Origin of the sequence: Mycolicibacterium brisbanense, assembly GCF_001570425.1 — a bacterium.
Classification (GTDB): domain Bacteria; phylum Actinomycetota; class Actinomycetes; order Mycobacteriales; family Mycobacteriaceae; genus Mycobacterium; species Mycobacterium brisbanense.
Genome location: NZ_BCSX01000045.1, coordinates 1 through 55,906, shown reverse-complemented (window position 1 = coordinate 55,906; position 55,906 = coordinate 1). Strand labels below are relative to the sequence as shown.

55 protein-coding genes (1 of these 55 cut by a window edge) are annotated in these 55,906 nt (G+C 66.0%); 20 read left to right on the top strand and 35 right to left on the bottom strand.

Translation table 11 applies throughout. The features are described from left to right. Positions 1-189, bottom strand: the 5' portion of a protein-coding gene (locus RMCB_RS25905; RefSeq protein WP_131805582.1) for a CBU_0592 family membrane protein. Its footprint begins 174 nt before the window's first position; only the first 189 of its 363 coding nucleotides appear in the window; its start codon is at positions 187-189; its stop codon lies off the left edge, out of view. A 41-nt stretch (positions 190-230) separates the two neighbouring features. On the opposite strand from RMCB_RS25905, the gene RMCB_RS25900 reads away from it, so the two are divergent. The 3 genes from RMCB_RS25900 to RMCB_RS36305 all read left to right on the top strand — a co-directional run bounded on the left by RMCB_RS25900 (position 231) and on the right by RMCB_RS36305 (position 2,520). Continuing rightward, the gene (locus RMCB_RS25900; protein ID WP_062831049.1) at positions 231-1,148 is read left to right on the top strand and encodes a LysR family transcriptional regulator; all 918 of its coding nucleotides are present in this window, start codon (positions 231-233) and stop codon (positions 1,146-1,148) included. A 91-nt stretch (positions 1,149-1,239) separates the two neighbouring features. Then, entirely contained in the window at positions 1,240-2,256 is a 1,017-nt protein-coding gene (locus tag RMCB_RS25895; RefSeq protein ID WP_062831048.1) for a C45 family autoproteolytic acyltransferase/hydrolase, read from the top strand. A gap of 9 nt (positions 2,257-2,265) precedes the next feature. Then, a complete protein-coding gene (locus tag RMCB_RS36305) occupies positions 2,266-2,520 on the top strand; it encodes a hypothetical protein (RefSeq protein ID WP_062831047.1) in 255 nt (84 codons plus the stop codon). Position 2,521: 1 nt separating this feature from the next. Here the strand turns inward: RMCB_RS36305 and RMCB_RS25885 are convergent, their stop codons facing one another. The 12 genes from RMCB_RS25885 to RMCB_RS25835 are packed head-to-tail and all read right to left on the bottom strand — an operon-like array spanning position 2,522 to position 13,758. Continuing rightward, positions 2,522-3,085: a phage tail protein gene (locus tag RMCB_RS25885; protein WP_234792245.1), complete on the bottom strand. Its 564-nt coding sequence runs from the start codon at positions 3,083-3,085 to the stop codon at positions 2,522-2,524. A gap of 29 nt (positions 3,086-3,114) precedes the next feature. Next, on the bottom strand, positions 3,115-5,079 hold the full coding sequence (locus RMCB_RS25880; protein ID WP_062831046.1) for a putative baseplate assembly protein: 1,965 nt from the start codon (positions 5,077-5,079) through the stop codon (positions 3,115-3,117). A gap of 2 nt (positions 5,080-5,081) precedes the next feature. Continuing rightward, the gene (locus RMCB_RS25875; RefSeq protein WP_062831045.1) at positions 5,082-5,531 is read right to left on the bottom strand and encodes a gp25 family contractile injection system sheath assembly initiator; all 450 of its coding nucleotides are present in this window, start codon (positions 5,529-5,531) and stop codon (positions 5,082-5,084) included. Between the two features lie 4 nt (positions 5,532-5,535). Beyond that, positions 5,536-5,820: a PAAR domain-containing contractile injection system baseplate protein gene (locus RMCB_RS25870; RefSeq protein WP_029370180.1), complete on the bottom strand. Its 285-nt coding sequence runs from the start codon at positions 5,818-5,820 to the stop codon at positions 5,536-5,538. 12 nt (positions 5,821-5,832) lie between these two features. Further along, on the bottom strand, positions 5,833-7,647 hold the full coding sequence (locus RMCB_RS25865; RefSeq protein ID WP_062831044.1) for a VgrG-related protein: 1,815 nt from the start codon (positions 7,645-7,647) through the stop codon (positions 5,833-5,835). Between the two features lie 5 nt (positions 7,648-7,652). Further along, positions 7,653-8,426: a CIS tube protein gene (locus RMCB_RS25860; protein WP_029370182.1), complete on the bottom strand. Its 774-nt coding sequence runs from the start codon at positions 8,424-8,426 to the stop codon at positions 7,653-7,655. After that, positions 8,419-8,886 carry a phage tail protein gene (locus RMCB_RS25855; protein WP_036424256.1) on the bottom strand — a complete coding sequence of 156 codons (468 nt, stop codon included), beginning with the start codon at positions 8,884-8,886 and terminating at the stop codon, positions 8,419-8,421. The genes RMCB_RS25860 and RMCB_RS25855 overlap by 8 nt, the downstream gene beginning before the upstream one ends. Positions 8,887-8,914: 28 nt before the next feature. Beyond that, on the bottom strand, positions 8,915-11,137 hold the full coding sequence (locus RMCB_RS25850) for a hypothetical protein (RefSeq protein ID WP_062831043.1): 2,223 nt from the start codon (positions 11,135-11,137) through the stop codon (positions 8,915-8,917). A gap of 13 nt (positions 11,138-11,150) precedes the next feature. Further along, positions 11,151-11,297, bottom strand: a complete 147-nt coding sequence (locus RMCB_RS36115; protein WP_165606325.1) for a DUF6760 family protein — start codon at positions 11,295-11,297, stop codon at positions 11,151-11,153. After that, positions 11,294-11,728 carry a hypothetical protein gene (locus RMCB_RS25845; protein WP_234792243.1) on the bottom strand — a complete coding sequence of 145 codons (435 nt, stop codon included), beginning with the start codon at positions 11,726-11,728 and terminating at the stop codon, positions 11,294-11,296. Before RMCB_RS25845 ends, RMCB_RS36115 begins: the two co-directional genes overlap by 4 nt. A 14-nt stretch (positions 11,729-11,742) precedes the next feature. Continuing rightward, positions 11,743-12,189 (bottom strand): phage tail protein, encoded by a 447-nt coding sequence (locus tag RMCB_RS25840; protein ID WP_029370186.1) that lies wholly within the window; start codon positions 12,187-12,189, stop codon positions 11,743-11,745. Positions 12,190-12,213: 24 nt separating this feature from the next. Beyond that, on the bottom strand, positions 12,214-13,758 hold the full coding sequence (locus RMCB_RS25835; RefSeq protein WP_029370187.1) for a phage tail sheath family protein: 1,545 nt from the start codon (positions 13,756-13,758) through the stop codon (positions 12,214-12,216). Positions 13,759-14,196: 438 nt separating this feature from the next. Here RMCB_RS25835 and RMCB_RS25830 point away from each other — a divergent pair, with 438 nt between their 5' ends. Further along, positions 14,197-14,913 (top strand): eCIS core domain-containing protein, encoded by a 717-nt coding sequence (locus RMCB_RS25830; protein ID WP_062831041.1) that lies wholly within the window; start codon positions 14,197-14,199, stop codon positions 14,911-14,913. Positions 14,914-14,934: 21 nt separating this feature from the next. After that, complete coding sequence (locus RMCB_RS25825) at positions 14,935-18,933, top strand: phage tail protein (RefSeq protein ID WP_234792242.1); 3,999 nt, start codon at positions 14,935-14,937, stop codon at positions 18,931-18,933. A gap of 425 nt (positions 18,934-19,358) precedes the next feature. On the opposite strand, the gene RMCB_RS25820 is transcribed toward RMCB_RS25825, so the two are convergent. From RMCB_RS25820 to RMCB_RS25800, 5 genes are all read right to left on the bottom strand, one after another. Then, a complete protein-coding gene (locus RMCB_RS25820) occupies positions 19,359-20,123 on the bottom strand; it encodes an amino acid ABC transporter ATP-binding protein (RefSeq protein ID WP_029370190.1) in 765 nt (254 codons plus the stop codon). A gap of 2 nt (positions 20,124-20,125) precedes the next feature. Beyond that, positions 20,126-20,770, bottom strand: coding sequence for an amino acid ABC transporter permease (locus RMCB_RS25815; protein ID WP_062831040.1), 645 nt, complete (start codon positions 20,768-20,770; stop codon positions 20,126-20,128). Beyond that, entirely contained in the window at positions 20,767-21,480 is a 714-nt protein-coding gene (locus tag RMCB_RS25810) for an amino acid ABC transporter permease (protein ID WP_062831039.1), read from the bottom strand. Before RMCB_RS25810 ends, RMCB_RS25815 begins: the two co-directional genes overlap by 4 nt. Positions 21,481-21,499: 19 nt before the next feature. Continuing rightward, on the bottom strand, positions 21,500-22,336 hold the full coding sequence (locus RMCB_RS25805) for an ABC transporter substrate-binding protein (protein ID WP_062831038.1): 837 nt from the start codon (positions 22,334-22,336) through the stop codon (positions 21,500-21,502). Positions 22,337-22,397: 61 nt separating this feature from the next. After that, on the bottom strand, positions 22,398-23,174 hold the full coding sequence (locus tag RMCB_RS25800) for an IclR family transcriptional regulator (protein ID WP_029370194.1): 777 nt from the start codon (positions 23,172-23,174) through the stop codon (positions 22,398-22,400). A gap of 152 nt (positions 23,175-23,326) precedes the next feature. Here RMCB_RS25800 and RMCB_RS25795 point away from each other — a divergent pair, with 152 nt between their 5' ends. Then, entirely contained in the window at positions 23,327-24,025 is a 699-nt protein-coding gene (locus tag RMCB_RS25795) for a hypothetical protein (RefSeq protein WP_131805581.1), read from the top strand. Here RMCB_RS25795 and RMCB_RS25790 read toward each other — a convergent pair. Beyond that, on the bottom strand, positions 24,022-25,554 hold the full coding sequence (locus RMCB_RS25790; protein WP_062831036.1) for an EB domain-containing protein: 1,533 nt from the start codon (positions 25,552-25,554) through the stop codon (positions 24,022-24,024). The genes RMCB_RS25795 and RMCB_RS25790 overlap by 4 nt on opposite strands. 226 nt (positions 25,555-25,780) lie before the next feature. Here RMCB_RS25790 and RMCB_RS25785 point away from each other — a divergent pair, with 226 nt between their 5' ends. Genes RMCB_RS25785 through RMCB_RS25775 form a run of 3 tightly spaced genes read left to right on the top strand, consistent with a single transcriptional unit; the run spans position 25,781 to position 28,681 of the window. Continuing rightward, entirely contained in the window at positions 25,781-27,268 is a 1,488-nt protein-coding gene (locus tag RMCB_RS25785) for a peptidoglycan DD-metalloendopeptidase family protein (protein WP_084388610.1), read from the top strand. Beyond that, positions 27,265-27,759, top strand: coding sequence for a hypothetical protein (locus RMCB_RS25780; protein ID WP_062831035.1), 495 nt, complete (start codon positions 27,265-27,267; stop codon positions 27,757-27,759). Before RMCB_RS25785 ends, RMCB_RS25780 begins: the two co-directional genes overlap by 4 nt. Before the next feature lie 16 nt (positions 27,760-27,775). Next, positions 27,776-28,681, top strand: a complete 906-nt coding sequence (locus RMCB_RS25775; RefSeq protein WP_062831034.1) for an RsiV family protein — start codon at positions 27,776-27,778, stop codon at positions 28,679-28,681. Between the two features lie 5 nt (positions 28,682-28,686). On the opposite strand, the gene RMCB_RS25770 is transcribed toward RMCB_RS25775, so the two are convergent. The 9 genes from RMCB_RS25770 to ppgK form a co-directional block, all read right to left on the bottom strand. Then, positions 28,687-30,723: a zinc ribbon domain-containing protein gene (locus tag RMCB_RS25770; RefSeq protein ID WP_062831033.1), complete on the bottom strand. Its 2,037-nt coding sequence runs from the start codon at positions 30,721-30,723 to the stop codon at positions 28,687-28,689. After that, positions 30,720-32,756, bottom strand: coding sequence for an ATP-binding protein (locus RMCB_RS25765; protein ID WP_062831032.1), 2,037 nt, complete (start codon positions 32,754-32,756; stop codon positions 30,720-30,722). Before RMCB_RS25765 ends, RMCB_RS25770 begins: the two co-directional genes overlap by 4 nt. Positions 32,757-32,765: 9 nt before the next feature. Beyond that, positions 32,766-33,443, bottom strand: coding sequence for a Pvc16 family protein (locus RMCB_RS25760; protein WP_029370201.1), 678 nt, complete (start codon positions 33,441-33,443; stop codon positions 32,766-32,768). 87 nt (positions 33,444-33,530) lie between these two features. Further along, positions 33,531-34,388, bottom strand: coding sequence for a hypothetical protein (locus tag RMCB_RS25755; protein ID WP_062831031.1), 858 nt, complete (start codon positions 34,386-34,388; stop codon positions 33,531-33,533). 22 nt (positions 34,389-34,410) lie between these two features. Next, entirely contained in the window at positions 34,411-35,037 is a 627-nt protein-coding gene (locus RMCB_RS25750; protein ID WP_029370203.1) for a LuxR C-terminal-related transcriptional regulator, read from the bottom strand. A 136-nt stretch (positions 35,038-35,173) separates the two neighbouring features. Beyond that, a complete protein-coding gene (locus RMCB_RS25745; protein WP_029370204.1) occupies positions 35,174-36,043 on the bottom strand; it encodes an LLM class F420-dependent oxidoreductase in 870 nt (289 codons plus the stop codon). Positions 36,044-36,091: 48 nt separating this feature from the next. After that, a complete protein-coding gene (locus RMCB_RS25740) occupies positions 36,092-36,529 on the bottom strand; it encodes a MarR family winged helix-turn-helix transcriptional regulator (RefSeq protein ID WP_062831030.1) in 438 nt (145 codons plus the stop codon). 150 nt (positions 36,530-36,679) lie between these two features. Further along, positions 36,680-38,110 (bottom strand): RNA polymerase sigma factor, encoded by a 1,431-nt coding sequence (locus RMCB_RS25735; protein ID WP_029370206.1) that lies wholly within the window; start codon positions 38,108-38,110, stop codon positions 36,680-36,682. A 248-nt stretch (positions 38,111-38,358) separates the two neighbouring features. Continuing rightward, the gene (ppgK, locus tag RMCB_RS25730) at positions 38,359-39,165 is read right to left on the bottom strand and encodes a polyphosphate--glucose phosphotransferase (protein ID WP_029370207.1); all 807 of its coding nucleotides are present in this window, start codon (positions 39,163-39,165) and stop codon (positions 38,359-38,361) included. 161 nt (positions 39,166-39,326) lie between these two features. Between ppgK and RMCB_RS25725 the strand changes: the two genes are divergently transcribed. After that, positions 39,327-40,181: an inositol monophosphatase family protein gene (locus RMCB_RS25725; protein ID WP_062831029.1), complete on the top strand. Its 855-nt coding sequence runs from the start codon at positions 39,327-39,329 to the stop codon at positions 40,179-40,181. On the opposite strand, the gene cei is transcribed toward RMCB_RS25725, so the two are convergent. Next, positions 40,155-40,805 carry an envelope integrity protein Cei gene (gene cei, locus RMCB_RS25720; protein ID WP_029370209.1) on the bottom strand — a complete coding sequence of 217 codons (651 nt, stop codon included), beginning with the start codon at positions 40,803-40,805 and terminating at the stop codon, positions 40,155-40,157. The genes RMCB_RS25725 and cei overlap by 27 nt on opposite strands. Positions 40,806-40,971: 166 nt before the next feature. Here cei and RMCB_RS25715 point away from each other — a divergent pair, with 166 nt between their 5' ends. Further along, positions 40,972-41,274 (top strand): DUF4193 domain-containing protein, encoded by a 303-nt coding sequence (locus RMCB_RS25715; RefSeq protein ID WP_029370210.1) that lies wholly within the window; start codon positions 40,972-40,974, stop codon positions 41,272-41,274. Between the two features lie 9 nt (positions 41,275-41,283). Here the strand turns inward: RMCB_RS25715 and RMCB_RS25710 are convergent, their stop codons facing one another. After that, positions 41,284-41,763, bottom strand: a complete 480-nt coding sequence (locus RMCB_RS25710) for a DUF3093 domain-containing protein (RefSeq protein WP_062831028.1) — start codon at positions 41,761-41,763, stop codon at positions 41,284-41,286. Positions 41,764-41,788: 25 nt separating this feature from the next. Between RMCB_RS25710 and dut the strand changes: the two genes are divergently transcribed. Both dut and RMCB_RS25700 read left to right on the top strand, forming a co-directional pair. After that, positions 41,789-42,253 carry a dUTP diphosphatase gene (dut, locus tag RMCB_RS25705; protein ID WP_029370212.1) on the top strand — a complete coding sequence of 155 codons (465 nt, stop codon included), beginning with the start codon at positions 41,789-41,791 and terminating at the stop codon, positions 42,251-42,253. Further along, positions 42,253-42,996, top strand: a complete 744-nt coding sequence (locus RMCB_RS25700) for a DUF3710 domain-containing protein (RefSeq protein WP_062831027.1) — start codon at positions 42,253-42,255, stop codon at positions 42,994-42,996. The genes dut and RMCB_RS25700 overlap by 1 nt, the downstream gene beginning before the upstream one ends. 18 nt (positions 42,997-43,014) lie before the next feature. On the opposite strand, the gene RMCB_RS25695 is transcribed toward RMCB_RS25700, so the two are convergent. Then, positions 43,015-43,713 (bottom strand): alpha/beta fold hydrolase, encoded by a 699-nt coding sequence (locus RMCB_RS25695; RefSeq protein WP_062831026.1) that lies wholly within the window; start codon positions 43,711-43,713, stop codon positions 43,015-43,017. Between the two features lie 133 nt (positions 43,714-43,846). Between RMCB_RS25695 and RMCB_RS25690 the strand changes: the two genes are divergently transcribed. Continuing rightward, on the top strand, positions 43,847-44,218 hold the full coding sequence (locus RMCB_RS25690) for an OB-fold nucleic acid binding domain-containing protein (protein WP_029370215.1): 372 nt from the start codon (positions 43,847-43,849) through the stop codon (positions 44,216-44,218). A 53-nt stretch (positions 44,219-44,271) separates the two neighbouring features. After that, entirely contained in the window at positions 44,272-44,901 is a 630-nt protein-coding gene (locus RMCB_RS25685; RefSeq protein ID WP_165606327.1) for a DUF3159 domain-containing protein, read from the top strand. 12 nt (positions 44,902-44,913) lie between these two features. Here the strand turns inward: RMCB_RS25685 and RMCB_RS25680 are convergent, their stop codons facing one another. Beyond that, positions 44,914-45,582 carry a potassium channel family protein gene (locus RMCB_RS25680; RefSeq protein ID WP_029370217.1) on the bottom strand — a complete coding sequence of 223 codons (669 nt, stop codon included), beginning with the start codon at positions 45,580-45,582 and terminating at the stop codon, positions 44,914-44,916. 34 nt (positions 45,583-45,616) lie between these two features. Then, a complete protein-coding gene (locus tag RMCB_RS25675; RefSeq protein WP_029370218.1) occupies positions 45,617-46,291 on the bottom strand; it encodes a potassium channel family protein in 675 nt (224 codons plus the stop codon). A gap of 88 nt (positions 46,292-46,379) precedes the next feature. Between RMCB_RS25675 and RMCB_RS25670 the strand changes: the two genes are divergently transcribed. Together RMCB_RS25670 and RMCB_RS25665 are read left to right on the top strand one after the other, a co-directional pair. Continuing rightward, on the top strand, positions 46,380-48,386 hold the full coding sequence (locus RMCB_RS25670; protein ID WP_201028354.1) for an APC family permease: 2,007 nt from the start codon (positions 46,380-46,382) through the stop codon (positions 48,384-48,386). After that, complete coding sequence (locus RMCB_RS25665; RefSeq protein ID WP_062831025.1) at positions 48,383-49,606, top strand: class I SAM-dependent RNA methyltransferase; 1,224 nt, start codon at positions 48,383-48,385, stop codon at positions 49,604-49,606. Before RMCB_RS25670 ends, RMCB_RS25665 begins: the two co-directional genes overlap by 4 nt. A gap of 104 nt (positions 49,607-49,710) precedes the next feature. Here the strand turns inward: RMCB_RS25665 and RMCB_RS25660 are convergent, their stop codons facing one another. After that, positions 49,711-51,000, bottom strand: a complete 1,290-nt coding sequence (locus RMCB_RS25660) for an ArsB/NhaD family transporter (RefSeq protein ID WP_062831024.1) — start codon at positions 50,998-51,000, stop codon at positions 49,711-49,713. Positions 51,001-51,005: 5 nt separating this feature from the next. Further along, positions 51,006-51,449, bottom strand: a complete 444-nt coding sequence (locus RMCB_RS25655) for a CBS domain-containing protein (protein ID WP_062831124.1) — start codon at positions 51,447-51,449, stop codon at positions 51,006-51,008. A 113-nt stretch (positions 51,450-51,562) separates the two neighbouring features. On the opposite strand from RMCB_RS25655, the gene nhaA reads away from it, so the two are divergent. From nhaA to RMCB_RS25640, 3 genes are read left to right on the top strand one after another with little or no spacing between them, the layout of a single operon-like run. Then, complete coding sequence (gene nhaA / locus RMCB_RS25650; protein WP_234792241.1) at positions 51,563-52,873, top strand: Na+/H+ antiporter NhaA; 1,311 nt, start codon at positions 51,563-51,565, stop codon at positions 52,871-52,873. 28 nt (positions 52,874-52,901) lie between these two features. Beyond that, a complete protein-coding gene (gene dxs, locus RMCB_RS25645) occupies positions 52,902-54,815 on the top strand; it encodes a 1-deoxy-D-xylulose-5-phosphate synthase (RefSeq protein ID WP_062831023.1) in 1,914 nt (637 codons plus the stop codon). Between the two features lie 29 nt (positions 54,816-54,844). Further along, positions 54,845-55,756, top strand: coding sequence for an alpha/beta fold hydrolase (locus tag RMCB_RS25640; RefSeq protein WP_062831022.1), 912 nt, complete (start codon positions 54,845-54,847; stop codon positions 55,754-55,756). The last annotated feature ends 150 nt before the right edge of the window (positions 55,757-55,906 follow it).

Genomic DNA, 55,906 nt, shown 5'->3' with positions numbered 1-55,906 from the left:
GCCACCGAGTGCGTTCAGGAGCCCGTAGCGCCAGGAATCTGCGATCAGCCGACCGCGGACGACCAGTACGTATGCAACGAAAGTCCCTACTGTTCCAAGCCAGCCGAGGATCGCTGCCAACATCGCCAAGACTCCGTTTCTCTCAACAATGCAATCTCTGCGCCAGTATCGTCCGCTGAATTCATTCATGACAATTGAATAGATCTTGATGTCTTGTTTAGCATTCCTGAATGTCGATAGACCCGCGTAGACTGCGCTTCCTGCTGGCCGTCGCCCGCACCGGGGGCGTCCTGGCGGCCGCAGATGTGCTGCACATGACCCCTTCTGCGGTGTCGCAGCAGATTGCCCACCTTGAGCGCGAAACCGGTTGCACGCTCATGACAAGGACCTCGCAGGGTTCGGCGCTCACGGCCGAGGGGCTGGTGCTGGCCGAGGCGGCCCAGGAAATCGAACGGACCCTGCTTGAGGCCAGGACGCGGCTCGACCACGGCGGTACCGAGCTGCAGGGAGCTGTGCGCATCGGGGGCTTCCAGAGTTTTCTCTCGGTGGTGATCGCGCCGGCATTGGCGCAGTGGCGGCGGGATCTGCCTGGTGTCCACTTCGAGGTGGTCGAAGCCGACCGCGACGCGCTGCTGAGGTCACTCAAGGCCGGCGAACTCGACGCTGCGGTCATCGAATTCGACGCGGGCGAACCGCCCAAGTCGCTGCCGAGTGGCGTTACGGAAATCCCGTTGACCGACGAACCGTGGAAGCTGGTTGTCCCGGCGGGCACCCTGCTGACCGACACGGCGGATTTGGGCCGCATCAAGCTCCCGTGGCTCGGGGTGGGGCCGGGGGACGCCAGTGCGCAGGCTCTATTGCGGTTGCGTCGGGTGGCCGGAATCGATCAGCCGACAATCCACCGCTACTTTGCGACCCAGACTGCGCTCGCACTGGTCGCAGCGGGGGAGGGAATGGCGGTCATCCCGACGCTGGCGCTCCATGGTATGTCGCTGAAAGGTGTTGAGACGCTGGATGTTCCAGGCCTCGGAACCCGTCGGATCGTGCTGCGGAGCCACTTCCGGGGTAAGCAGGCGCACCGACTGTTGGCCCCGGTCACGGCCCTGATACGCGATGCGTTGTCGAAGATCGACGTCGGCCAGGCCTAACTCGCGGATATCGGCTGCCTTCGCGCGCCCGCGCTGCCGGGGCGTCAGGGTTTTCTTGACGGATGCGATCGCGTCAAGTAAACCTTGACGCATGGTGTTCCAATCGATCAGCCTGCACGCATTCCGCGAAGACGTACCGGGGCCGCGGTGGCGTGCGCTGTACGACGCGACCTGGCCCGGTTACCGCGCCTGGTATCTACGGCCAGGGTCCGGTCGCCGTCCGACCGTCGCCCAAGCCGAAGCTGCGCTGCTGCGGTACATGCCAGAGCTGCATCCAGCGTGGCAGCACCTCGTGGCACTGACCGATCGCGATCCGACCACGGCGGCGATGCTCACCCACTGGAACATGCCCGCGTTCGCGCCGGGTTGCTCGCAAGCCGTCGTCGACACCCGCACGCGAGGAGGGCGAACAGGGCCCGGAAGCCGGGCCCTGATCCGCAACTACGACTATCATCCGGACCTCTTCGAACAGGTCGTGCTGACCACACGGCTCGGGGACCGCGCGGTGACCGGCACCAGTGACTGTCTGTGGGGCCTGCTGGACGGGATGAACTCCGACGGTCTGGCGGTGTCACTGACATTCGGCGGCGCCAAGGGGTCCGGACCTGGCTTCGGGATCCCGCTTGTGGTGCGGTATTTGCTCGAGGTTGCGGGCACAGTTCCCGACGCCCTGTCCGCGTTGTCCGGCGTGCCGGTCTCCATGTCCTACAACCTGACGTTGACCGATTCGACGAGGTGCCATCGCACGGCGTACGTCGCTCCGGGCCGGCCGATGGAAGTGCGCGCTGTGCCGTTGGCCACCAATCACCGATTCGACCACCCCGATGATCCGCTGCACGCCAAGCGCTTCCGCAGCGTGGAGCGTCGGACGCGTCTCACCGAGGTGCTGCGCGATTGCCCGGACCCGGATGCTGTGGCTCGCGAATTCCTTCGGACCCCGCTGCGCAGCACCGACTACAGCGGCGGCTTCGGCACCTTGTACACCGCGGACTACCGTCCCGACTCCGGAATCGTTCACTATCGATGGCCGGGAACCACCTGGACGAGGTCATTCGATTCGACCGATGCCGAATTGCGTCTCGACGTGGGGGTAGCCTCGCCGCCGTAGAATGCCCGCATGCCGGCAGACCCAGACACTCCCGTGGACGCCATGACCGAGGGTGAATTGGCGGCGCACATCTACCGGAGCATCGATGAGCTGAGCGCGCGGGGCACCCGCGAGGCATTCGCCGAACTGCTCCGAGTGGTGGCGTACACCGGCGAAAAGGTCGGCGAAGCGGCCCGGTTGCTGGCGACGGCGAACTCGTGGGCGCAGGTCGCCGAGGTGTCCGGCACATCCAAGCAGGCGGCCTGGGAGCGCTGGCGGTCGTAGCTCAGGCGCCCGCCGGGGACTCGGTGACGGTGTCGTCGGCCGGAGGAGGCGCAGGTGGAGCCGCGCGGATGACGAGTTCGACCCGATGCGGTATGTGAGCCGGTTTGATCGCGTCGACCAGTGCGTCGACGCTGCGCGCATCCACCTCGTCGTCGGCGGTCACGGTGACCCGAACCAGCAGCCCCGGAGTCGGCTGACCACCGGGACGCGAGTCCGGCGTGAGTGACCAAGTGGCCGAGCCTGATTCGATGACCTCGGTGTCCCGGTTGAACGCGGCGACAACGGAGTCATGGATGCTCTGCGCGGTGCCCTGCCAACCGAGCAGTGCCGCACCCGCTGTGATCAGCTGTCGTTTGTGGGCTGGTTCCCGACCTGCCACGGTCAGACCTATCCAGCCTGCGAGCCAGTCGAGCATGTCGTCCGGCGTGGTCCCGGGGTCGAGATATGCGGGCAGGCAGTCCAGCGTCGCGAACACCGGTGCGAGCACCTCGTCGAAGGCGGCGCACAGTTCGGCGGCCAGCCAGTCGTCCCAATACACCGACGGCATCGTGTCGATGAAAGGCATTGGCGTGCCTAGGTTGTCGATTCCCGCTCTCATCGGTCGGCCATCCGCACACTGTGTTTACCGAAGGCGTAGGCCAGTTCGTTGCGCGCCAGCGGGATCACCTCGGCGGGCTCGGTGGAGCGCTCCCCGGTGATGGGGTCGAAGGCGAACAGTTGCACTGTCACCTTGCGGCCCATGTCCACCCCGGCGACCGGGGCGAGTGCCGCGGCCACCTCGTGCACCTGCACGGCGCGTCCCATGGGCCACCCTGTGCCGTTGGGGCCACCGGTCAGCGGATGCAGCAGACTGTTGAGTGCCCGCTGCACATCGGTTTTCACCTGGGTGCGGGAGTAGCCCGGCAGCACCGCAAGTGCCACGACCACGGTGACCCCGCGGTAGCGCGGAGGCTCCACCACCACACGGGCGCCGACCAGGCGCCGCCGGTTCAGATGGTTCTTGATCCGCTGGATGGTCTCGGGTTCGGGGATGAGGTCCTCGCGTCGTACCAGGTCCATCTCGTCGCTCGCCACGTGCGGCACGATCAGTACTCGTACCGTCCCTGCTTCCCTGGCGTCGACCGCGGTCAGACAATGGGCCCTGGCCACCTCTGGTGCCACGTCGAGGGTCAGTTGTTCGAAGTCCTGGGCGGTGACGGCCTTACCGCGGCTGCGCAGCAGCATCGGACCTCGGACCTTCACCTCGTCAACCGTTTCCGCCTCGGCACCGCCGACAGCCGCGCGGCGATTCTCGACCCGCGCCACGTAGGGGACGCTGGTCTTGAGAACCCGGATGCGGCCCACGCCGACATTGCCCTTGCGACCGCCGCCGGTGCGGTAAGCAGACATGACCAGCGGTGCGGATCGCGGGGGGATCTTGCCGTACTGTCGGACCGCTCCGTCCGCTTCGCGGACCATCGGGCCGAACACGATCTCGCCGGCGACCGGGTCGATGTGGAACGACCGACTCGAATCATCTTGTTCGCCGAAGTGTTCCACGGCCTGCCAGGGTGTCTCGCTCTCACCAGCGACAGTCAACGCGGTGCCGTTCCATGGCAGGACCGGGCGATGCTGCAGCCCGAAGCGTTGCCCGGCGGTGCCGTCGGACGTCCCCAACGGCTCGTCCCGGACCACCCTGGCGTTGATGATCCGCGCGGTGCCGCCGACCGTGCACGCGGAAATCGATGTGATGAACGGTGATTCGCTGTAGGTCGACTGACCGGGGGTGGTATCGACCAGTCGGCACCGCAACCAGCCTCTGGCTTCGCCACCGACCCGGGGTGGTGAGTCGAGGACATGTCCGCGTGGCACGTGCAGGATCACATCGCCCGGCTTGTTGAAGGCCTTGGTCTCGTCGCGTCCCGGTTCGCAGGGCACCCAGTCCGGGCCGCCGGTCCAGGCTTCCCACACATATGGGGGGTTGGTCGGGTCGACACCGACGCCGGACACCCGGCAGTCCACCCGCAGCAGCACCGCGCACGATGGCACCGCGCAGTCCAGTCCGATCAGCAGAGCGTCACCGGGCTCGGGACGCTCTGAGAAACAGCGAAATTCGGTGCCGGGTTCGTTGTTCTGCGGGACGGGCTCGCCGCCGCCCGACTGGGTCGCGACCCGGCCGCCGTCCAGGGAGCAGGGAACGATGTCGAGTTTCTCGATGGTGGAAAACACGATCGGTTCGTCGAGGTCGGTGCGGTCGGTGCTGACCTCGGTTTCCTCACGCACCGTGATGGTCTGCGGCTGGGGTGCGGACAGCCAGAACGTCGCCTCGCCCTGAGCAGCGCCGGGCGGACGAAGCTCCATCCCCAGCAGTTCCAGAAATTTGATGTAGTTGCGGTCGGGCACCCGGTTGAGCCGGTAGATGAGCTGGTCGACCATCATCGCGAAGGTCTCGATCAATGTGATGCCGGGATCGGAGATGTTGTGATCCGACCATTCCGGGCAGCGCTGGCGGACCCGGCGACGGGCTTCGTCGACCAGGTTCTGAAATGTCCGGTCGTCGAGATTCGGTGCGGGCAGCATCCTCAGACCTCATTCCGCCGGTAACTCGGGGACAGTTCGGCCGGCTCCGGTGCGCCTGGCTCGTCAGGGATCACGTAGAACGGGAAGACGAGGTTGCGTTCGTCGTTGTAGCCACGGATCCGATATCCCACGTCGATGTGGGCCATGCCCAGATCGTGACGGTTGAACAGCACCCGCACGTCTTCCACGTCGATGCGAGGCTCCCACCTTTCGAGCGCCCGCCGGACGTCGTTGGCAATCGCCGCCAGCGTCGCGTCGTTCATCGGTGAGAACAGGTGATCCTGGATGCGGCAGCCGAATTCGGGTCTCATGGGCCGTTCGCCCGGCGCGGTGCGGATGATGATCTCGATGGCTTGCTCGATGTCGCGGACGTCGGTGGCGAGCGCGATCGCATCCGTGGGATCGACCTGTATGGGGAAGTTCCAACCGGCGCCAATGAATTCGTTGGTCATCTGTTCACCCTCCGATCAACACGGTCGGGCTGCCAGGTCCGACAATGGGAGCGCCGCAGCCTGTCATGTCCCCGACCCGGGCCGCGGGCATTCCACCGATGAGCACGGTCAGGCTTCCCGGCGGCATGATCGCATTCGGCGGATGCGGCACCACACCGGGAAACGCGCAGATGTGCGGAGTTCCGACCGTCGCCGCCGCGCTTCCGCCGATCAGCACAGTAGGTACGCCGGGCGGTCCGATGGCGCCGGGGTGGCCGGTCATATCCCCGACACGTGCTGCAGGAGGCATGATCTGGACCTCTCAGTTGATCTTGACGGGGGCGCCGGTGATGACATTGGGGCCGCCGGCCTTGAATTCGCCGGCAGCTTTCGCCGCAACCTTGACGGTGGTGCCTTGTAGCGAGAGAGCGGTCTGGGTTTCCACGTTCACCGCACCCGCACCGCCGGACACCGAGACGCCGTTGGTGGCGGTGACGGAGATCTTCTTGCCTTTCAGCTGGAGGTCGCTGTTGCCGGCGTCGACGACGATGCCCTTGCGGCCCTCGATCAGCACGGTGCCGTCGCTGTGCACGATGATGCGGGTGCCGACGGAATCCAGTGTCAGCTTCAGTTTCCCGTCGCCGGTTTCGGCCGTGATGCCTTCGGTCTTACCGTTGTCGTCGAGTAGGTCGATGCGGTGGCCGTTGCGCGAGATCAGCGACCGCCGGTTGACTGCTCCGGAACCTGTGTCGATGAGCGTGGTGCCCTTGGCATTTGCGGTGTCGACGCCGTTGTACAGTCCACCGAGCACGTACGGCCGCTGGGGGTCCTGCTGCTCGAAGGCCACCAGCACCTCATCGCCGACCTCGGGGATCATCATGGCGCCCCGGTTCTTTCCGGCTCCCGGCTGTACCGTGCGCGCCCAGTCGCTGACATAGTCGTCGGAAAGCCACGGAAACGTCAGTTTCACGCGGCCCTGGTGCGTCGGATCGTTCGCGTCGCTGACCTGTGCGATGACGACACCAGCTCCGGCAGCGGGTCGCGCACCGCCCCCGGTCAGACCGTACAGGCTGCGTTCCTGGCGTCCCGTCACCGCGAACGCGGTGGTGTAACCACCGTTGGCCGGATCGTAGCGGTGCCGTGCGGCGGTGATGGTGTACTTACCGTCGAACGGCTTGCCTGCGTTGTCGACGGTGATCCCGACATTGGCCCGCAACTTCGGGTTACCCCGTGCCACAGCGTCGATCTCGGCGAACGAGCTGCTGATCTGCTCGGTCAGCGCCGCCGCGGCGGTATCTGCCTCCGACTGTGTACGGTAGGCGGTGTCGGAGGCCACGTACCGCGGCTCCCCGAACGGCTTGGCCATATCGGCGGGTTTCACCGTCGGTAGGTCCACGCTCTTGGTCGCGGCCTGTGACGTGCTGACGATCTTGCGCTTCTGCGCCACATCCCATCCCCGGACCTCGACCTCGGTGACCTGCTCGGCGGCGGTGATGACCGATCGGAACCGCAGCAGATCGGTGCCGAGGCGCAGCACCAGCGGGTCGGTCTTCTGAGCGTCGTCGGACGGCGCGGTGTTGGCGTCCTGGCGTGGGTGGAAGCTCAGCTTGTTGTCGCGGACCGTCAGCTCGTAGCCGATGCGTCTGGCCATCCCGTCGAGGAACTCCCAGTCCGACTGACCGAATTGGCCGAGGTGGTCGAAAACCGTTTTGCTGGGCTCGATCTGGCCGGCTTGGATCTTGGCGCGCTGGGCAACCTGGGTGACGGCATCCGATGCCGTCGTCTGGGTGTAGGACTGGGTGTGCCTGCCACGGAACAACCGGTGCGCCGGGTCGTACCCGCGGATGATGGTGAACGAACCGGGGCCACCGATCTCGGCTTCCAGTGCGGTCACCTCACCCTCGATCAGCTTCTCGGGTGTGTCGGTCTGGGTGCTACCGACAGTGATCTTCACCTTGGCGCCGATCGTCACCTTGGCCTTTTCGATGACGATCCGGTTCGGATCGCGGAAGCGCAACATGAACGCGTCCGGCAGCCGCAGGCTGGAGTCGACGTAGGCGGAGGTGAGCAGCGGGCTGATGTCGTCGGGCAGCGGCGTGCCGTCGATGTCAATGAGAAAGCTTGCTGCGGTTGCCATCTCGATCAACCCACCGCGGCCGTCAGGGCTTCGAGCCTGGGCAGCTTGAGCCGGGTACCGGTGGGGACTCGCATCGGATCGTCAATCCTGTTGTAGCGGGCCAACGATCGCCATAGCTGGGGGTCACCGTACTCCCGGTAGGCGACCAGGGCCAGCGAGTCGCCGCTGACCACGGTGTGGACGTCGTCGGCCGACAGCGATCCTGATGTCGGATTCTGCTTGGGATCCGGAGTGACGTCGATCTCTTCCAGGTTGACCGTGCACACCGCTCTGATCGGGATGCCGTTGGCGGCGAAGCGGGTGTACTTGGCCTGCACCTGGCTGATATAGGCGGCGAAACTCTTGACCTGGCCCCAGTTGAACACCACCAGGAACGGCATGGCCTGTTCGCCCTTCTTCACCTCCTTGCATGGCACGCAGCAGCCGAAGAGCTTGTCCACCGAGGCCACCACGTCGACCCCGTCCTTGGCGGTGGCATCGAAATACAACTCGAGGCTGAGTTTGCATGGCTCGGCGCCCGAATACTCCGGTGGGCCTGCCTTCTTCTCCTTGGTCGGTTTACGTTCCCACTTCGCAGATTTGGTGATCGACACTTCTTTCGGGTTGAACTGGAAGGTGAGCTTGTCCTTCAGCGTCCCCAGTTCGGGTTTGCCGCCCTTGACGTGCTTGGGCTCCCACAGCTCCAAGAACGCGTACTGCGGCTGCGACCAGGTGTCGGGCGCACTGTCGCCGGTCTTGTCCGGCGGCGGGGCCTTCAGTGCGACTGCTGTGTTAGCCATTGGGAGAGCCCTTCTCAGGGGTGAAGCCGTGGTGGGCGATTTCCAAGGTCTCGGTGAACACCTTGGGGGAGTCCAGGTTCAGGCTGGGGCCGGTCCACCGAACCGGAACGACCCCCTCCAGCTGCCAGGTCATCACCGGATTCCCGGCCGCATCCATCGCCTTGATCTCCCCGGTGGTCGGCGTCAAACCGTTGAGGGCCTTGACAATCCACTTCGTCAGCTTGGCACTGTCGGGGCCCACCGGCCGGGTCAGTTTGATGTTGCTGTACTTCATGCGGGTCGGCAGCTGCCAGACCAAGCCGTTGTTGCCGCCCTCCTCACGCTGCTCCATCACCACTTCCAAGCCGAAACCCTCACAGCTGCTGAATTTCCCGATATCGGTCTTGTCGAACTTGACGGCGAAACACACGCCGACGAACACCTCGTCAGCATCCCCCGGCGGGAGTTGTGGCGTGCTCATCGTGTTTGTCTCCTCTTCGCGCAAGCGCTCATCGCAGATCCATGAGGGCGCCCGCCCTCTCCCGATCCAGCCACAACTCGGCCCGCAGCCGCGCGGCCAGCGCGTCGTACACCCGGTTGACCAGCTCGTCGACATCCGTGCTCGCTGGTGCCGCGGCACCCGAACCCGTTGCGGCCGGTGCAGACGTCATCGCCGGTGCCGCGGTGATCGGAGCAGCGGTTTCTGCGGCCGGCGCAGCTTCCTCGGTCGCGCGCTGAATGCTCTGCAACCCCGGTGAGCCGAAGGTGATGGTGTTGCTGGCCGCGTCGTACTCGTGTGCGATCGCCGTGGATTGTGTTGTGTCCATGGAGTTCCAGGGCTCCGGCGTGGGTGTCGCCGGGGGCGACTCGACATTGGTGAGGGGCGCCTTGACCTGATGTGCTTCGCGCTGGCTGCTTACCTCGAACATGCGCTGCAGGCCGACCGGGCGAGGACTGCTGAACACTTCGGCTCCGTCGGCCCGGCCCGCGGCAACACTGGGAGCCGAGCCGGGATCATCCGTGCCGCGTATCGGAGGCAGCACCACGAGCCGCCGGGCCGACCCGGTGGACCGCTGCACGGCCGGCGACGTGGGCGGGAGGGATCTGCGTACGGGCGGCACCGCGGTCGGTGTGGGGGTGCTGTCCACCACGGGCAAGCTGATCCGTTGTGCGACCGGCGAATCGGTCGGTGGTACTGGATCCTGCGTGACCGGGCGTCGGGCGGGAACGGGGACCGGTGGCATCGGGTTGGGCGCGACCTGTGGGCTGGCGCCAATCGCGCGCATCACGGTCGGCGATTGTGACTCGGCGAAAGCGGAGACGGGTTGCGCACGGGGTACGGGAGCCGGATGGGTTTCGGCTGCGGCGGATGCCATCGTCGACGAGCGCTGCGCCAAGGGTGGCGCGTAATCACCTCTCACCGAGGGTGATTCGGCCATGACGGTCGGCAGTTCGGTGGCGATGACGGGCTCGACTGCCGGTGTGCCGGCGTCCGGGCGGGCTACTGCGGGTGAGTCGATGCTCACCGGCGGCGAAGGCGTCGACGGTTCAGAGGGCATCGGAGGCAAAGACATCGACGGAGTTGGCGCAACCGACGGCCGCGGCATCGGACTCTGCTGCGGCATCAGGCGTTGCACGGCTGCCGGCGCGTGGGATGGGTTCTGGGCAATGAGCGGTGCGGTCGTGACAACCGCAGGCTCGGTGCGCATTGAGGGGGCACCGTCCGGGACGTCGACAACGGGCAAGTCGACCGCCGGCGCGGGCTGCTGGACCGGGTCGGCGGCTTCGGCAGTGGGCTCGTCAGCGTCGGGTATCCGCTGGATTGCCGTTGTGGACAACGGTTTCGGTGAATCCTGCAGGCCGCGGGTCACCGGCTGGTTCGGCGTCGACGTCACCACGGGAAGCGGTGCCAGCGTCGGGATGGACGGCGCGACCCGCTCGACGCGCTGGACGGTGTGCAGGTGGCGCAGCGGCGCGGTCTCGACCTGGGTGTGATGGGCGGTGAAGACCTCGGACACACGCGCGACAGGGACATCGGATGCCGTGGACGGGCCAGTGCTCGATGAGGCCGGCAGAGGCGCTGGCGCCGTCGCCGCAACCCGTTGCGCGAGGGCCGGTGACGGGGATGTGTCGGTGCTCAGGCGCTGGATCGCCGGTACGACCGGCTGCTGGACAGCCGTGGGCGCCATGGTGAGTGGCTCACCCGTGGTCGGTGGCGGCGCGGGGAGTGCGGCGGGTGTCGCATCGTCTGTTACCGCGTCGAGAGGCCGGCGTTCGTCGGGATCGCTGGCCTGGACCATGGCGCGCTGAGGTTTGAGTTCGCCGCCGGTGTCGATGACCGGCAACGGTGCGGCCGCGGGTTGGTCCGGCAGGCTGTCCCGTTGCACAGGAGTGCCGACATATGCCCGCTGCACACTCGGCAGCCGCGGTCCCCAGTTCCTGGACTGCGGCGCAGGCACCGGGGGCGGCGGCACTGGCTGTGCCGGTCCGGTGTCCAACACGGGCAGCCGATGGTGCTCGTCAACTGCCAGCAGTTGCACCGGTCTGGTGAAGGCGGGATTGTGCGAGGTGGTCAGCGTCGCGGTGAAACCGTTGAGGTGTGCCGTCGGTTCGATGTCGCCGGTGGTGGGCGTGACGGCGGCGAGGCGCTGCCACACCGGTTCCGGGCGGGCCGCGGGCGCGGGCGGCGCCACCGGTTCCGGCTGCCGTCCCCAGGGCCACCACTTCGGCATCACGGGCCTCCAGCTAGTTCTGTGCGGTCAGGTTTCGGGTGAGCTGCACGAACCGTCGCCGGTCTGCGTGCTCCAGGTCGAGAACGTCGTCGAGCGGCCAATGCAGGTGGTAGGCAAGGAAAGCCGCTTCCTGGTAGAGGACGTCGGCTCCGCAGGTCACGATTCCCCCAGGCGGCTCCCGGCAACGTCGACGGCGAAATCGTTGTTGCAGTGCGGGCAGGTGACCCGGGCGTGGGTATGGCCGTCCTGGTTCACCCGTCGGTAGAGGTCCTGAAGAAACGCCAGATCCGAGGCGAACAGGTTCTCGATGATGCCGCCGTGCACATCCTCGATGTCACCGATGCGCATCACCACCCGACCGATCAGAACCACCGCAAGATAATTCGGGCTTTCGCGCACGCGGTCGTCGCGCTGGGACACCAGTTCGTCACGGGCTGTCGCCAGCCGCATCACGCCGTCACGGTGCACGGTGCCCGAGGCGTCGACGTATCCGCGCGGCAGGACGAACGGAAACTCGGTGCGCAGTTCGCGCACCGGCTCATCGGAAGGCTTCTGCCCTGGCCCATCGGCCAGGGCAGAACTGCCGTGCACATTTCCTCGCCGCATCAGGCGGGTTCGCACTTCTCGTACGTCAGCACCAGCTTCTCGGTCATGACACTGGTGTCGCCTGCCTTCATGGAGCTGAGTTCCAGGCTCTTGGGCCATGCCGCGGTGAGGTTGTAGCGCTTGACTTCTTCACCCTCGTAGTCGAAAACGATGATGGAGCCGCCCTTGCGGGCATCCTTCATCTTGCCCAGTTGGGAATCCTTGACCCATTTGTCGAAGCTGCCGTCCTTGGTCAACGGGCGGGTCAGGGTGCACTCGCCGGCTTTCCACCGGCCCGGCAGCTTCTTGATGTTGTACTTGCCGTCCTTGGCCACGTTCGACTTGTACTCGATGACGTCCTGCTCCATCTTCAAGCCGGTCACCTCGGTGATGGCCTTGATCTGGATCCCGTCGAATTCGAGTCCGAATGAGTGGCCTACCGAGCTGTCGTCGTCCTGCAGTGCCATGGTTGTCTCCTCGTGTCAGGTGGGCTATTCGGCGACGAGGCTGGTGCCGCCGGAGTACTGCGAGAGCCGGAAGATCACGAACTCCGCGGGTTTGACCGGGGCAACCCCGATTTCGCAGACCACTTCGCCGGCGTCGATACCTTCGGCAGGATTGGTCTCGCTGTCGCACTTGACGTAGAAGGCCTCGTCGGGCGTCAGCCCGAACAGTGCTCCCTTACGCCACTCGTTGACCAGGAACGCACTGATGGTGCGGCGCAGCTTGGCCCACAGCGAGTAGTCGTTGGGCTCGAAAACCACCCAGTCGGTGCTGGTGAGGATCGACTCCTCCAGGTAGTTGAACAGCCGCCGGATGTTGATGTAACGCCAGGCCGGATCCGAGGACAGGGTGCGGGCGCCCCACACCCTGATGCCGCGACCCGGGAACGCCCGGATGCAGTTGATGCCAACAGGATTGAGCAGATCATGTTCACGCCGGGTGATCAATGTCTCCACATCGATTGCACCACGGACGATTTCGTTGGCCGGTGCCTTGTGAACACCGCGCGTGTCGTCGTTGCGGCCCCAGATGCCCGCGACGAATCCGGACGGCGGCAGGTACTTGCCACCCCCGGTGGTGACCCACGGCCAATAGAGAGTCGCGTACTTGGAGTCGTAACGCGCCTTGTCGACGCGCCACTCCTTGATCTGCTGTGCGTTGAATCCCGGCGGCGGATCCAGGATCGCCATCCGATCGCCCATCAGCTCGCAGTGCGTGATCATCGCCTGCTGCACCGACTGCACGGTGTCGATGTCGATGGCGCCGCGCTGATATGCCGTCAGCAGGTCAGGCATGCACACCATGGTGATCTCGTCGATGGTTTCCAAACCAGCGACACCGCTGCGTTCGTCGACGTTGCCCACGTAGTCGTCGGTGGTGAGTCGTTCCGGTGCCGTTGTCGTGGCGAGCTCAGCCGGTGCGGCGAGCGCGATCTGCATGCCGGCCTGCAGATCCTCGGTCGGTTTCCCGGAGATCTGTTCGAGCTTGATGGTTTGTGACGCCGCATTGACAACGGTTGCGACGTTGTTCTTCCCCCGGGCAGTGGTCACGTTGGGGAATTCCTCCACGGTCTGGCCGTCCCGCCGCACGACCAGCTTGACCGCACCGGGCTGCTGCTCCTCGCCGTCGCTGTGGAACGCCGCGACCTCCAGGCGTAACCGGTCTGGTGGCGTGCTGGGGTCCAGCGCCACCACTCGGTAGTTGGCCAGTACGCCTTGGGGCCCGGCGACCAGTTGCTGTTGTGCGCCGGCAGAGCCGTTTTCGCCCTCGCCGTCCCCGATGCGGACCACATACGAGTTGCCGCCGCCGTTCTGGAAATAAGCGGCCACGGACTCGGCGAGGCACGCTCCGTCTATCGCCCCGCCGAAGGTCTTGCGGTATTCCGTCCAGTTGCTGATCAGGGTGGGCTTGTTGAACGGGCCTTTCTCGGCCAGGCCGATGAACGCCGCCACGGCGGTGCCCACTCCTTCGATTGGCCTTGAGCCGGAGTCGGTTTCCTCGACATAGACTCCCGGCGACAGATACGTCGGCATTGCGCCTCCTCGATGGTCTGATGGGCTGGCCATGATCGTGCTCGTGTCGAGGCGGTGCCGCGAGGCGCACCGGGACTGTCGTGCGGGCAACGGTTCGTGCACTTTGAGGCATGCCCTGTAGGCGAGCTGAGCTCGACGCTGTGCAGTATCTATGGCGGAGCGGAATCGACTGCCCGCCAAGCGGAATTGCGTCCATGACGAGCTGTCGCCGGTTCATCAGCCGGGACGCTCGTTTCACCGCGATGCAAGGAGGTCGGTGGAGGTGTCGGATCTCCGTAGAGTTCGCGTGACGACGTTCGCTTTCGCGCGAGCGTGGGGATATCGGCGTCGACCGCCCGTTCGGGCATGCGCCGCTGTCCAAAGGGACACGCTTTCGCGTCTTCCGCCGTGCCGGGCAGCGCTGGATCGTTGCCTCATACCTTCAGGAGGTGAGGCGGCATGCGTACCCACGACAGCGAGCACGAGCGCGCATCAGAGTTGCGCCCGAAGGCTTCTCGACTCGAGGATCCGGAATCGGCGGTCGCGATGCGGGCAGCCTTGTCGGGCCGGCTCGACGTGGCCGGTCCGGCCGGGATCCTGGGCGTGCAGCGCGCGGCAGGCAATTCCGGTGCGGCGGCGCTGATGGACGAGGACCGCTCACCTGTCCACGATGTGGTGTCCTCGGCCGGTGCACCGCTTCCCGCCGATCTGCGTGCCGATATGGAGGGCCGGTTCGGACACGACTTCGGTGACGTCCGGGTGCACAACGATGCCGCCGCACATGCGTCAGCCAAATCGGTGAATGCACAGGCCTATACGGTCGGATCGAACATCGTCTTCGACAGCGGAAGATACGACCCGGGTTCGGATGCGGGCAAGCACATGATCGCTCACGAGCTCACACATGTGGTGCAGCAGCGCAGCGGCCCGGTCGACGGTACCGACGCCGGTGGCGGGGTGAAGGTCAGCCATCCGTCGGACCGGTTCGAGCGTGAGGCCGTCGCCAACGCCGATCACGTGATGTCCAGCCCGGCGCCGGCCGCGGCGGCACCGGCAGGTGTGCAACGGATGGCCGAGGCAGCGTCCGTGCAGCGCGAGGAGGCGCCTGAAGAGGAGGAGACGGCGCAGACCTTCGTGCAGCGCGAAGAAGAGCAGGCCGAAGAAGAATCGGCCTGAGACCGATCCACCGGGGGCACCATGAGCGAGCCGGCGCGGGCCGGGAGAGAGGTCACTGACGCGCTGGTGGCGGGGCGAGCGCAGACTCGGCGGCCGCGACCACAGCCGGGGGCGACGGGGCTGGCCGCGTTGCAGCGGACGGCGGGCAACGCTGCGGTCAACGCCCTGCTCCTGGGGAAACTCAGAGCGCCCGGCAAGGAAGAGATCGAAACGGCGCTGGGGGAGATGCGCCGCGACGAGCCTGCCGTCGACACCGTTGAGAAGGGGTTGAAGGCCGCGCAGGCCGTGGGTGTTCCCGTCGAGCTGGAGGGACCGAAGCCGCCCGCATCGGCATTGGCGGTGACCACCACGGGATTCGGGCCGGCTTCGGTCGCGCCGAAAAAGCCTGTGCCGCCGCCCAAACCGGTGCCGGCCAAAAGTGCACTGGGCAAGGTCGCGGCCGCACCGGCCAAACGAGGAAGCACAGCAGGTGCCGGTGGCCGGGCCGCCGTTGCGGCGCTACCGGGCGGTGGCGCCGCAGCCGGCCCCGCCGCGTTGAGTGCTGATCAACTGCTGCAACCACCGGTGGCGCCGCCAGGAGTGAAGCCTGCCCAGGACCCGGCGTTCGGTGCTGTCGCCGGTGGTGTCCGGTCGGTGGCTCACGACAAGCGATCTCATCCTGCCGCGGGGTCGAAAGCCAAAGAGGCGCAGGACGCGGCGGTGGCACCGTCCGACGACATCGCAGGGCAGGCCAAGGCGGCCAAGGTCGACACCATGGACGCCCAGCAGGCCGGGGCGTTCGACAAGAAAGCGTTCATCACCGCCGTAAAAGCGGCGATCGAGGCGAAGTCACCCAAAACCCTCAAAGAAGCCGACTCGTATGCGGAGTCCGGTAAGGCCGGCGAGGTCAAGGGCGAAATCAAGGGGATGGTGACCCAGGGTAAGGAGGGCCAGGCCAAGGACATCGAGGCTGCCACGGATGCAGCGCCGGACACTTCGAAAGCCGTCGCGAAACCGGTGACGCCGATGGGTCCGGAAGAACAGGCGCCGGCCCCGAAGGTCCCGGCCGACGGCGCAGTACCGAAACCCGCGCCGCCCGAGCAACTCAACCTCGAAGCCGGCAAGCAGCAGGCCAACCAGGAGATGGCCGACGCGGATGTCGACGAAAAGCAGCTCGGCGAGTCCAACGAGCCTCAATTCCAGCAGGCGTTGACCGACAAGAAAGAAGCCGCGGCTCACGCCGACAGCGCGCCGGCCGAGTACCGCAAGCACGAAGCGGACACCATCGACCAGTCGAAGAACGAAGCCGCCGCGGCGACGACCGCCGGGATCGCCGGCATGCAGGGTTCGAAAGCCGCGGCACTGGCCCACCTCGTCGCCGACAAGGGCAAGACCAAATCCAAGGATGAGGCGAAACGGGCCGAGGTCACGGCAAAGGTGCAAGCGATCTTCGCTGCGACCGAAGCCGACGTGAAGAAGATCCTCGACGGCATCGATCCCAAGGTGGAGAAGGCGTTCGAGGAGGGGGAGGCGAGCGCTCGCAAATCGTTCGAGACGTTTGTCGCTGCCAAGATGGCGGCGTACAAGGCGGATCGCTACAGCGGCTGGCTCGGCGGATTACGTTGGGCCAAGGACAAATTGGTCGGCATGCCGGACGCGGTCAACCGGTTCTACGAAGCGGGCCGCGAGCTGTACCTCAAGCAGATGGACACGGTGATCTCCCGGGTGGCCGACATCGTCGGCAACGACCTGACCGCAGCCAAGAAGCGCATCGCGGCCGGCCGTACCGAGATCGCCTCGTACGTCAAGAGTTTGCCTGCCGACCTGCAGAAGGTGGGCGCCGAGGCGTCAAAGGAGATCAACGACAAGTTCGAGCAACTGGAAAGTGACGTCAACTCCAAGCAGGACGCCCTGGTCGACACCCTGGCCACCAAGTATGTCGAAGCGCGCAAGGGTCTCGACGACCGCATCGAGGAGTTGCAGGCCGAGAACAAGGGCTTGGTAGACAAGGCCATCGGCGCGATTAAGGCAGTCATCGAGACCATCCGCAAACTCACATCGATGCTGATGAACACGTTGGCGCGGGTGGCCAGCGTGGTCGGTGACATCGTCAAGCACCCGGTGCGGTTCCTCGGCAACCTGATCGACGGGGTCAAGGGCGGCATCATGCGCTTCAAGGACAACATCCTGGAGCACCTGCGCAAGGGCTTGATGACCTGGTTGTTCGGTGCGCTCGCCGAGGGCGGCGTAGAGCTGCCCGAAAAGTTCGACCTGCAGGGCATCATCAAACTGCTCTTGTCATTGTTCGGCTTGACCTGGACCAACATTCGCAACCGGCTGGTCAAGCAGATCGGCGAGCCGGCGATGGCCGCGATAGAGAAGGGTGTCGAGATCTTCCGGACCATCGCATCCACGGGGCTGGCCGGGCTGTGGCAGATGCTGATGGACAAGCTCGGCGACATCAAGGAGATGATCCTCGAGAAGGTGAAAGACTTCGTCGTCACCCGGATCATCACGGCCGGCATCACCTGGCTGATCGGACTGCTGAACCCGGCCGCGGCATTCATCAAGGCCTGCAAGCTGATCTACGACATCATCATGTTCTTCGTCGACAACGCCGAACGGATCCTCAAGTTCGTCAACACGGTCATCGACTCGGCTGTCGACATCGTCCGGGGCAACATCGGCGGAGTCGTCGCCAAGATCGAGGATGTGCTCGGGCAGATGGTGCCCATCCTGATCGGCTTCTTGGCCAGTGCCATCGGTATCGGCGGCATCGGCGAGAAGATCCGCGAAATCATCGCCACCCTGCAGAAGCCCGTCAACAAGGCCATCGACTTCGTCATCAAGACCGGACTCAAACTCGCCGGGCCGATCATCCGCGGGCTCAAGGGAATTGGCAGCAAGGTAAAGGCCAAGGTGGCTGCCGGGAAGGCGTGGGTGAAGGGGAAGGTGGATGCCGGTAAGGAGTGGGCCAAGGGAAAGATCGCTGCAATCACAGGACGCCACCAGACTCCGTTCACGGTTCGCCAACCAGAAGGTGGAACAGAGCGGCACACCGTGACCAGCACGATCGGTGAGGACGGCCACGTCAAGACGATCGTCGCCAGCCAGCCCACCGAACTGGGAGTCCTCCTCGGGTTGTATCGGGGCCGCTTGGCGGAACTTCCAGAGCAACAGGGCAAGCAGCGTCCTCGGTCCGAGGCGGTCACCGCGATGAACAACATCGACACCGCAACGCAGGAGCTGGCGGCAGCGAAGACACCGAAAGATGTTGAGAAAGCGAACGACAAGCACGCCCGAAATCTGGCGAAACTGCTCAGCATCCAGGCGCAATTCGGCCAACCTAACCGGGCGCGCATGGCAGAGGAGCCACGTGGCGGACAGCAGATGACTGCCAGGATCACCGTGTGCGTTCCACCCAGAAACCTGCCTACTGAAACTCAGCCGGAACCACCAGCCCGTACACCGTTGGAAATGGCCGGCGCCGTACCGAGAGGTACAGGTGCAACGCCACCTCGAGGTTCGGGTTATGAACTGTTCAACCCTGACGACCGGCTACCTGCGGAGTCGCGAAACAAGCCCCGCGGCGGTGTGTACGTCGGCACCAATGAACCGAATTTGACGGGACTTCCACAGCAACGCGAAGTCGTGACTCACGGTTGGGCATCCGGTGGCGCTGCGTTCTTCAGATCCAACACCGGCCACACAGAAAGCCAGTTCGACAACTTCCTGGAGCAGCAAGGATCTGCCTTCCGCGAGCGGATTGTCGCGATCGAGATCAGGAGCAACCTCAGCCCATGCACAGCTTGCACAGACATGTTGGTGGGAATTCGACGGACCTTGGACAAGGAGCGCGCGCCCGCCGACCCGAGCATGCCGTCGGGACCGAAGATCCCAAATGCCGCTTTGACGTTTGCATATGGTGAGCTGTACCAGCCGCGAGAGGGTTACAACATGCCTGACCGGCAGGCTGCGCAAACCACGCCTTCTGATCTCGCCAAGCTGCGGGGGGCCCGGTGGCTCATCAGCGGGGCGTAGGCCTGATCGATCATCGAGTTTGACGTGAGGGCTGTCGTCGGGCGGGTTTCACGACCGTGGTGTCAATCTCGACGAGCAAGGGGTGGCCGGGCGTCGGGCCGAGCGGTGCCCGTCGTCGAGATTGACGTGAGGGCTGTTGTCGGGCGGGTTTTACGACCCTGGTGTCAATCTCGACGAGGCGAGGGGTGGTCGGGCGTCGGGCCGAGCTGTGCCCGTCGTCGAGATCGACGTGGGGGCTGTTGTGACGACGAAATCACGACCCTGGTGTCAATCTCGACGAGCGGTGGGTGGTCGGGCGTGGAGCCGACCCGGTGCTCGTCATCGAGATTGACGTGAGGGCTGTTGTGACGACGAAATCACGACCGTGGTGTCAATCTCGACGCACGGCCTTGACGCAAAGCCCGATACGCGCGCACGGCAGGCGCTCAGGCCTCGGCGATACGACTGAGGAACTGAACAGTCCTGGGATGTTGGGGGTTTCCGAAGAGCTCCTCGGGCGCTCCCTGCTCGGCGATGACCCCATCCGCCATGAAGACCACGCGGTCGGCGGTGCGGCGGGCGAAGCCCATCTCGTGGGTCACCACCACCATGGTCATGCCGTCGGCGGCGAGGCTGCGCATGACGTTGGTGACCTCGCCGACAAGCTCAGGGTCGAGCGCTGAGGTGGCTTCATCGAAAAAGATGATGCGCGGATTGACCGCAAGCGCACGTGCGATGGCGACGCGTTGCTGCTGGCCGCCGGAGAGTTGGCTCGGATAGTGGTGTGCGCGTTCGTCCATGCCCACCCGGGCCAGCACTTCCATGCCCTTGGTGTTGGCCTGCTCTTTCGACATCTTGTACACCTTGCGCAGGGCCAGGGTGACGTTACCGAGCGCGTCGAGGTGAGGGAACAGGTTGAACTGCTGGAACACCATGCCGACGTGGCCCCGGATCTCCGGAGCGCGTTTGGGGTCGTGCATCGGCACTCCACCGACCACGACCTCGCCGGTGGTCGCCGTTTCCAGCCCGCTCATGATACGAAGCAGGGTGCTCTTGCCCGAGCCGGATGCGCCGATGAGGACGACGACCTCGCCGTCGGCCACGTCGAGGGTGATGTCGCGCAGCACCTGCAGATCACCGAAACTCTTGGTGACACCGGACAACTGGATATTGCGGCCGATCTTGTTGTCGGTCAGCGTCGAGGTTGTCATGATCAGATGGCCTTTCGTTGGGTCCGGGTGACCCACACCGACAGCGGGTAGCACACGATGAAATAGAAGACGGCGACGGCGAGGTAGATCGACACCGGGTCGCTGGTGCGGTCGACGATGGACTGGCCGACTTTCATCATCTCCGCCAGCCCGATGATGGACGCGATGGATGTGTCCTTGATCAGCGAGATGTATTGGCCGACCATGGGCGGCAGCACGATCTTGACGGTCTGCGGCAGCACCACCCACCGGAACGTCTGGGCGGGTTTGAGTCCCAAGATCTGGGCGGCCTCATGCTGGCCGACAGGCACGGCCTCGATCCCGGAGCGGATGATCTCGGCCACGAATGCGCTGTGGTACACGCTCAATCCCACAGCGGCTGCCACGAACAGGTTCACGCTGTAGCCGAGATACAGTGCGGCCCCGAAGTATACGAACAACAGGGTGATAGGGATCGGTGATCCACGGAAAATCTCGACGTAGCCGCGCGCGACCAAAGGCAACACCGGCAGACGCGACGTCCGGACGGCCGCCACGGCCAGGCCCAGTAGCGTCGAGCCCGCGATGGAGACCGCCGCGAGCGCCAGCGTGATGAGGAAGCCCGACCACAGGAACGGCAGGCTCTGCCAGATCAGGTCGAAGTTCATAGCCGTGCTCCGATCAGTCGCAGCGCCCGCCGTTTACGCGCACCGCTGGCCGCGGGTGCCTTGAAGCCCAACCGCTCGATAAGTGCCGCGATCGCTGAAAGCCCGTAGCTCAATACCAGATACAGCGCCACCGCGATCCCGAACACCTGCACGAACAAGAGCGTGCGGGCGTTGACGACGGTCGCGACGCCGGTGATCTCCGGCACTGCGATGGTCGACAGCAGCGACGTACCGAGCAGCACCTGGATGAGGTTGTTCACCAGCGCCGGGTACACGTTGCGCAGTGCCTGCGGTGCAACGATGTTCAGCAACACGGTCGACTTCGACAAACCGAGGATCTGCGCTGCCTCCAGCTGACCCTTGCCGACCGAGGACATGCCGGCGCGCAGGACCTCGGTGAGGTACGCGCCGACGTTGATCCCGAGCGCGATGGTGCCTGCCGTCACCGCCGACAGCCGGATGCCCAGGCTCGGCATCGCGAAGTAGACGATGAAGATCTGCAGCAGGACCGGGGTGTTACGGATGGCCTCGACGTAGCAGGTCGCCACCGCCCGTAGCACTTTCGACGACGAGTTGCGGGCCAGCGCCGCGGCCGCGGCGATCACGAACGCCAGAATGAAACCGGCGATGGTGATCTGCAACGCGAGCACGGCAGCGTGTAGATAGTCGGGCCAGAAGGCCAGTACGGTTCGCCATTGATATTCGAACATTGTTCTCCGACCGCCGATCTCAGAATGCCGGCTGCAGCGGGAAGCGTGGATCTGCGCCGAACCACTTGCGGTAGAGCTCGAGGTTCTTACCCGAGGTGTTCAGCTCGAACAAGAAGAGGTTCAGATAGTCGACCCACACCTGATCGCCCTGCTTCACGCCAAAGGCGTTGTACTCCAGGGGAACCAGCTTGCTGGTGACCACGGTGAGGCCCGGGTTCAGCTTTGCCTGGTATTGCAGGAAGTTGGAGTCCTCCACCATCGCGTCGGCCTGGCCCTGCTTGACGGCCAGTACCGCGGCCTGTGAGCTGTCGAATTCGGCGACATTCACGTCGATACCCCGCTCGCGCAGGACATCGGCGTTGGTGCTGCCCTTGACCACGGCGATGGTGCGCCCCTTCATGTCTTCCAGGGAGTTGACGCCGCTGCCGGTCCGCACCAGGAGGCCCTCGGTGGCCACCACATAGGGATTGGTGAACGAGATCTCCTTGGCCCGGTCGAGCGTCCGCGTGAAGTTGCAGAACACGACGTCGACCTTGTTGGTCTGCAAGTTGGGGATGCGGTTCGACGATGTGGTGTCGACGACCTCGAGCTTGACGCCCATGTCCTTGGCCAGCTCGTTGGCGATGTCGACGTCGTAACCGTCGGGTTTGCCGTCGGAATTGGTGAAGCCGAACGGTGTGAAGGACAGACACGATGCCACCTTCAAGGTGCCCGCAGCCAGCACGTGTTTGAGCGTCGAGTCGGCGGCTGCCGCGCCACCACCGGCCGGCATCGGGGTGCAGGCCGCTGCCGCGGGAATGACTGCCGCGGCAGCGCATAACGCGACGACCTTGCGCAGTGAACGTGAGAGCTTCATGGATGTCTTTCTGTGCGGGGTGAGGGGAGGAAGCGATAGGCGAGGAGGTGGCGCGGGGTGGTCAGGGGCTCCGGTCACCTCCCCGATAGCCGAGTTGGGCCGATATGCGTCGTGCACCTTCTACGACGAGGTCGGTGTAGGCCTCACGGTTGTTCCAAACCGCCTCGGCAGGTCCCGACACGCTCACAGCGGCCGCGACGGCGCCCGTGTGGTTGAACACCGGCGCTGCAACGCAACGGATTCCGTCCTCGTTCTCCAGGTCGTCGTAGGCGTAGCCCTGTTTGCGGACGATGGCCAAATGGTCGCGCAGATCTTGGGCGTCGGTGATGGTCGACGGCGTCTTGGCGGGCATGCCGAGTTCGATGACGCGCCGTACCTCGTCCTCGTCGAGGTATGCCAGCATCGCTTTGCCGCTGGCGGTGGAGTAGGCCGTGCCGGTGTCGCCGATCCGCGACGCCATCTGAATCGGGGACTTCCCGGTGACCTTGTCGACGTAGGTCACCCGACCCTCGCTGTACACGAGCAAATGCGCGGCATGCCCGGTGGCGTCGGCCAATTGGCGCAGCACGGGCTGCGCGGCGGTTCGGATGTCGAGATCGGCGAGATAGGCGCCGGCCAGGCCCAGGATGCCGATGCCGATCCGGTAGGTCCCGTCGGCGTCCTGACGGACCAGTTGGGTCTCCACCAGCGGAGCCAGCAGCCGCAGCACGGTGCTTTTCGTCGACTCGATGCCGGCGGCCAGCTCGGTGAGGCTGGCGCCGTGGTCGCGGCCCGCGGTGGCGGCCACCAGGTCGAGCAGGTTCAGGGCCCGTCGCAGCGACGACGAGTTGTTACGCATCCATTATCCGTTCTGCATTGCAAAATCATGTTCTGTATTGCAAAATGGTATGCCATCCACACCGCTGTGCGCTAGACCACATGCCGAACTTTTTGGGGCCCGGCCTACATCGGTATCTGGACATGGCGGTGCCAGGGGCGTCCACTGGATCGATGAGGCGCAATCGCCGGGTAGCCGCGGTAGGCCGGCAGCGGGCGACACGAGCGGTGGCATCCGGGCCCGACATCCGACCGTTGGGGATGGCGCCATCGCGGGCGCTTCTCATGCTGACACCTGCGCGTACCCCGGCCGGGCTGGTGACCGACCTGCAACGTGCGGCCGGCAACGCCGCTGTGTGCCAACTGCTCACCGAGCCGCACCGGCCGAGCCCGAGCGTGCACGGCGGCGGACCCAGCGTGTCGCTACACGGGGATACCACCGCCGACTATGACGGTGGCGTGTCGAAATGGGTGCCGAAGTCGATCAAACGCGCCACCGGATGCACGGAATGTCCCGACGACGATCCATGCGTGCACGCCGTCGGAACGTTCAGCGTGGCCTACCACGCCAAGGTGACAATCACGATGCCCGACGTGCCCGACGGGCTGTCCGAATGCCAGCAGCGCAGGGTCCGGGCGTTTCTGCGTGACGTGCTGACCCCGCACGAGCGCGAGCATGCTCGTCGCTTTCGTACGTACGACGGAACCACCACGCACCGCGTGGATTTCACCGGATGTGGCATGAGCGCACTGCAGGAACATCTCCAGTCGATTCATGACACCGAGGAGGCGGCGCGCCACTCGGCGGCCGATTCCCTTTCGGCCGCAATCGATCCGTTCAACCGCCCGATTGATCTCGACTGTCAGGACTAAAGCATCGGCGTCCGGAATATCGACACCGAGGGTGGGGTGTCGCCGGGAGGTCTCCCGTTCACGGAGTCCGGATCCGGTGGCGGTGCGGCAGGTTGGATGCGAGTCATCACTTCGATGCGCGGTTGCGGTGGAGCCTCGCCGGCGCCGACGTAGCTTCCGCAACCTTCCGCCGCGCTGGCGGTAGAACCGTTCGGGCACGCGCAGTTTCCGCTGGCGTCGCGATAGGCCCGGCCTATGCACGGAGCCACACAACTGCCGTTCACCAGGGTGGTGCCCGATGGGCACTGGCACGTGCCACCGCTACGGACCTGGCCGGCCGGACAAGGAGTTACGCAGCTGCCCCCTTCCATCACGGTGCCCGAAGGACACTGGCAGGTACCTCCGCTGCGAACCTGTCCGTTGGGGCAGGGTGTGGTGCAGCTGCCGTCGCTGCCTTGGACGGTTCCTGACGGACATTGGCAGGTGCCGTAGGAATCGCGGGTCTGTCCAGTCGGGCAGGGTGTGGTGCAGCTGCCGTCACTTCCCTGGACCGTGCCTGATGGGCATTGGCAGGTGCCGGTGGAGTCACGGGTTTGGCCTTGTGGGCATGGCTGCACGCATTGGTCACCGTTCTTTTCGGTGCCTGATGGGCATTGGCAGGTGCCGGTGGAGTCGCGGGTTTGGCCTTGTGGGCATGGCTGCACGCATTGGTCACCGTTCTTTTCGGTGCCTGATGGGCATTGGCAGGTGCCGCTGGAGTCGGGCGTCTGTCCCTGCGGGCATTGCGGTCCCGCAGTTGTGGTCGTGGGGCAGGACTGATTCGCCGGAACGGTCGAGCCGTCGGGGCACTGCTTGGTGCTCGGAACCGTCGGATTGCCCGGGCCCGTGCCTGTTGCCGGGCAGGTCTGATCGGGCGGCACCGTGCTGCCGTCGGGGCACTGGATGGGTGGCGGGGGAGTCGGCGCGCACGGACCGTCCGGCGTCGGCTGATGGGACTGTCCCTGCGGGCAGCCCGCGGTGCGGAACTGGTTCGTCTTGAAGAAGTTGATGGAGTCGACCCGCCAGCCCTGTGGGTTCTTTTTGGCGACAACGCTTTCGATCAACATCGGATTGGTGTCGAGCACCTGGCCGTCCGGTGTTTTGACGGTCTGCGTCACCAAGACGGACCGTTCCACGGTATCGGGTTGGTCGGCAGGATGTTCTCCTACCACCAGCAGTGCGGTGGCATCGACTTCGGCGCGCTTGTCTTTCCACTCCTGCCACCAGACGCTGTTGCCGCGTTCGATGGTGTTGTCTTTCCCGTCCTGCAGCTTCTGGCCGAGATACGGCAGTGCCCGGATGTAGGCGTCGCGTGGTGACGCGTCGCGGGCTGGATACCACGTGAACATCGTCTGCAGGCCCTTGACGATCGCGTCCTGTGCCTCAGGGGGTGCGGGCTCGTCGGTATCAGACCCGGTGGGTTTGCCTCCGTTGCCTCCGCAACCGCCGACCACGAACATGATCGCAGCCAGCAGCGCCACGAGGACGCCGACGATGCGTCGCTCTCCCATGGCAACTCCTCGAGCCGGGTATGCGTACGGCCCCTTCATTGTTCGTGGTGCGGGGGACCGCCGCGACGGCCATCGGTGCGATGGTCCTCGACCGGTGGGGCAGTTCTGGGGGACCGAACGGGCACACCGCCGGGCGGGGTCGTGACGAACAGCCGACAGGGGCGCGACACTGCACAGTGCGGGCACTCGCTTGCGCTGAACTCGTTGACGCGACGAAAGATTGACCATGACGGGCCTGTTCACGATCCCGAGGCGGGCGGTTCTGGTCGCGCTGTGCGTGAGTGTCGTCGCAGTGTTGGTCACACCGGCGAACCCGGCATGGGCGGCTGCTGTGTGTGCGACGAGTGGCAAGCCGTTGGCTGACGGAACCTACACCGAAACAGCAGGTTTCGGCCCCCGCGGCAACACCATACATCAGGGAATCGACCTGGCAGGCAAACTGGGCACCAACATCTTCGCCGCGATGGACGGCACCGTGTCGGCCGCCGGGCCTGCGAGCGGGTTCGGTCAGTGGATCGTGATCGACTCGCAAACCCGCACCGGGCTGGTGTCCACCGTCTACGGGCACATGTACCCCAACGATGTCCTGGTGCGCCAGGGGCAGTCTGTGCGGGAAGGCGACCACATCGCCAACATCGGCAGCAATGGGCAGTCCACTGGTCCGCACCTGCATTTCGAGTACTGGGAGGGCGGCCGTCTCACCCATGGCCACGCCATCGACCCGTCGTTCATCCTGAACAGTCCTCCGCCGCCGACGAATCCGTCGACAGCCCAACAAGCTTCTGCTGCCGCCAACTGCCAGACCGGTGTCGTGCTCAAGCCCGGACTGGTGCCACCCGTGTTCGTGCCCTGGATTGTCAAGGCCGGCGCGATGTGTGAGGGCATCAAGGCCCCGATCCTCGCTGCGCAGCTGGAGGCGGAGAACGGATTTCGCTACGGACCCAGCGCCCCCGTGTCATCGACGGGGGCCCAGGGGCCCGCGCAGTTCATGCCCGCCACGTGGCAGACGTGGGGCAAGGACTATGACAACAGTGGCCCGCCGCCCGACGTCAACAGCATCCCCGACGCGGTGATGTCGCAGGGCGCGCTGATGTGTGAGAACTACCGGGAGTGCGCAGCGGGAATCGCCAACGGATCCATCGTCGGCGACCCTGTCGCGTTGGCGCTTGCCTCATACAACGCCGGGTTCGGGGCGGTGCAGCGCGCCGGCGGAATGCCGTCGGGCGGGGACTACACCACGCAGACCCAGCCCTACGTGGCCAAGATCATGCAGCGCTCCAAGGCATTCGAAGCCACTCCGGGTCTCGGCGGAATGCCCGCCCAAACTGTGGCGATCTCAGGCGGCCCGACCACCACTGTCGATGCGGCCAGCCAGTTCAAGGGCAAGAAATGGGTGTGGGGTGGCGGCAGTGTCGACGGGCCCACCGGGGACGGATTCGACAGTAGCGGGCTGACGTACTATGCGGTGGCGCACGGCTCCGGCGGAAAGCTGGTGCTGCCCCGCACCGCCGATGAGCAGTGGAGCGTCGGCAATGAAATCCCGCTCGCGCAGGTGCAACCGGGTGATCTCATCTTCAGCGGATGGGATCAGCACGGCCGGCCTTCGCACGTCGGAATCGCGATGGGCAATGGCCAGATGATCCACTCGGATCCGGCTCGCGGTGTCGTGGTGGCCGACTACTACCCTGAGTCCAAAGCTCGGCGGGTGTCATGAGAACCGTTGTATCCCTGGTGGTTTGCCTGGTGATCGTGGTCATTGCCCCGGTCACGGGGTGTAGGTCGGACGCGGTACCGATCAGCACTGCGGCGGAGGCTGACCTCAGCAACCCGGACACGGTCATCACCAACGCACTCACCACGATGTTCACCTGGGACCCCACCAAAGACGCCTCCCCGGACGTGGCCTATCAACGCGCTGCCGCGTACATGTCCAGCGACCTCGCCGGGCAGGGTGGGCAATCGGCGCCGGGACCCGGTTCGCAGTGGAAACAATGGGCTGCCGACGGTGCCGCGGTCACCGCCAAGGTGTTTTTTCTCGGCGACGAAACCCCGCCCAACTCCGACACTCTCATGCATCGTGTGGTTGTCGTCGCGCAGACCGTCGCAACGTCGGACAATCGGCTCATCGACCAGATCAGGCACACCGCGTGGGTTACCGCCACCAAGACGAACAACGAATGGCGCGTGACGAGTATCCAGTTCTGATGGAGGGTGACCCGTAATGTTCAGCGGTGGACGGATCCTGGTGGCGGCTGTCGGCGCCATCGTGCTCATTGTCGTGGCGGTCTACACGGTCCGCTCGGTCTGGTGGGATCCGGCCAGCAAAACCACGTCACTGTCCCAGCTTCCGTCGGCAACCACCACGATCAGCACCGCTGCCACCACGGCGATGAGCACGGCCGACGCATCCGGTGGCACCGGCGGCACACCAGGTGGCGGCGGCGGGGGCGATGGTTCCGATGCCGGAGCGTCCGCCACATCGAGCACGACGACCACCACGACCACGACCTCCAGTGCGACCGCCACACCGTTTACCGCCAAGACAGACAAGGTCAGCGCCTTCCTCGGCACCACCTACGCCAACGTCTCGCTGCCGCAGGTCGACGGCGGCGATTCCGCCGTGGCCGGTGTGTTCAATGACGAGATGCACAAAGTTCTTCAGAGCCAGGCTGATTCGCTCACCGGAGGCCGGCTGGAAGACCGGCCCGGCAGCGGGGTTCGGATCGGGCAGCGAGTGCTGAGTGGGTTGTTGCGCACCGCGGCGGTCGACACCGCGAAGGCCACGTCTCGGCCGCTGGTCGGCACGGTGGTGGTCGACGCCCAGAGCGGCCGCGTCATCACATTGTCTTCGCTCTTCAACGATCTCAATGCGGGTCTCAAGCTACTGGTGCAGGAGTCCAAGAAGCTTGGCCCGTCCAGTTCTGCGGGTGCCAATTTCGACGGCACCAAGCTGCAGGCGACCGAGCAGACGTTCGATCATTGGACTGCCGAGACCGCGGGCCTGCATGTGTTCTTCGATCAGGGCACGGTGGCCCCGAGCAGCTCAGGGATCGTCGACATCACCATCCCATGGAGCGATCTCGACGGTGTCATGAAATCCGGTGTACAGCAGATCGTTTCGAGCTGACACCATCAGGCTGAGTTGCCCCGCTTGATGCAGAACCCGCCGATGATCCCGATAATGGCTCCCGCTACCACGAGGATCACCCCGTATGCGGGCGCTGCGTGGACATCGATCTTACTGTCGGTGAACACGATATAGACCACAACGGCAAGCACCGCGAGGATTCCGGCGACGATCGTGTAACGACCACGGGGACTGAGGATTCCGAGAAGCATCACGCCGGCGAGCAGCAGGATGACGGCACGTAGGACGGGTTGGCTGGCCTGCATCCAGACAAGGTGGTTCGGCGCTGCACCCGACTCTATGGCGGCGAACATATTGTTCAGGCTTCCGTTCTTGTCCAGTGCGCCAAGCTCGGTCAGGTAGCTGGCGTAGAACGTCGGACCGCCGAGGAACCAGGGCCGGACAGAGCCGAGCACCATCAACAACCCACCCAGCAGGGTGGCCGCCAACCGGATCAGCGGCAGGATCTCCGACATCGACTGGGTGAACCGGCCGTGGTCCTCCACCGAACCTGTTCCGTCATCGGCCCGTACGGTGAGTTCTCTGGCGATCTCTTTGCCCGCACCGGGCAGATTGGCCCACACCTGAAGCAGGGCAACGCCATTCTGGCCGGGTGCCACGTCGACGCGCTGCGGGTTGAAGGCGAAACGTACCGCGCCCTCGGGGTCGGTGCCCGACAGCCAGGCGCTCAGCGGCAGTGCACCGCGAGTGTTGTCCACGGTGACGCGGAACCGGCCGCGCCGCCGGTTGCGCACCGACACATGCTCGGGCTCCAGCCGCAACTGTGCCGTCGTCATGGGCGAGGTGCTCGAGGCCTGCACGAGCGAACCCGTCGCCTCGCTCTCATCGGTACCGTCGTTACACACCACCATGATCGGACGTTCGACCTGCTGGCCGGGATGTGGCAGGGGGGCCTGAACACTGGCCTGTATCCGGGCCTGTTCACCCGCACGGACGTAGATCTGTGGCTGCGAGAAGGCGAACCGCACCACTCCCTCGGGATCGCGTCCCGAGAACAACAGCCGCCGGTCGCGGCTGCCACGGCGGTTGTCGATGATGACCGCAATCTCCGCGGAGGTCGCGTCTTGAAGCCGGGTTACGGTTCGTTCCAGTCGCAGCCTCACCGGACTGTCGGCCGGCGCCTGCGAACGTTCCTGCACCACGTTGACCAGGGCCTCCACCCGTATCTGGTCACTCGCTGCGGTGATCTTGAGCGTGCGTGGCGCTTGCTGGCCGTAATCGATCGGCGGGACGTCGAACTGGACATCGGCGGTGATCACGCCGCGCGGCGGCACCTCCACCACCTGGGGCCGGATGGCGAATCGGACGACGTTCTCCGGGTCGGCCCCGGACAGCGAATACCGTTGCGGGTAGTTGCTTCCGGTGTTGTCCAACCGAACCCGGAACCGGCCCCTCGTCTGGTCGCGAAGTCGCACCACCTGTGGTTCGGACGACATCGTGATCGGCCCGCCGACGCGGGGCACCGTCACGACCAGCTCGGCGTCGGTCCGCTTGGCCGGATCTTCGATCGAACACACCTGCACGCGCAGCCGGAACCGCTGCACGTAAACGTCGAATCCGGGCCGGATCGTGAGGGTGACGGTGGTGGTCTCCTCTTCGTCGGTCAGCAACCTGATCTGGGGATGCTGCAGGTCCAGCCATTTCGGCGCGCCGGCGGCGACCACGGTATAGCCGTCGACGATTGCCGACTTGTTGCGGATCCGGATGTCGACGGTCCCGCCGGTGGTCGGATCGAGTTCGACCTCAGGGTGTTCGATGGTCACCGTCGGTGCGCTGGCGGGGCCGGCGGCCGGTCCCGGGCGGGCGATGCGCGGGGGATCAGGGCGCCGCGAACGATCCGCTGTCGGCGCGGCGGAGCGCTGGGTATGGGTTTCCCGTACCACCGGCACCGCCGCCGTCAGCGGAGTGCCGCCCAGCGACCCGTCGCCGGTGTTCCAGCCCAGGTAGAAGTCGCACTTGGTGCAGAACTGGGCGTCCGGGGCGTTCTCGGCGCCGCATTGTTCACAGCGGTGTTCACTCATCGTCGAATCTCCTGACGCTCATCGGATTCGGGGGTGGGCAACAACCGGCCCAACTTGCGGTACTCCTGTTGGATCGCGGCGCCGACGTGTCCGGCGGACACGGCGCTGCCGGTGTCGGCGGCGAGATATGCCGCGGTGATGGCGGCCGACCGAATGTTGCCGCCTGACAACGGAAACGATTGCGCATATCGGGACAGTCCCAGATCACCATGGGTGGGCACCGGCGGTGCCAGGCAGCGTTGCCACAGAGCCAGCCGGGCTGCTTCGTCCGGCAGCGGAAAGTCGACGACCATGTCGAGGCGACGGGTGAACGCATCGTCGAGATTGGCCCGCAGATTCGTGGCCAGCACCGCCAGGCCGTCGAATGTCTCCATCCGCTGCAGCAGATAGGCGCTTTCGATGTTGGCGTACCGGTCATGCGCATCACGGACCTCGCTGCGCTTGCCGAAGATCGCGTCGGCCTCGTCGAACAGCAGCACCGCGCTCACCCGCGACGCTTCGGTGAAGATCCGTTCGAGGTTCTTCTCGGTTTCGCCGATGTACTTGTCGACGACGGTCGCGAGGTTGACGGTGTAGAGGTCCAGGCCGAGATCACCGGCGATGACCTCGGCTGCCATGGTCTTGCCGGTCCCCGAGTCGCCGGCGAACAACGCGGTGACGCCGGTGCCGCGGCCGCCCCCCGGGCGCATCTGCCAGTCCGACAACACCACTTCCCGCTTGCGAGCCCGAATGGTCAAGTCCTGCAATTGCTTCAATGTCTTGACCGGCAGCACCAGGTCGTCCCAGCCCACCGCGGGCTCGATCCGGCGGGCTAAGTGCTCGAGGCCCGCGGCGTTCTGTGACCGGGCACCGCGGCGCAGATCGGCGCCGGTCGCTGCGCCGTTGCGGGTCCGTGCCAGCGCCCGCCCGGCGGTGATCGCGGCGGTGATCTGTCGAGGCCCGAACACGTACTGCGCGGCGATGTCGTCGACATCGATACCGTCGATCAGTGAACCGAGTTCGCGTCGCCACACCTCGGCACGCTCGCCGACGCTGAGCCGGGCGGCTTCGGCGATCAGCGGCACCTCGTCGGACCAGTCGGGGTTCCACGCGCCGGTGCCGGTCAACACCACCGGAACCGGCATGCGCGCCAACCGGAACACGGTGTCGGCGGTGGCGGCGCCGAGCGCGTCCACCGCAGAGACCACGAGGCTGGCGCCGGTGAGCAGCGCTTCGCGTCCCAGTACGACGACGGCGCTCTCCAGATCTGAGGACCGAGCCAATCGTCCTGCGTCGCAGCAGATCACGGTGTGACCGGCCGATCGCAGTGCCGCGGCGGCGATCGCCACGCCGGAGTCGTTGACGGATTCCCTGATATAGCACAACTTCTGCCCGGCGGCGAACGCCCGTGCCATATCGCGGGATTGCGCGCAGTGATGCTCGTCCGGCTCGACGAGGACGCCCGTCAGCGCGGCGTCGGGCGTGTCGTCACCGAGGAGGTAGGCGGTCACCCGGTCGGGAACGCGTATCGCGCGGGTGAGAAACGGCCGGTCGGCATCGTCGACGACCACCAACGCCTGATCCACCAGCGCAGACCCGGGCGCCAGCATGGCGCGGGCGGCGGCGTTCATGGGGGACAGGCCCGAAAGTTCCAGTGCCAGACCGACGGTCGCGCGCCGGCGCGTCACGTCGTCGTTGAGGTAGCCGTAGAGGCGTTCGAATCGGCTGTCGAGATCAGGTAGCTGACAGATGATGAGGAACTCGACCTCTTGCGGATCCAGGCGCGCGGAGCGGGCCAGGCGGCGCAACCGCAATTCGGTGCCGGCCCGTTCGGCGGCGTCGGCGTGCTGTTCAAGGGCGTCCCGCGCGGGCTGCGGAACTTCCGGCGGCGATGGGGGGTGAGCCAGCAACGCGTCGACGACATCGTCACTGAGGTAGAGCCCCCGGAACGGGTCATCGGGTGCCGGATCGTGGCTGCGGCGGTGGGCGACCAGGGCCCGGATCCGCTCCTCAACCAGCATGGCGCGGCCGAGCAGGTATCGCGTACTGTCCATCGGCCTGGCCTACTTCTTGCGCTGGCGCTTGCGGATTCGCATGCCGTCGCGGGCTTCGGGACCGAACGCGGGCTCGCCGACGGCGCGGCGCCGTACGGTCTCGCGCGGCACCGAATCGTCGGTGGCCTCGACATGCAACACGGGCGGCCGCTCGACCGGCGGTCCGGCGGCGAAACTGCGTCCCGTGTCGGTCGGAGCGGTGACGACGACGTCCAGCGACGGCTTCAACTCGCCGCCGAGCGCGGTCCACACGTCGGCGAACGACCGGTCTTCCGGGGGCGGCAACGCCACCGATACCGGGACCGGAAGTCCCAGTGCAGCAAGGGAACCGGTCAGAACATCGGTCGGCAGTGCCTCGTGGCGCAGGAAGCAGCTGAGCAATGCGGACAGCAGTCGGTGCTCGTCCTCGGGGCGCTGGGTCCAAGCGGCCACCAGGTAGGACAGTTTGAAGTGCCGTGGCGGAAGGTGCCGCGCGGTCACCCGGTTGCCGTCGTACTGGTTGAGCAGGCCCCGCTCGCGCCGACGCAGGTCCTCCCTGATGTCGTAGAGGTAGACCCCGATGGTCGGAGCGTTGCGGCGACTGGCCCAGTCTTTGGTGGGCGCGTCGAATTCGACCTCGACCTCGGCAGGGTCGACCGCCTCACGCTCGATGAGGGTGCGTAGCGCATGGTCGACTTCTGGTATCACTGGCCCATCGTTCCGTGTGATTCGGTTGTGGTGTACGAGCGCGAGTCCCGTTGTGGAGGCAGGGGATTCTGCCCGATCGGGCGGCGGTCAGTTGCCCGCAGGTGTTCGGACCACCGGCGGGCAGTCGGCGGGAGTCGGTGCGGTGGATCCGTCGGGGCATTTCACGTCAGGCGGGGGATTCGTTGCCGGGCATGTCTGGCCGGGCGGTACTGTCGTGCCGTTCGGGCAATGCACGGGGTCGACCGCGCACGTCTGGCCCGCGGGCACGGTGCTGCCACCCGGGCAGGTGATGTCCGATGTGCCGGAACAGGTCTGGCCGCTCGCCGGTGGATTCCCGTTGGGGCACTTTGCCGGAGCTTCGCAGGTCGTGGGTGCGGTGACCGTCGTGCCGTCGCTGCATTCGGTGACGGTCTTGCACTGTCCACCGGACTTGACGGTACCTGTCGGACAGGTCTTGTCCGATGGACACGCCTGGCCTGCCGGCACGTCCTGACCGTTCGGGCAATGCGTGACGTCCGGCGTCGACTGCCCGGTGCCGTTCGACCCGGTGTCGTTCGAACCGTTGCCGTTCGGAACTCCTTGGGTGACAGGCACTTCCACGATCGATGTGGACGTCTGGGTCTGGGTGACAGTACTTCGCACCGGTGTTCCGCCACCGTCGCTGGGTTGGAAGGTGATGTAGAGCGCCACCAGAGCGATCGCTGCGGCAATCGCGGCACCGGTGAACAGCACGCCCGGTCGGCGGAACCATGGGATGTCCGCCACCGGCGGGTCGGGGTAGGCGGCAGGCGTGCGGGCGACGTCGCGATCCAGGAACTCGCGATCATGTTGTGGCGAGTACTGGGTCGGCTCCAGATCCGGCTCCGGGTCTTGCGACCATGCGTGCTCCGTGGGGAGTTGGGCACGGCCCAGCCGTCGAGTCGGATCGTCGGGGTCACCATTCATCGGTGCGCTCCTCGGCCTCGGTTCAGATGAGCCCTTCGCGCACTGCGTACGCGACCGCATGCGAGCGGTTACGCAACTGCAGGCGGGTGGTGACGTCGTGCAGGACGTTCTTCACGGTGCGCTGGCTGTAGCACAACTGGCGGGCGATCTCGTTGGTGTCGTGGCCGTCTGCGATCAACCGCAACACCTGCACCTCGCGGTCGGACAACCCGGTGAAGGTCAGACCGCGCGGGGACAGGACCTGTCGTTGCAGCCGGCCCACCTGTCCCAGGAGGTGGCCGAGCAGATCCGACGGGATGACCCCTTCGCCGGCGGCCACTTTCTGGATCGTGCGCACCAGTAGATCGGGCGTGGCCTCGCTGCGGCGGAGCAACCCGCTCACCCCGACCTCGGCGACGGTCACCACCGTGTTGTCGTCGATGGCGCTCATCACCAGGATGGTGTGTGAGACACCGGCCTTCTTCAGCGAGCGCAGGATGCGGACGGTCTCGTCGTCGAGCGTGTCGGCGACCGCGATGCCGACGTCGACGCCGGCGAGGTCACCGGATTCGACGACGTCGATCTCGGGGCGCATCCGCAGTTGACTGATCACGCCGGCCTGCAGGATCGGGTCGTCGGCGTATACGTAGGTGGACACTCGGCGCTGCATGGCATTTCCCCTTTGGGCGGGCGGACTGTTGCCAATGAGTATCCGGACGGGCATCAACGGCGGCTCAACAGTGCATACGCGCTGCTCAACAAACGCTCAACGCGCAGCTCAGAGCGCCGCCGGAAGGGCAGCGCGGTCAGCCCAACGACATCAGTTCGGGCACCACTTCATCCCCGAGCCTGCGGACAAATCCGACCGGATCCGGGTTGCCCGGCAACACCGGGATGTTGACCATCTCGACGCCCAACTCGGCGTAGGTCTGCATGGCACGCATGAACGTGGCGGGGTCGGCGAACGGGTCGGTGTCCGGACCGAGCCCCAGGGTCTTGCGGATCTCGCGGTAGTCGCGTCCGACGTCGTCGCAATGCCGCTGCAACACTTCGATTTTGTGCTTGAGCGTTTCCCCGTTCGTGCTGTTCCAGATGTCGGCGTACTGCGCCACCAGGCGCAACGTCTTCTTCTCGCCGTCGCCGCCGATGAGTACCGGCGGGCGCCGGATGGGTTGCGGCTCGCAGATGGTCTCCTCCAGGCTGTAGTGCTTGCCGCGGTAGGGGCCGTCGTTGTCGCTCCACATCTGTGCGCAGATCTGCAAGGTTTCCTCGACCATCTCGAACCGCTCGCGCAGCGGTGGGTACGGCACGCCCAGCGCATGGTGCTCGCGGTCGTACCACGCTGCGCCGATCGCGAGCGTCGTGCGGCCTTGGGAGAGGATGTCGAGCGTCGTGATGGTCTTGGCGAGAATGCCGGGATACCGGTAGGTGACGCCGGTGACGAGCATGCTCAGCGTGATCGTCTTGGTATGGGCGGCAAGGAAGCCCATCGAGGTGTAGCCCTCGAGGAACGGGTCGTGGGCATCGCCGATCCGCTCCATCTGGAAGAAGTGGTCGGCCAGGCTGAACATGGTGGCGCCGGCCTGCTCGGCGGCGACGGCGGTCTGAGCGAGGGCGGGTCCGAGCTTCTCCGGTGCGCCCGGCAGGAAGTCGATGTAGTGAATTCCCAACTCCATGTGGATCGTGTCCTTTCTGGTTTGGTGACTAGTGACGCCGGCGTGGCCTCAGATGTGTTCGCCCAGCCGTTCGAGCAGCGGCAGCGCGGCCGCGAGGGTCTGCAATTCGTCGGCGGAGAACCGCTCTTTGAGGATCTCGGTGAAATGGCGGACCCGGGCATCCCTCTTGTGCTGAAGGATTTCGGACCCCGCTGAGGTGATCGACATGAGGTGCCGGCGGGCATCGTGCGGATCGCGCATGCGCTGCACGAAACCTCGGGACTGCAGCGTGCCGAGGGTGACGCCCATCGCCTGGGGGCTGATCTGTTCGATCCGTGCCAGATCGGCCGCCGACGTCGCACCGCCCCGATCGAGGCGCTCGAGTGCGGCCCGTTCGGGGAGGGTCAAGTCGCCGGGCGCTTGCAATTGCCGCACCCGGCGGGTGATCAGCGCGATGTCGCCGAATAGCGCTGCGGCGATGTGTTCGGGGTTCGGCGGCGCTGCCATATGGTCAATCTAGATTTATCAATCTGGATTGTCAATCCAGGTTGATGGTCAGGCGAAGACCGGAGAGCGCCAAGGTGATTGAGGAAAACGCAACCGAAAAACGACAAACGGCGGGTCGGAACAATCCGATCCGCCGTTGTGTCGACGTTGCTAATCCAGGTAGTCGCGCAGCACCTGGGAGCGGCTGGGATGACGCAGCTTGCTCATGGTCTTGGACTCGATCTGGCGAATGCGCTCACGGGTGACCCCGTAGACCTGACCGATCTCGTCGAGCGTGCGCGGCTGGCCGTCGGTGAGGCCGAACCGCAGCCGGACCACGCCGGCCTCGCGCTCGGACAGCGTCTCCAGCACCGACTGCAACTGATCCTGCAGCAAGGTGAACGAGACGGCGTCGACCGCCACCACGGCCTCGGAGTCCTCGATGAAATCGCCCAGCTGCGAATCACCTTCGTCACCGATGGTCTGGTCCAGGGAGATCGGCTCACGCGCGTACTGCTGGATCTCCAGCACCTTCTCCGGCGTGATGTCCATTTCCTTGGCCAGCTCCTCAGGCGTGGGCTCGCGGCCCAGGTCCTGCAGAAGCTCACGCTGGATACGGCCCAGCTTGTTGATGACCTCGACCATGTGCACCGGGATGCGGATGGTGCGGGCCTGGTCGGCCATGGCGCGGGTGATGGCCTGCCGGATCCACCACGTCGCGTACGTGGAGAACTTGTAGCCCTTGGTGTAGTCGAACTTCTCGACGGCGCGGATCAGGCCGAGGTTGCCCTCCTGGATCAGATCCAGGAACGCCATGCCGCGACCGGTGTAGCGCTTGGCCAGCGACACCACCAGACGCAGGTTCGCTTCCAGCAGATGGTTTTTCGCGCGGTCGCCGTCGCGGCAGATCCACTGGTAATCGCGGCGCATCTGCGTGGTGAGCTTCTCGCCCTTCTCGGCGAACTCGGCCATCTTCTGGGTCGCGAACAGACCGGCCTCGATGCGCTTGGCCAGCTCGACTTCCTCTTCGGCGTTGAGCAGCGCCACCTTGCCGATCTGCTTGAGGTAGGCGCGAACCGAGTCGGCCGATGCCGTCAGCTCGGCATCCTTGCGGGCCTGCCGCAGCGCCTCGGACTCCTCTTCGTCCCAGACGAAGTCGCCGGAGGCTTTGTCCTTCTCCGAGGGTTCTTCGACCTCGTCCTCGGCGGCGGGCTTGGCGCCCGGCGCGGCCGGCGCGTCGGCGGTCCCTTCCGCGGCGGCCTCGTCGACCTCTTCTTCGTCGTCTTCGTCCTCGTCGGACTCGTCCTCGACGGTGTCGTCGTCGGTATCGAGGTCGTCGTCGAGTTCGAGATCGGTGTCGTCGACGTCGAGATCGTCGCCGGGCTCGGCTTCGAGATCGTCAGTGGCCTCGAGATCGTCGTTGACGTCCTCGGGCTTGGTCGCGACGCCCTTCGCCGCCTTCTTGGCTGGGGCCTTCTTGGCCGGGGCCTTGGCCGCAGTTGCTTTCGCCGCCCGCTTGGCCGGGGCCTTCTTGGCGGGGGTCTTGGTAGCGGTGCGCTTCACCGGCTCGTCGGTTGCCGGGCTTGCTTTTGTCGCTGCCACGTACACCCTTTCGGTCTTTCGTAGTTCGGTGGGCATGGGCATACACCACCGAAAGCGTCGGCTGTCGAATGTTGGCGTTGGTATCGGCTGGGATATTCGCCGCTATTCGGTAGGCGGCCGCCGAAGACCATTGTAACGACAGTGTGTGCGTGCACCGTGCCTAGCGGCAAATTTTGGCCTCAGCGAGAAGGGGAGCGGAGCGTGCGTGGCCGTGGTGAACCGCCGGTAACCGATCGCGGAACGCGAAGCTACCGACCGGTAGCTGTGACGTCGGCGACGGCTGCCATCGCGGCGCCGACAATGCCCGCGGTGTTCTGCAGCGTCGCAGCAACCACCGGGGTGCGGTTCTTCAGCAGCGGGATCCACTTGTCGGCTTTGCGGCTGATGCCGCCGCCGGCGATGAACAGATCGGGCCAGATGGCGTTCTCGATGACGGTCAGCACCTTGGTGACCTCTTCGGTCCAGCGCTCGTAGCTCCAGTCCTTGCGCTCCTTGACCGACGAGGCGGCCCGGTGCTCGGCTTCTTTGCCGCCGACCTCAAGGTGGCCAAACTCGGTGTTGGGCAACAGCACACCGTTGTGGATCACCGCGGAGCCGATGCCGGTGCCGAAGGTCAGCAAGACGATCACGCCGCTGTTGTCCTTGCCCGCGCCGTACTGTTCCTCCGCCAGTCCGGCCGCGTCGGCGTCGTTGAGCACCGTGACGTGCTGGCCGCCCAGCTCGGCACTGATGACCTCCGCGGCGTTGACCCCGATCCAGCCCTTGTCGACGTTGGCTGCGGTGCGCACGACGCCGTTCGTCACCACACCGGGGTAGGTGACCCCGAGGCTGCCGGTCCAGCCGAACTCCCGCACCACCGCGGCGACGGTCTTGGCTACCGCTTCGGGCGTCGAGGGTTGGGGGGTGTCGAGCTTGAACCGCTCGCCGATCAGCTGCCCGGTGTCGAGATCGACGATGCCGCCCTTGACGCCGCTGCCACCCACATCGACGCCGAAACCGCGGCGGGCAGAGCCGTCGACGGCAGATTCGGCTGCGGGAACATCGGGTGCGGTCATGGGGAGCTCCTCTGCGGGACAGACGGTTGCGGGGCCGATTGGCAGGAGGGCGGGCCGGCTAATGGCGCCGCGCCTCACCCTAGTAGCTCGTCAACGCTGACGCGGGCGGTCTGCCATCCCGCGAGCGACTTTTCGGCGGAAAGATATGTTGCGATAGGAGGGTGACAGACAACAGCACCGACCCGGCCGTCCTGCGCGGAGTAGCCGAACAGTTGGCGACCGAGGCCGCCGCACTCGTCCGACGCCGTCGTATCGAGGTATTCGGAGACGGGGTTTCGGACGACGGGGGCCAAGCACATGACGAAGGCGGTGCCGTGCGGTCCAAGAGCACGCGGACCGACCCGGTGACGATCGTCGACACCGAGACCGAGCGATGGTTGCGTGAGCGGCTTGCCGAGCTGCGGCCCGCCGACGAGATTCTCGGCGAGGAAGAGGGCGGCCGCAGCGGCAGCGACGGGCTGCGCTGGGTGATCGACCCCATCGACGGCACCGTGAACTTCGTCTACGGCATCCCGGCCTACGCCGTGTCGGTGGCCGTGCAGCTCGACGGCCGATCGGTGGCCGGAGCCGTCGCCAATGTCGCCGCCGGATCGGTGTATTCGGCGGCGCTGGGGCAGGGGGCCGCGGTGCAGTATGACGGGGTCAGCACGCCGCTGCGGTGCACTGCGGTCGACGATCTGGGCATGGCCCTGGTGGGGACGGGGTTCGCCTACGTCCCCGAACAGCGGCGCCAGCAGGCCGAAGTGCTCGCACAGTTGCTGCCCGCGGTCCGCGACGTGCGACGGCTCGGCTCGTGCGCACTGGATCTGTGCATGGTCGCTGCCGGCCAGCTCGACGCGTACTACGAGGACGGCGTGCACGTCTGGGACTGGGCGGCCGGGGCCTTGATCGCCGCCGAGGCCGGGGCCACGGTGTGGTTGCCGGCCATCACGGGCGCCGGACGCGTGGGTGCCGCGGCTCCCGGTGTCGCTGGCGCACTGCACGACGCCCTAGCAGGCGCCGGTATGGATCTTTGACAGCAGCGCCGAATCGGCGGGTCCGGTGGCGTCGGGGCGCAGGCTGGCCAGCACGGCGTTGATGTCGTCGCTGCTGGCCAGTTCGGTGAATTCCGTGCCCAACGCCAGATCGACTGTGGCGTCCGGCCTTTCGTCCTGGAACAACTCCGTGCACGGAGCCACCAGCCAGACCGCCGCGGCCGCGGCTCGACCGGTCGGGCCGAACCGGATCTGACCCTGGCATTCCAGTCTGGTGTGGTTGTAGATCGGATCGTTGGCGGCTTCGGGCTGGGCAAAACCCAGGTCACGCAATTCGCCGGCGATCTCGCCGGCCTGACCGCCCTGTCCGCTGGCGTTCAGCACCCGGATCTTGGTGTCGCTGAGCGCCGCGGGGGTGGTGTCGGTCATCGCCGATCGGGCCACCTGTTCGCCCAGTTTGGGAGTCGCAGGGTCGGTGGCGGGCGGCGGCGGGTTGCACACCGTGGCCTCACGGACGTCGGCGGGCCGATTGAGCGCGACGATCCACACCACCAGCGTCACCACCGCCAGGATGGCGAACAGCACGATGGCGGGGACGGTGTTGCGCCGCCGGAACGGCCGACCGTGCCGGTCGAACGCGGTGCCGTCGGTGATTTGTGCGACCACCCCTGCACTCTAAAGGCACGGTTGCCCTGCACAGCGGCAGAGTCCGCACAACAGTGTGATGTAAATCACACTGCAACATGTGGCAATAAGGGCACGAATCGTTTGGGTAATGCGTTCGACGCTGGTACAAACCTCTGCTGCAAGGTTTAGGGAGGGGATAGCGCTTATGGCTACCGATTACGACGCGCCGCGGCGAACAGAGACCGACGAGGTTTCCGAGGACTCACTTGAGGAGCTGAAGGCCCGACGTAACGAGGCGCAATCGGCTGTCGTCGATGTCGACGAATCCGAATCCGCCGAATCGTTCGAGCTGCCGGGAGCGGATCTCTCCGGCGAAGAGCTTTCGGTGCGGGTGGTTCCGAAGCAGGCGGATGAGTTCACCTGCTCGAGCTGCTTCTTGGTGCATCACCGCAGCCGTCTCGCCAGTGAGAAGGACGGCGTGATGATCTGCACGGACTGCGCCGCCTGACCGGCGCGCTCAGTCCTGCAGCGCGGCGAGCACGCGGTCTGGATGACGCGTACTGATCAGCCAGTACGGGGTGGGGTCATCCGGATCGTCGAGTACCACCAGCACCATCGGGCCGACCCAGGCCCGGTGCACGACGTAGGCCGCCGGGTCGAGCTGACGACCCAGGGCGGCCGTTTTGGCCGAGCGCGGCACTTCCGCAGTCCGGGCGATGACGCTGGTCGGCAGGTGCGCGCCGCCGATCCATAGTTCGGTGCCGCCGCCCGGCCGGCCGACCACACGCAATTCGACCTTGCTGAACCAACTCAGCACGGCGCCCGCCACGCCGAACAGCACCACGAACGACACCCAATTGGGCAGTGCGGAAACAGCCTGGTTGACCTCGAGGGCGATGAGCGCTGCCAGCACTGCTGCCGGCAGAGTCCACCACCAAGGCACCCACAACCGCTCGTGGTAGCGCACGGTTTGGGTGGTTGCGCGCGTGTCTGACACGTGGCTCAGAGTAATCTGTGACGTCGTGTCCAACTCTCTGGCGGTGGTCCGATTGGACCGCGATCTCCCGATGCCCGCCCGGGCGCACGACGGCGACGCGGGCGTCGACCTCTACAGCGCGCAGGACGTCCATCTGGCACCAGGGCAGCGTGCGCTGGTGCCGACCGGTGTGGCCGTGGCGATCCCGCACGGAATGGTGGGATTGGTCCATCCACGTTCGGGTTTGGCTGCGCGCGTAGGACTTTCGATCGTCAACAGCCCGGGCACCATCGATGCCGGTTACCGCGGTGAGATCAAGGTCTCGCTGATCAACCTCGACCCCGAGACACCCATCGAGATCAGCCGCGGCGACCGGATTGCCCAGTTGCTGGTGCAACGGGTAGAACTTCCCGAACTGGTCGAGGTGACCTCGTTCGACGAGGCAGGCCTGGCCGACACTTCCCGTGGCGCAGGTGGCTACGGTTCCTCCGGCGGACATGCGAGTTTGTGATGGCATACGGAAAACATGAAAAAGACCCGGCGCCCGACGACGCGGACGCGGCTGCCGATGCGGTGACCGACGACGACTTCGAGGGCCCGTTCGACGTCGAGGACTTCGACGACGCCTCGGTGGCTGCCCAGGGGCGCCTCGACCTGGGCTCGGTGCTCATCCCGATGCCCGACGGCGGCCAGGTTCAGGTCGAACTCAACGAGGCCGGGGCGCCCAGCGCGGTCTGGGTGGTGACACCGAACGGCCGGTTCACCATCGCGGCATACGCGGCGCCCAAGAGCCCCGGGCTGTGGCGCGAAGTGGCCACCGAGCTGGCCGACTCGCTGCGCAAGGACGCGGCGTCGGTCGCCATCGAGGACGGGCGATGGGGCCGTGAGGTGGTCGGCGCCGGCAACGGCGGCGTGGTGCGGTTCATCGGTGTCGACGGGTACCGCTGGATGGTGCGGTGCGTGGTCAACGGCGCTCCGGACACCGTCGACGCGCTGGCCGAGGAAGCCCGGACAGCGTTGGCCGACACCGTGGTTCGCCGTGGTGAGACACCGCTGCCGGTGCGCACCCCGCTCGCGGTGGAGTTGCCGGAACCGATGGCTGCGCAATTGCGGGCAGCCGCTGCGCAGGCCGCCGCCCAGGCCGCGGCCGGTCAGCAGGCGCCGCCACTGCAGCAGAACGAGCCCGAGCCGGTGGCCCGGCGCAGTGCCCAGGGTTCGGCCATGCAGCAGCTCCGTACCATCACCGGCGGATAGGGCGGCGTCGGCCGGTTCTCACGCCTCCTGCAGGGCCGCCACGCACGCCGCGCCGACGATGCCCGTCTTCGCGCCCATCTCCTCCAGGGTGACCGCGCGCAGCGCGGCCCGCGGTGCGGCGGAAACCCATTCGAAGCCGACCTCTGCCGGATGAACGGGATCGTCGGTCGCCACGACAACTCCCAGCGGCACCGTCAGTCGTTCCAGGTCAGCGCAGTCGGGTGCGGCATGTCCCGCGGCCTCCTCCATCGCGTCGGGCAGCGTCGGCCACTGCCCGACCCAGGACCGGGTCAACTCATCGGCCAGCCACGGCGGGCTCGATGCCCTCATCTGCGCCACTGTCGCGGCCAGGCCATCCCGGCGCAACAGCTGCGCCGACTGGCGTGCCAGCAATGCGGCGGGCGCATTCTCCGGAGACCCGGTCCACGGTGGCAGCGCGGCGAGTACGGCCACGGCCCGGCCGGGATGGGCCAGTGCCCACGCGGTGGCCACGACAGCTCCGATCGACACCCCGCCGACAGCGATCGGGCCGGAGCGGGCGGCGTCGTCGAGCGCATCGCGGTATCCGTCGACGAGCCGGTGCGGCTGGGGCGACGGCGTCACCAACAGCGCCCCGACCTCATGCAATGCGTCGGAAAATGCCCGGTAAACGTAGTCGTCATCGGACCCGGTGCCGGGTAACAGCACCGTGGTGACACCTCGGAGAATGACGTTCATCACACGATCCTGCCTGGCACTTGGGAGAATCGGCGCGCCGACCCGCGCCCACGTGGCATTCCGGCAACAAGAGGTCTACCGTGGCGATGGTTGGGTGGGTTCACAAAGAATCCGCGAAAGGTCAGGAGAGGCCATGTCTACGGCCGAAGGGTATCTGCGCCGGCTAACTCGACGCCTGACAGAAGACCCAGAGCAACTCGACGTCGAAGAGCTCAGTGACGAGGCGGCCAACACCGGCGCGATGAAGGCGATCAACTGCCAGCGCGGCCAAGAGGTCACCATGGTCGGAACCCTGCGCAGTGTCGAATGTAACGGCAAAGCCTGTTCCGGCGGCGTGAAGGCCGAACTGTTCGACGGCACCGACACGGTGATGCTGGTCTGGCTGGGCCAGCGCCGCATCCCCGGCATCGAATCCGGCCGCACCTTGCGGGTGCAGGGCCGCGTCGGTCAGCTGGAGAACGGCACCAAGGCGATTTACAACCCGCGTTACGAAATTCAGAAGTGAGCTTGAGCGACGACAGCGCTCCCGCACCACCCACGAGTGAGCCCGAGCCGGAGCTGACCGCTGCCCGAGGTCGGGCAATCCTGGATCAGATGGGCGGCATCAGCGGCCTGATCTACTCGTCGCTGCCGGTGGTGGTGTTCGTCCCGGTTTCGACATTGTTCGGCCTGATGCCCGCGATCGGCGCGGCGCTCGGCGTGGCCACCCTCATTCTCATCTGGCGACTGATCCGCCACGACTCGGTTCAGCCCGCCGTCTCCGGCTTCTTCGGCGTCGGCATCAGCGCGCTCATCGCCTACGTGGTGGGGGAGTCGAAAGGCTTTTTCCTGCTTGGCATTTGGACGTCGTTGTTCTGGGCCGTGGTGTTCGGCGTCTCGGTTCTCATCCGGCGGCCGATGGTCGGCTACATCTGGGGCTGGGTCAACTCCCACGACCGAGCCTGGCGCGATGTGCGTAAGGCCGTCCTGGCGTTCGACGTCGCGACGGTGATCTGGGTGCTGGTGTTCGCATCGCGATTCCTGGTGCAGCAGCATCTGTATCAAGCCGACCAGACCGGCTGGCTCGGCGTTGCCCGAATCGCCATGGGATGGCCGCTGACGGCCGCCGCCGCACTCGTGACCTATCTGGCCATCCGCGTCGCGCGCAACGCCGTACACGCCCACCAGGGCGCCGAAACCACCGACTGAGCGGTTTCCCGCTCAGCGCGCGGACGGATCCAGCAGCAGTGCGCGCAGCTCATCCTCGACCTCGCTGACGGTCACGAACAACAGCTCGTCGCCGCCCTCCAGCGGTTCGTCGGACTGCGGCACGATCACCCGCGGGCCACGCAGGATGGTGACCAACGAGGCATCCCGCGGAAGATTCAGCCGCTTCACCGGCTTTCCGCCCCACGGCGTGTCGGCGGGCAGCGTGATCTCCACCAGGTTGGCCTGACCCTTGCGGAATTCCATCAGCCGCACCAGATCGCCCACGGCGACCGCCTCTTCGACCAGTGAGGCCAGCATCCGCGGCGTCGACACCGCGACGTCGACGCCCCAGTTCTCGTCGAACAGCCACTCGTTGCGAGGGTCGTTGACCCGCGCCACCACGCGCGCTACCGCGAACTCGGTCTTGGCCAGCAAGCTGAGGACCACGTTGACCTTGTCGTCGCCCGTGGCCGCGATGACGACGTCGAACTGTTGCAGCTGCAGCGACTCCAGCACGGTGATCTCACAGGCGTCACCCAGACGCCAGTGCGCCGCCGGGATGGCGTCGACGTCGATGTGCTCGAGGTTGCGCTCCAGCAGCGTCACGTCGTGGTTGTTCTCCAACAGTTCCCGGGCGATGGAGCGGCCGACGGCACCCGCACCGGCGATGGCGACCTTCATCGGTGCCCCTCCTCATGATCGTCATGCGTGCGTTTCATTCCGACTCCGCAGCTTCACCGGGCGGCAGCGCCGCGATGGCCAGGGCTTCGGCGATATGGCCGGACACGGCCGCGAGGTACACCTCGTCGCCGGCCTGGATGACAGTTTTCGCGTCGGGCAGGTAACCGCTGCCGAACCGCAGTATGAAGGCCACCCGGCCGCCGGTGGCAGCCTCCAGCGAGGTGACCCTGCGCCCCGCCCAGCCCTCGTGCAGGGCGAGCTCGGCAACCCCGACGCTGCCGGAGGGATCGCGCCACTTGGTGGTCTCGGTCTCGCGTGTCAGCACGTTGAGCAGCCGGTCGGTGGTCCACGGCACGGTGGCCACCGTCGGAATCCCGAGGCGCTCGTAGACGGCCGCGCGTTTGGCGTCGTAGATGCGGGAGACGACGCGTTCGACTCCGAACGTCTCGCGAGCCAACCGCGCCGAAATGATGTTCGAGTTGTCGCCGGAGGACACCGCCGCGAACGCGCCGGCCTCCTCGATACCGGCGCGCAACAGCACGTCCCGGTCGAACCCCATGCCGAGCACCCGTTCGCCGGGGAACTCGGGGGACAACCGGTGAAATGCGGTGCTGTCGCGGTCGATGATCGCGACTTCGTGCCCGATGCGGGCCAGGCTGTCCGCGAGCGATGCGCCCACTCGGCCGCATCCCATGACGACTACACGCACGCGACGGTCCTCTCCGATGGCTGAAATGCAAGCTGTAACTCAACCCGTGCAGTGGGAACGCTACCGCTCTCCGGTCGTGGGCTTACCCTTGGCACTCGTGTCCAAGCTTTCGACCGCAGCGCGTCGGCTCGTTCTCGGGCGGCCGTTCCGCAGCGACAAGCTCTCCCACACCCTGTTGCCCAAGCGGATCGCGCTGCCCGTGTTCGCGTCCGACGCGTTGTCATCAGTGGCCTACGCGCCCGAGGAAGTCTTCCTCGTGCTGTCGGTGGCGGGGCTCGGTGCGTACTCCCTGACACCGTGGATCGGCCTGGCGGTGGGTGCCGTCATGTTGATCGTGATCGCCAGTTACCGCCAGAACGTGCATGCCTATCCGTCCGGTGGCGGTGACTACGAGGTGGTCACCACCAACCTCGGGCACACCGCGGGCCTGACCGTTGCCAGTGCGCTCATGGTCGACTACGTGCTGACGGTGGCCGTGTCGACCGCGTCGGCCATGTCGAACATCGGATCGGCCGTGCCGTTCGTCGCACAGCACAAGGTGATCATCGCCGTGATCGCGATCCTGGTGCTCGCATCGTTGAACCTGCGCGGCATCCGGGAGTCCGGGACCGCCTTCGCCATACCCACCTACGCCTTCATGATCGGCATGTACATCATGCTGGGTTGGGGCCTGTTCCAGATCTATGTGCTGGGCCACCCGCTGCGCGCCGAATCGGCCGGGTTCGAGATGCACTCGGAGCACGGCGACGTACTCGGTTTCGCGCTGGTGTTCCTGGTGGCGCGCGCGTTCTCGTCGGGTTCGGCGGCACTGACCGGTGTCGAGGCCATCAGCAACGGTGTGCCCGCGTTCCAGAAGCCGAAGTCCCGCAACGCGGCCACCACGCTGCTGCTGCTCGGCGTCATCTCGGTGAGCCTGCTCATGGGGATCATCATGTTGGCCAAGGCCACCGGGGTGAAGATCGCCGAGCGTCCCCAGGAGCAGCTGATCGGCGCACCCGCCGACTACCACCAGAAGACCCTCATCGCGCAGCTGGCCGACGCCGTCTTCCACAACTTCCCGATCGGGCTGTACCTGATCGCCGGTGTGACGGCACTGATCCTCGTGCTCGCGGCCAACACCGCGTTCAACGGTTTCCCGGTGCTCGGCTCGATCCTGGCCCAGGATTCGTTCCTGCCGCGGCAGCTGCACACCCGTGGTGACCGCTTGGCGTTCTCGAACGGCATCCTGTTCCTGGCGTTCGCCGCGATCGCGTTCGTTGTGGCATTCCGCGCCGAGGTCACCGCGCTGATCCAGCTCTACATCGTCGGCGTGTTCGTGTCGTTCACGTTCAGCCAGATCGGCATGGTGCGGCACTGGACCCGGCTGTTGCGCACCGAGACCGACCGGTCGGTGCGCCTGCACATGATGCGGTCGCGGGTGATCAACGCGATCGGCCTCACCGCGACCGGCACCGTGCTGGTGATCGTCGTGCTGACCAAGTTCCTGGCCGGCGCATGGATCGCGATCCTCGCGATGGGCTCGCTGTTCGTGGTGATGAAACTGATCCACAAGCACTACGACACCGTCGCGCGCGAACTGCGGGCACAGGACGAGGCCGAGCCGGGCGACATCGTCCTGCCCAGCCGCAACCACGCCGTGGTGCTGGTGTCCAAGCTGCATCTGCCGACCAAGCGCGCGCTGGCCTACGCCAGAGCCACCCGTCCTGACGTGCTCGAGGCGATCACCGTCAGCGTCGACGACGCCGAGACCCGCGCCCTGGTCCACCAGTGGGAGGACAGCGACATCAGCGTGCCGCTCAAGGTCATCGCGTCGCCGTACCGCGAGATCACCCGACCGGTGCTGGATTATGTCCGACGGGTCACCAACGAGTCGCCCCGCACCGTCGTCACGGTGTTCATCCCCGAGTACGTCGTCGGGCACTGGTGGGAACAGGTGCTGCACAACCAGAGTGCGCTGCGGCTCAAGGGCCGGCTGCTCTTCATGCCCAACGTGATGGTGACTTCGGTTCCGTGGCAGCTCAGTTCGTCGGAGCGGTTGAAGAAGCTGCAGCCACAGTCTGCGCCGGGTGATGCGCGCAGGGGATTCCTGGAGTGACGGAGCTGATCGTCACCACGGGTCCGGCGGCCAACGGCGGCAGCTGTGTGGCCCGCCACGACGGCCGGGTGATCTTCGTCCGTTATGCGCTGCCCGGTGAGACGGTGCGGGTACGGGTGACCGATGAGCGTGGATCCTATTGGCACGCCGAGGCTTTCGAGATCATCGACGCCTCACCCGACCGGGTTGACTCGCTGTGTGCGATCGCCGGCGTCAACGGCGCGGGCTGCTGCGATCTGGCTTTCGCCGAACCCGATGCGGCCCGGCGGCTCAAAGGTGCCGTGGTGGCCAACCAATTGGCACGGCTCGGCGGATTCGACTGGTGCGATGAGGCGGCCGCCAGGGCCGAACCGGTCGGCACTGCCGGGGCCACCGGATGGCGGACCAGGGTGCGGCTGGACACCGCTGCCGACGGCACCGTCGGGTTCCATCGCTACCACAGCACGGAGTTGGTGACCGATCTGAACTGTGCCCAGCTGCAGGCGGGGCTTGTCGACGGTTTGGCCGGATCGCGTTGGCCCACAGGGTCACAACTGCACGTGGCCATCGACTCCGACGGCGTCCGGCACGTGGTCGCCTCGCGCGCCTCCGCCGAGCACCCCAAGGCCGCCAAGGCCAAAGAGGGACGCAAGCACACGACGCGGGTGATCGAAGGCGACTACGAAGCCACCCAGCGCGTCGGAGACCGGGTGTGGAAGGTGCCGGTGACGGCGTTCTGGCAGGCCCACCGTGACGCCTCGGCGCTCTACAGCGAGCTGGTCGCCGGTTGGGCGCAGCTGCAACCCGGTATGACGGCGTGGGATCTGTACGGCGGCGCAGGGGTTTTCGCGGCCGCACTGGCCGAACAGGTGGGCGAGAGCGGACACGTCGTCACCGTGGACACCTCCCGGGGTTCGTCACGGTCGGCCCGGGCCGCGCTGGCCGACCTGCCCTGGGTGTCGGTGGTCACCGACTCGGTGCGGCGCGCGCTGTCGGTGCAGCGAACCCGTGCCGACGTGGCAGTGCTCGACCCGCCACGGACGGGTGCGGGCCGCGAGGTGGTCGATCAGGTGGCGGCCGCCGAAGTGCCGCGTGTCATCCATATCGGTTGTGAGGCAGCATCGTTCGCACGCGACGTGGGTCTGTATCGCAATCATGGCTATGCGGTGGAGGAGTTGCGGGTGTTCGACTCGTTCCCGCTCACCCACCACGTCGAGTGTGTCGCCGTCCTGACTCGCTGATCCTGCCGAGCAGACATGTGGGTCCCGGAACCGCGGCGTGTCGCGGACCTGCGCGTCTGCTCGCGAGGAGAAGGTGACGGTCTTCTGGCGAAGAATTCCTGACGTCACCCGAATATGAAATAGCGCAGCCACAAGTACAGGCCGGAGAGCGCGACCGAAATGACGGTCACCACGATGCCTTTGCGGGTGAACTCCCAGAATGAGATCGGAGTGCCTGCGCGGCGGGCGATTCCGAGCATCACGACGTTGGCGCTGGCGCCGATCGCCGTGAGGTTGCCACCGAAATCCGCGCCCAGAGCCAACGCCCACCACAATGCGTCCGGATGCGCCAAGTCGGGGATAGAGGCGACGAGTTCGGCAACGATGGGCGCCATGGTGGCGACGTACGGGATGTTGTCGATGACACCGGATACCGGCGCCGACACACCGAGAATGAGCATCACGGTAAGCAGGGCATTACCGCCCGTCGCCTGCGTCGCGGCCCGCGCCAGGGCATCGACGGTACCCGTCTTGACCAGCGCGCCGATCATCACGAACAGGCCGGCGAAGAACAACAGGGTCTCCCACTCCACACCCGAGAGATAGTCGGCCCGTGACAGCCCGGAGACCACGATCAGAACGCCCGCGCCGATCAGCGCCACCACCGACGGGGCGATGTGAATCACGGAATGCGAGATGAACGCGGCGAACACCAGGCCGAGGACGACACCACATTTGACGAGGAGGCGCGAATCGCGAATCGCCTCGGCTTCTTGCAATGCCATCACGTCGGCGACCCGGTCGGCGTCGACATCGAACGATCCCCGGAAAAGGCGGGGCAGCACCACGATGAATGCCGCAACGACGATGATCACGATCGGCGTCAGATGTACCAGGAAATCGTTGAAGCTCAAGCCCCCGCGGCTGCCGATGATGATGTTCGGCGGATCACCGACGAGCGTCGCAGCCCCGCCGATGTTCGAGGCGAACACCTCGGCCATCAGGAACGGGACTGGGTTGATCGCCAGCCGGTCGCAGACCAGCAACGTGACCGGCGCGATCAACAGCACCGTCGTGACGTTGTCCAGGAGCGCCGACGCCGTGGCTGTGACCAATACCAGCAGGATCATGATCCGTAGAGGAGAGCCTTTGGCGCGCTTGGCAGCCCAGATCGCCACGTATTCGAACACGCCGGTCTGGCGTAGCACGCTGACGATGACCATCATGCCGAAAAGCAGAAAAATGACATCCCAGTCGATACCGGTCTCGCGGGAGAAGAACGCGTCCTCGGACTGCACCACCCCGAACGCCAGCACGACTGCCGCGCCGCCGAGGGCGACCGTCGTCTTGTTGATCCGATCGCTGGCGATCAGCGCGTAGGCGAGGACGAAGACTCCGATTGCCAGCAGCGCCATAGAGTTCAGCGCCTCAGTGCGGCTTCGAGCAAGCGAGATGCCGTCACGACGCCGTGCAGTTTGCCGTCTTTGAGTACCGCGACCAGTGGGCTGCGCAGCCGCGCCATCAGTGCTGCCACCTCGATGACGGTGTCGTCGGCGCGTGCCGACGGAACGTCGAGCAGATGTTTGGGCAGCACCTCGCGGACACTCTTGCCGTGCAGCTTTTCTGCGATTCGGTCCGCCATGGATTCATCGAGGACCCCGGCGAGCGCGGGGTCGTCCTGCACGTACTGCGGGATGATAAAGCGCACGACCTCCGAGGCGGGCAGCACCGCGAAGGGAAGGCCTGCGGGATCGGTGACCACGATTCCCGGCAGGCGGTGTTGGGCGAGCATGCGCGCGGCGTCCAAGGCGTCAGCGTCCGCGGGGACAACCGGAAATTCCTCAGCGATGTCCTCGGCGCGCACCCTGAGCACCATACGGTGCGAGGGTCCTCCGGTACGTCAAAAGGCAGCCTTGCTGCTAACTTTGAACGACGGTGTGCCGGGAAGCCTGGTCGGCGCTAGTTGATGCTGACCAAATGGAGCCTGCCCTGATGAACAGTGGACGTAAAGCAACCGGCCGCCGGCTGCTGACCCGTAGCGGGTCATGGGCGGAGGCCCGCCGGATCTCCGAGATCCTCCGCAAGGAGACCGTCGGTGGCATCCTGCTGCTCGCTGCCGCCGCGGCCGCGCTGATCTGGGCCAACTCGCCGTGGTCCGAGGGTTACCACCGGTTGTCGGCGATGGTGATCGGCCCGGAAGGCCTGCATCTGAACCTGAGCGTGGCCGCGTGGGCGGCCGACGGCCTGCTGGCGATCTTCTTCTTCGTCGTCGGGGTCGAGCTCAAACGGGAGTTCGTGGCCGGCGACCTGCGCGACCCGGCCCGCGCGGCGCTGCCGATCGCCGCGGCGGTCGGCGGCATGCTCGTGCCCGCGGTGATCTTCGTCGCGATCAACTTGGGCACCGGGCACGCCGAGAACCTCGGCGGCTGGGCGGTACCGATCGCCACCGACATCGCGTTCGCGTTGGCCGTGCTGGCGGTGCTGTCGAGCCATCTGCCCTCGGCGCTGCGGATCTTCCTGCTGACCCTGGCAGTGGTCGACGACCTGCTGGCCATCATCGTCATCGCGGTCTTCTACACCGACCATTTGGCACCGGGTCCGCTGGTGGCTGCGCTGATCCCCATCGGCCTGTTCGCCCTGGCTGTGCAGCGCGGGGTGAGGCGGTGGTGGATCCTGCTGCCGTTGGCGTTGGCGGCCTGGATGCTCGTGCACGCCAGCGGCGTGCACGCCACCGTGGCCGGGGTGCTGCTGGGATTCACCGTCCCGGTGTTGGGCCGCCACGCGGCTGCCGAACAGTTCGAACACACCATGCGGCCGGTGTCGGCGGGGTTCGCGGTACCGGTGTTCGCGTTCTTCGCCGCGGGTGTGACGGTCGGCGGGTGGTCCGGTCTCGGTGAGGCGCTGTCACACCCCGTGACGCTCGGCGTCATCGCCGGATTGGTGCTCGGCAAACCCATCGGTGTGCTGGGCACCACATATCTGCTGGCCAGGTTCACCCATGCCAGCCTCGACGAAGGCCTCGCATGGCGGGATGTTCTCGGTGTGGCGTTGCTCGCAGGGATCGGCTTCACCGTGTCGCTTCTCATCGGTGAACTCGCGTTCGGGCACGCCAGCGTCGCCGATGACGACGTCAAGATCGCGGTCCTGTTCGGGTCTGTTATCGCAGGTCTGCTGGCCGCCGGGGTACTGGTGGCACGCAATGCCGCATACCGCCGGATAGCCCAGATCGAGACCGCCGACACCGACCACGATGGTGTGCCCGACATCTATCAGCCACGGGAAGGCTGAGTCCAGATTCCGTGCGTACACTAAACGAATGCTTGAACAGGTCCGCGGTCCCGCTGATCTGCAGCACCTGTCGCAGTCGCAGCTAAGTGACCTGGCGCAGGAGATCCGGCAATTTCTGATCCACAAGGTCGCTGCAACCGGTGGGCATCTCGGCCCCAACCTGGGTGTGGTGGAACTGACGCTGGCGCTGCACCGGGTGTTCGACTCGCCACACGACCCGATCATCTTCGACACAGGCCATCAGGCCTACGTACACAAGATGCTGACGGGACGCAGTCAGGATTTCGACTCGCTGCGCATGAAAGGCGGCCTGTCGGGCTACCCGGCCCGCAGTGAGAGTGAGCACGACTGGGTCGAGTCCAGCCATGCCAGCTCGGCGCTGTCCTACGCGGACGGGTTGGCCAAGGCCTTCGAGCTGAACGGGCACCGCAACCGCCACGTGGTGGCCGTCGTCGGCGACGGCGCGCTCACCGGCGGTATGTGCTGGGAGGCGCTGAACAACATCGCCACCGCAGGACGCCCCGTGGTCATCGTCGTCAACGACAACGGCCGCTCCTACGCGCCGACCATCGGTGGCTTCGCCGACCACCTGGCCGGGTTGCGGCTGCAGCCGGGCTACGAACGGATCTTGGAGGAGGGCCGCAAGGCGGTTCGGGGTCTGCCCGTCGTCGGCGAGTTCTGCTACCAGTGCATGCACAGCATCAAGGCCGGCATCAAGGACGCGATCTCCCCGCAGGTGATGTTCACCGATCTGGGCCTGAAGTACGTCGGCCCCATCGACGGACACGACGAGCACGCCGTGGAGAGCGCCCTGCGCCACGCCCGCGGTTTCAACGCCCCGGTGATCGTGCACGTCGTCACCCGCAAGGGCATGGGCTACCCGCCGGCCGAGAACGACGAGGCCGAGCAGATGCACTCGTGCGGTGTCATCGACCCCGAGACCGGGCTGGCCACCAAGGCCTCCGGGCTGGGCTGGACCTCGGTGTTCTCCGAGGAACTGATCAAGATCGCCGCCAAGCGCCGCGACATCGTGGCCATCACGGCGGCGATGCCGGGCCCGACGGGCCTGAGCGCGTTCCGTGAGCGCTACCCGGACCGTTTCTTCGACGTCGGCATCGCCGAACAGCACGCGATGACTTCGGCCGCCGGCATGGCGATGGGCGGCCTGCACCCGGTGGTCGCGATCTACTCGACCTTCCTGAACCGCGCGTTCGACCAGCTGCTCATGGACGTCGCGCTGCACGAGCTTCCCGTGACGCTGGTGCTGGACCGCGCCGGTGTGACCGGGCCGGACGGTCCAAGCCACAACGGCATGTGGGACCTGTCGATCCTCGGCATCGTGCCCGGCATCCGGGTGGCCGCCCCGCGCGACGAGCCGCGGCTGCGTGAGCAACTCGCCGAGGCGCTGGCCGTCACCGACGGGCCCACTGCGATCAGATTTCCCAAAGGTGATGTCGGCGAAGGCATCTCGGCGATCGAGCGGCGCGGCGGTGTCGACGTCCTTGCGGTACCGGCCGCCGGCCTCACCGACGATGTACTGCTGGTGGCGGTTGGCTCGTTCGCGCAGATGGCACTCGCGGTGGCCGAACGGCTCCGTAACCAGGGCATCGGCGTGACCGTGGTGGACCCCCGGTGGGTGCTGCCGGTTCCGGAGGCGCTGAGCGACCTGGCCCGCACACACAAGTTGGTGGTCACCGTCGAGGACAACGGTGTGCACGGCGGCATCGGTTCGTCTGTGTCGGCTGCTTTGCGGCACAACGAGATCGACGTACCCTGCCGCGACGTGGCAGTGCCGCAGGAGTTCCTGCCGCATGCGTCGCGCGGCGAGGTGCTCTCCGAAGTCGGGTTGACCGATCAGCACATCGCGCGGCAGATCACCGGATGGGTGGCGGCCATCGGCGCACTGGCGGGCGAACGCGAAGTGTCCGAGCAGGTCGACTGACGAGTTCGGATTGCCGCTAGCCTCGCCTCATGGACGCCGAACTGGAGAACTGGAAAGCGGCCGGGGACGTTTTCGACTACCTCGGGTTCGACATCTTCTACCGGGTCGGTGGGCTGCCGCTGGGCGAAGGCCCGAATCTGCTGCTGATTCACGGGTATCCGTTCAACTCATGGGATTGGTCGCTGATCTGGCCGACGCTGGCCGAGCGTTTCACCGTCATCGCGCCCGACATGATCGGCATGGGTTTTTCGGCCAAGCCGTTCGCCTACGGCTACACGGTGACTGATCACGCCGACATGCACGAGGCCCTGCTGGCGAAGCTCGGTGTCACCTCGGCGCACATCCTGGCGCATGACCTGGGCGACTCGGTGGGCCAGGAACTGTTGGCCCGCCACGAGTTCGGGGGACAGTCCTACGGGTCGCTGCACATCGATTCGATCACCTGGCTCAACGGTGGGCTGTTCAACGAGGCCTACACGCCACGGCTGATGCAGAAGCTCATGTCGCGAACACCGTTGGGCGACATCATGAGTCCTTTGCAGGGCAGCCCGTTGTCGCGCCGGTTGGTCGAGCCGACCATCAACGAGATGTTCGGCGTCAACACCAAACCCTCGCCGCAACTGATGGCGAAGTTCCACCAGATCCTGGAGTACAACGACGGAAAGCGGGTGCTACACAAGGTCGGCCGGTTCGTCAACGACCGCTACACGCACCGCAACCGGTGGGTGCGGGCCATGCGTGACACCGCCGTGCCGATGCGGCTCATCGACGGGCCGTCGGACCCGAACTCGGGCCGGCACATGGCCAAGCGCTATCTGGAGGTGATCCCGGATCCGGACGTGGTGATGCTGCCCGACGACATCGCGCACTGGCCGCAGATCGAGGCTCCCGACGCCGTGCTCACCCATTTCCTGGCGCACATCGACGCGGTGAGCGGCTGACGCCGTCGACGGCCGCGTCGAGCGTGCAATGTCTGCGAAAAATCCGCGGCAGATTCATACGGTTACGACAACATCGGTGATTTGGGAGGTTGTCGTGCCAACTGGTTATCGGCATTCGAAGGCGACGCGGCGGGAGTTGTTTGACCGGGT

What these genes read in the sequence shown, in the direction of transcription:
- RMCB_RS25695 (WP_062831026.1), bottom strand. Translation starts at nt 43,713, where the DNA reads ATGAACGTCATTCTCCGAGGTGTCACCACGGTGCTGTTACCCGGCACC.
- RMCB_RS25875 (WP_062831045.1), bottom strand. Translation starts at nt 5,531, where the DNA reads ATGACCAACGAATTCATTGGCGCCGGTTGGAACTTCCCCATACAGGTC.
- nhaA (WP_234792241.1), top strand. Translation starts at nt 51,563, where the DNA reads ATGGAGCCTGCCCTGATGAACAGTGGACGTAAAGCAACCGGCCGCCGG.
- RMCB_RS25810 (WP_062831039.1), bottom strand. Translation starts at nt 21,480, where the DNA reads ATGTTCGAATATCAATGGCGAACCGTACTGGCCTTCTGGCCCGACTAT.
- RMCB_RS25860 (WP_029370182.1), bottom strand. Translation starts at nt 8,426, where the DNA reads ATGGCTAACACAGCAGTCGCACTGAAGGCCCCGCCGCCGGACAAGACC.
- RMCB_RS25805 (WP_062831038.1), bottom strand. Translation starts at nt 22,336, where the DNA reads ATGAAGCTCTCACGTTCACTGCGCAAGGTCGTCGCGTTATGCGCTGCC.
- RMCB_RS25755 (WP_062831031.1), bottom strand. Translation starts at nt 34,388, where the DNA reads ATGAATGGTGACCCCGACGATCCGACTCGACGGCTGGGCCGTGCCCAA.
- RMCB_RS25640 (WP_062831022.1), top strand. Translation starts at nt 54,845, where the DNA reads ATGGACGCCGAACTGGAGAACTGGAAAGCGGCCGGGGACGTTTTCGAC.
- RMCB_RS36305 (WP_062831047.1), top strand. Translation starts at nt 2,266, where the DNA reads ATGCCGGCAGACCCAGACACTCCCGTGGACGCCATGACCGAGGGTGAA.
- RMCB_RS25795 (WP_131805581.1), top strand. Translation starts at nt 23,327, where the DNA reads ATGAGGCGCAATCGCCGGGTAGCCGCGGTAGGCCGGCAGCGGGCGACA.
- RMCB_RS25885 (WP_234792245.1), bottom strand. Translation starts at nt 3,085, where the DNA reads ATGCCTTTCATCGACACGATGCCGTCGGTGTATTGGGACGACTGGCTG.
- ppgK (WP_029370207.1), bottom strand. Translation starts at nt 39,165, where the DNA reads ATGACCGCACCCGATGTTCCCGCAGCCGAATCTGCCGTCGACGGCTCT.
- RMCB_RS25690 (WP_029370215.1), top strand. Translation starts at nt 43,847, where the DNA reads ATGTCTACGGCCGAAGGGTATCTGCGCCGGCTAACTCGACGCCTGACA.
- RMCB_RS25855 (WP_036424256.1), bottom strand. Translation starts at nt 8,886, where the DNA reads ATGAGCACGCCACAACTCCCGCCGGGGGATGCTGACGAGGTGTTCGTC.
- RMCB_RS25680 (WP_029370217.1), bottom strand. Translation starts at nt 45,582, where the DNA reads ATGAAGGTCGCCATCGCCGGTGCGGGTGCCGTCGGCCGCTCCATCGCC.
- RMCB_RS25750 (WP_029370203.1), bottom strand. Translation starts at nt 35,037, where the DNA reads ATGCAGCGCCGAGTGTCCACCTACGTATACGCCGACGACCCGATCCTG.
- RMCB_RS25800 (WP_029370194.1), bottom strand. Translation starts at nt 23,174, where the DNA reads ATGCGTAACAACTCGTCGTCGCTGCGACGGGCCCTGAACCTGCTCGAC.
- RMCB_RS25900 (WP_062831049.1), top strand. Translation starts at nt 231, where the DNA reads ATGTCGATAGACCCGCGTAGACTGCGCTTCCTGCTGGCCGTCGCCCGC.
- RMCB_RS25870 (WP_029370180.1), bottom strand. Translation starts at nt 5,820, where the DNA reads ATGCCTCCTGCAGCACGTGTCGGGGATATGACCGGCCACCCCGGCGCC.
- RMCB_RS25770 (WP_062831033.1), bottom strand. Translation starts at nt 30,723, where the DNA reads ATGAGTGAACACCGCTGTGAACAATGCGGCGCCGAGAACGCCCCGGAC.
- RMCB_RS25780 (WP_062831035.1), top strand. Translation starts at nt 27,265, where the DNA reads ATGAGAACCGTTGTATCCCTGGTGGTTTGCCTGGTGATCGTGGTCATT.
- RMCB_RS25765 (WP_062831032.1), bottom strand. Translation starts at nt 32,756, where the DNA reads ATGGACAGTACGCGATACCTGCTCGGCCGCGCCATGCTGGTTGAGGAG.
- RMCB_RS25835 (WP_029370187.1), bottom strand. Translation starts at nt 13,758, where the DNA reads ATGCCGACGTATCTGTCGCCGGGAGTCTATGTCGAGGAAACCGACTCC.
- RMCB_RS25895 (WP_062831048.1), top strand. Translation starts at nt 1,240, where the DNA reads ATGGTGTTCCAATCGATCAGCCTGCACGCATTCCGCGAAGACGTACCG.
- RMCB_RS25825 (WP_234792242.1), top strand. Translation starts at nt 14,935, where the DNA reads ATGAGCGAGCCGGCGCGGGCCGGGAGAGAGGTCACTGACGCGCTGGTG.
- RMCB_RS25840 (WP_029370186.1), bottom strand. Translation starts at nt 12,189, where the DNA reads ATGGCACTGCAGGACGACGACAGCTCGGTAGGCCACTCATTCGGACTC.
- RMCB_RS25740 (WP_062831030.1), bottom strand. Translation starts at nt 36,529, where the DNA reads ATGGCAGCGCCGCCGAACCCCGAACACATCGCCGCAGCGCTATTCGGC.
- RMCB_RS25700 (WP_062831027.1), top strand. Translation starts at nt 42,253, where the DNA reads ATGGCATACGGAAAACATGAAAAAGACCCGGCGCCCGACGACGCGGAC.
- RMCB_RS25660 (WP_062831024.1), bottom strand. Translation starts at nt 51,000, where the DNA reads ATGGCGCTGCTGGCAATCGGAGTCTTCGTCCTCGCCTACGCGCTGATC.
- RMCB_RS25850 (WP_062831043.1), bottom strand. Translation starts at nt 11,137, where the DNA reads ATGCCGAAGTGGTGGCCCTGGGGACGGCAGCCGGAACCGGTGGCGCCG.
- RMCB_RS25865 (WP_062831044.1), bottom strand. Translation starts at nt 7,647, where the DNA reads ATGGCAACCGCAGCAAGCTTTCTCATTGACATCGACGGCACGCCGCTG.
- RMCB_RS25790 (WP_062831036.1), bottom strand. Translation starts at nt 25,554, where the DNA reads ATGGGAGAGCGACGCATCGTCGGCGTCCTCGTGGCGCTGCTGGCTGCG.
- RMCB_RS25745 (WP_029370204.1), bottom strand. Translation starts at nt 36,043, where the DNA reads ATGGAGTTGGGAATTCACTACATCGACTTCCTGCCGGGCGCACCGGAG.
- RMCB_RS25785 (WP_084388610.1), top strand. Translation starts at nt 25,781, where the DNA reads ATGACGGGCCTGTTCACGATCCCGAGGCGGGCGGTTCTGGTCGCGCTG.
- RMCB_RS25715 (WP_029370210.1), top strand. Translation starts at nt 40,972, where the DNA reads ATGGCTACCGATTACGACGCGCCGCGGCGAACAGAGACCGACGAGGTT.
- RMCB_RS25830 (WP_062831041.1), top strand. Translation starts at nt 14,197, where the DNA reads ATGCGTACCCACGACAGCGAGCACGAGCGCGCATCAGAGTTGCGCCCG.
- RMCB_RS25775 (WP_062831034.1), top strand. Translation starts at nt 27,776, where the DNA reads ATGTTCAGCGGTGGACGGATCCTGGTGGCGGCTGTCGGCGCCATCGTG.
- RMCB_RS25820 (WP_029370190.1), bottom strand. Translation starts at nt 20,123, where the DNA reads ATGACAACCTCGACGCTGACCGACAACAAGATCGGCCGCAATATCCAG.
- dxs (WP_062831023.1), top strand. Translation starts at nt 52,902, where the DNA reads ATGCTTGAACAGGTCCGCGGTCCCGCTGATCTGCAGCACCTGTCGCAG.
- RMCB_RS25815 (WP_062831040.1), bottom strand. Translation starts at nt 20,770, where the DNA reads ATGAACTTCGACCTGATCTGGCAGAGCCTGCCGTTCCTGTGGTCGGGC.
- RMCB_RS25880 (WP_062831046.1), bottom strand. Translation starts at nt 5,079, where the DNA reads ATGCTGCCCGCACCGAATCTCGACGACCGGACATTTCAGAACCTGGTC.